The 57671-nt window shown below is 65.9% G+C and carries 53 protein-coding genes and 1 tRNA gene (1 of these 54 only partly in view); 40 read left to right on the forward strand and 14 right to left on the reverse strand.

Annotated features, from left to right (window positions below; translation table 11 throughout):
- The 4 genes from ACPUD7_RS05755 to metX form a co-directional block, all read left to right on the forward strand.
- Positions 1-709 carry the final stretch of a Y-family DNA polymerase gene (locus ACPUD7_RS05755; protein ID WP_135540931.1) on the forward strand. 890 nt of this gene lie to the left of the window's left edge, so only the last 709 of its 1599 coding nucleotides appear in the window; its start codon lies beyond the left edge, outside the window; it ends in the stop codon at positions 707-709.
- Positions 710-763: 54 nt separating this feature from the next.
- Positions 764-4231, forward strand: coding sequence for an error-prone DNA polymerase (locus ACPUD7_RS05760; RefSeq protein WP_135540929.1), 3468 nt, complete (start codon positions 764-766; stop codon positions 4229-4231).
- A gap of 204 nt (positions 4232-4435) precedes the next feature.
- Positions 4436-5758: an O-acetylhomoserine aminocarboxypropyltransferase/cysteine synthase family protein gene (locus tag ACPUD7_RS05765; protein ID WP_425119394.1), complete on the forward strand. Its 1323-nt coding sequence runs from the start codon at positions 4436-4438 to the stop codon at positions 5756-5758.
- A 1-nt stretch (position 5759) separates the two neighbouring features.
- Positions 5760-6794, forward strand: a complete 1035-nt coding sequence (gene metX, locus ACPUD7_RS05770; RefSeq protein WP_135540925.1) for a homoserine O-acetyltransferase MetX — start codon at positions 5760-5762, stop codon at positions 6792-6794.
- A 158-nt stretch (positions 6795-6952) separates the two neighbouring features.
- Here the strand turns inward: metX and ACPUD7_RS05775 are convergent, their stop codons facing one another.
- Both ACPUD7_RS05775 and ACPUD7_RS05780 read right to left on the reverse strand, forming a co-directional pair.
- Entirely contained in the window at positions 6953-8989 is a 2037-nt protein-coding gene (locus tag ACPUD7_RS05775; protein ID WP_425119395.1) for an acyl-CoA dehydrogenase, read from the reverse strand.
- Positions 8986-9597, reverse strand: a complete 612-nt coding sequence (locus ACPUD7_RS05780; protein ID WP_135540921.1) for a TetR/AcrR family transcriptional regulator — start codon at positions 9595-9597, stop codon at positions 8986-8988. The genes ACPUD7_RS05775 and ACPUD7_RS05780 overlap by 4 nt, the downstream gene beginning before the upstream one ends.
- Positions 9598-9655: 58 nt before the next feature.
- Between ACPUD7_RS05780 and ACPUD7_RS05785 the strand changes: the two genes are divergently transcribed.
- The 5 genes from ACPUD7_RS05785 to ACPUD7_RS05805 all read left to right on the forward strand — a co-directional run bounded on the left by ACPUD7_RS05785 (position 9656) and on the right by ACPUD7_RS05805 (position 14798).
- Positions 9656-10945: an acetyl-CoA C-acetyltransferase gene (locus tag ACPUD7_RS05785; RefSeq protein WP_135540919.1), complete on the forward strand. Its 1290-nt coding sequence runs from the start codon at positions 9656-9658 to the stop codon at positions 10943-10945.
- Entirely contained in the window at positions 10942-12294 is a 1353-nt protein-coding gene (locus ACPUD7_RS05790; protein WP_425119396.1) for a 3-oxoacyl-ACP reductase, read from the forward strand. The genes ACPUD7_RS05785 and ACPUD7_RS05790 overlap by 4 nt, the downstream gene beginning before the upstream one ends.
- Positions 12291-13145: a MaoC family dehydratase gene (locus ACPUD7_RS05795; protein WP_425119397.1), complete on the forward strand. Its 855-nt coding sequence runs from the start codon at positions 12291-12293 to the stop codon at positions 13143-13145. Before ACPUD7_RS05790 ends, ACPUD7_RS05795 begins: the two co-directional genes overlap by 4 nt.
- Before the next feature lie 81 nt (positions 13146-13226).
- Positions 13227-13314, forward strand: a tRNA-Leu gene (locus ACPUD7_RS05800).
- Between the two features lie 176 nt (positions 13315-13490).
- Positions 13491-14798 (forward strand): M20/M25/M40 family metallo-hydrolase, encoded by a 1308-nt coding sequence (locus ACPUD7_RS05805; protein ID WP_425119398.1) that lies wholly within the window; start codon positions 13491-13493, stop codon positions 14796-14798.
- Here ACPUD7_RS05805 and ACPUD7_RS05810 read toward each other — a convergent pair.
- Both ACPUD7_RS05810 and ACPUD7_RS05815 read right to left on the reverse strand, forming a co-directional pair.
- Entirely contained in the window at positions 14752-15726 is a 975-nt protein-coding gene (locus ACPUD7_RS05810; protein WP_425119399.1) for a DMT family transporter, read from the reverse strand. The genes ACPUD7_RS05805 and ACPUD7_RS05810 overlap by 47 nt on opposite strands.
- Before the next feature lie 4 nt (positions 15727-15730).
- Entirely contained in the window at positions 15731-15913 is a 183-nt protein-coding gene (locus tag ACPUD7_RS05815) for a DUF5703 family protein (RefSeq protein ID WP_135540909.1), read from the reverse strand.
- A gap of 58 nt (positions 15914-15971) precedes the next feature.
- On the opposite strand from ACPUD7_RS05815, the gene ACPUD7_RS05820 reads away from it, so the two are divergent.
- Positions 15972-16652, forward strand: coding sequence for a histidine phosphatase family protein (locus tag ACPUD7_RS05820; RefSeq protein ID WP_425119400.1), 681 nt, complete (start codon positions 15972-15974; stop codon positions 16650-16652).
- Positions 16653-16750: 98 nt separating this feature from the next.
- On the opposite strand, the gene ACPUD7_RS05825 is transcribed toward ACPUD7_RS05820, so the two are convergent.
- Entirely contained in the window at positions 16751-17587 is an 837-nt protein-coding gene (locus ACPUD7_RS05825) for an undecaprenyl-diphosphate phosphatase (protein ID WP_425119401.1), read from the reverse strand.
- Between the two features lie 69 nt (positions 17588-17656).
- On the opposite strand from ACPUD7_RS05825, the gene ACPUD7_RS05830 reads away from it, so the two are divergent.
- Positions 17657-18556 (forward strand): aldo/keto reductase, encoded by a 900-nt coding sequence (locus tag ACPUD7_RS05830; RefSeq protein WP_135540903.1) that lies wholly within the window; start codon positions 17657-17659, stop codon positions 18554-18556.
- Positions 18557-18581: 25 nt separating this feature from the next.
- Here the strand turns inward: ACPUD7_RS05830 and ACPUD7_RS05835 are convergent, their stop codons facing one another.
- Positions 18582-18842, reverse strand: coding sequence for a hypothetical protein (locus tag ACPUD7_RS05835; RefSeq protein WP_425119402.1), 261 nt, complete (start codon positions 18840-18842; stop codon positions 18582-18584).
- Positions 18843-18899: 57 nt separating this feature from the next.
- On the opposite strand from ACPUD7_RS05835, the gene ACPUD7_RS05840 reads away from it, so the two are divergent.
- From ACPUD7_RS05840 to mshC, 3 genes are all read left to right on the forward strand, one after another.
- Positions 18900-19463, forward strand: coding sequence for a DUF3090 domain-containing protein (locus ACPUD7_RS05840; RefSeq protein WP_425119403.1), 564 nt, complete (start codon positions 18900-18902; stop codon positions 19461-19463).
- Between the two features lie 4 nt (positions 19464-19467).
- A complete protein-coding gene (locus ACPUD7_RS05845; RefSeq protein ID WP_135540898.1) occupies positions 19468-20280 on the forward strand; it encodes an SCO1664 family protein in 813 nt (270 codons plus the stop codon).
- 73 nt (positions 20281-20353) lie between these two features.
- Entirely contained in the window at positions 20354-21613 is a 1260-nt protein-coding gene (gene mshC, locus ACPUD7_RS05850; protein WP_425119404.1) for a cysteine--1-D-myo-inosityl 2-amino-2-deoxy-alpha-D-glucopyranoside ligase, read from the forward strand.
- 9 nt (positions 21614-21622) lie between these two features.
- Here the strand turns inward: mshC and ACPUD7_RS05855 are convergent, their stop codons facing one another.
- Positions 21623-22453, reverse strand: a complete 831-nt coding sequence (locus ACPUD7_RS05855) for a PAC2 family protein (RefSeq protein ID WP_425119405.1) — start codon at positions 22451-22453, stop codon at positions 21623-21625.
- A 22-nt stretch (positions 22454-22475) separates the two neighbouring features.
- Between ACPUD7_RS05855 and ACPUD7_RS05860 the strand changes: the two genes are divergently transcribed.
- Positions 22476-23150, forward strand: a complete 675-nt coding sequence (locus ACPUD7_RS05860; RefSeq protein ID WP_425119406.1) for an HAD family hydrolase — start codon at positions 22476-22478, stop codon at positions 23148-23150.
- A gap of 14 nt (positions 23151-23164) precedes the next feature.
- Here ACPUD7_RS05860 and ACPUD7_RS05865 read toward each other — a convergent pair whose 3' ends face one another.
- Positions 23165-23974, reverse strand: a complete 810-nt coding sequence (locus tag ACPUD7_RS05865) for a RecB family exonuclease (protein WP_425119407.1) — start codon at positions 23972-23974, stop codon at positions 23165-23167.
- A 127-nt stretch (positions 23975-24101) separates the two neighbouring features.
- On the opposite strand from ACPUD7_RS05865, the gene ACPUD7_RS05870 reads away from it, so the two are divergent.
- Genes ACPUD7_RS05870 through arc form a run of 3 tightly spaced genes read left to right on the forward strand, consistent with a single transcriptional unit; the run spans position 24102 to position 28021 of the window.
- Positions 24102-25262 carry a site-2 protease family protein gene (locus tag ACPUD7_RS05870; RefSeq protein ID WP_135540888.1) on the forward strand — a complete coding sequence of 387 codons (1161 nt, stop codon included), beginning with the start codon at positions 24102-24104 and terminating at the stop codon, positions 25260-25262.
- Positions 25263-25307: 45 nt separating this feature from the next.
- Positions 25308-26372 carry a tRNA (adenine-N1)-methyltransferase gene (locus tag ACPUD7_RS05875; protein WP_135540886.1) on the forward strand — a complete coding sequence of 355 codons (1065 nt, stop codon included), beginning with the start codon at positions 25308-25310 and terminating at the stop codon, positions 26370-26372.
- Entirely contained in the window at positions 26369-28021 is a 1653-nt protein-coding gene (arc, locus tag ACPUD7_RS05880) for a proteasome ATPase (RefSeq protein WP_425119408.1), read from the forward strand. The genes ACPUD7_RS05875 and arc overlap by 4 nt, the downstream gene beginning before the upstream one ends.
- 87 nt (positions 28022-28108) lie before the next feature.
- Here arc and ACPUD7_RS05885 read toward each other — a convergent pair whose 3' ends face one another.
- A complete protein-coding gene (locus ACPUD7_RS05885; RefSeq protein ID WP_135540882.1) occupies positions 28109-28513 on the reverse strand; it encodes a DUF3054 domain-containing protein in 405 nt (134 codons plus the stop codon).
- 32 nt (positions 28514-28545) lie between these two features.
- On the opposite strand from ACPUD7_RS05885, the gene dop reads away from it, so the two are divergent.
- The 7 genes from dop to ACPUD7_RS05920 all read left to right on the forward strand — a co-directional run bounded on the left by dop (position 28546) and on the right by ACPUD7_RS05920 (position 34664).
- On the forward strand, positions 28546-30075 hold the full coding sequence (gene dop, locus ACPUD7_RS05890) for a depupylase/deamidase Dop (RefSeq protein ID WP_425119409.1): 1530 nt from the start codon (positions 28546-28548) through the stop codon (positions 30073-30075).
- A gap of 11 nt (positions 30076-30086) precedes the next feature.
- The gene (locus ACPUD7_RS05895) at positions 30087-30278 is read left to right on the forward strand and encodes a ubiquitin-like protein Pup (RefSeq protein ID WP_135540878.1); all 192 of its coding nucleotides are present in this window, start codon (positions 30087-30089) and stop codon (positions 30276-30278) included.
- A 1-nt stretch (position 30279) separates the two neighbouring features.
- Complete coding sequence (gene prcB / locus ACPUD7_RS05900; RefSeq protein WP_135540876.1) at positions 30280-31080, forward strand: proteasome subunit beta; 801 nt, start codon at positions 30280-30282, stop codon at positions 31078-31080.
- A gap of 45 nt (positions 31081-31125) precedes the next feature.
- Complete coding sequence (gene prcA, locus ACPUD7_RS05905) at positions 31126-31815, forward strand: proteasome subunit alpha (protein WP_135540874.1); 690 nt, start codon at positions 31126-31128, stop codon at positions 31813-31815.
- Positions 31816-33219: a Pup--protein ligase gene (gene pafA / locus ACPUD7_RS05910; RefSeq protein WP_135540872.1), complete on the forward strand. Its 1404-nt coding sequence runs from the start codon at positions 31816-31818 to the stop codon at positions 33217-33219.
- 69 nt (positions 33220-33288) lie between these two features.
- Complete coding sequence (locus tag ACPUD7_RS05915; protein WP_425119410.1) at positions 33289-34245, forward strand: FKBP-type peptidyl-prolyl cis-trans isomerase; 957 nt, start codon at positions 33289-33291, stop codon at positions 34243-34245.
- A 47-nt stretch (positions 34246-34292) separates the two neighbouring features.
- A complete protein-coding gene (locus ACPUD7_RS05920; protein ID WP_135540870.1) occupies positions 34293-34664 on the forward strand; it encodes an FKBP-type peptidyl-prolyl cis-trans isomerase in 372 nt (123 codons plus the stop codon).
- Positions 34665-34773: 109 nt separating this feature from the next.
- Here ACPUD7_RS05920 and ACPUD7_RS05925 read toward each other — a convergent pair whose 3' ends face one another.
- The gene (locus ACPUD7_RS05925; protein ID WP_425119411.1) at positions 34774-35898 is read right to left on the reverse strand and encodes a DUF3866 family protein; all 1125 of its coding nucleotides are present in this window, start codon (positions 35896-35898) and stop codon (positions 34774-34776) included.
- A gap of 40 nt (positions 35899-35938) precedes the next feature.
- Between ACPUD7_RS05925 and ACPUD7_RS05930 the strand changes: the two genes are divergently transcribed.
- The 5 genes from ACPUD7_RS05930 (at position 35939) to ACPUD7_RS05950 (ending at position 41757) form a co-directional block, all read left to right on the forward strand.
- The gene (locus ACPUD7_RS05930; RefSeq protein WP_240689945.1) at positions 35939-36961 is read left to right on the forward strand and encodes a helix-turn-helix transcriptional regulator; all 1023 of its coding nucleotides are present in this window, start codon (positions 35939-35941) and stop codon (positions 36959-36961) included.
- Positions 36945-37832, forward strand: a complete 888-nt coding sequence (locus tag ACPUD7_RS05935; protein WP_135540866.1) for a WYL domain-containing protein — start codon at positions 36945-36947, stop codon at positions 37830-37832. Before ACPUD7_RS05930 ends, ACPUD7_RS05935 begins: the two co-directional genes overlap by 17 nt.
- Positions 37833-37917: 85 nt before the next feature.
- Entirely contained in the window at positions 37918-38205 is a 288-nt protein-coding gene (gene tatA / locus ACPUD7_RS05940; protein ID WP_135540864.1) for a Sec-independent protein translocase subunit TatA, read from the forward strand.
- Complete coding sequence (gene tatC / locus ACPUD7_RS05945; RefSeq protein WP_346763090.1) at positions 38202-39044, forward strand: twin-arginine translocase subunit TatC; 843 nt, start codon at positions 38202-38204, stop codon at positions 39042-39044. Before tatA ends, tatC begins: the two co-directional genes overlap by 4 nt.
- Complete coding sequence (locus ACPUD7_RS05950) at positions 39037-41757, forward strand: DEAD/DEAH box helicase (RefSeq protein WP_425119412.1); 2721 nt, start codon at positions 39037-39039, stop codon at positions 41755-41757. The genes tatC and ACPUD7_RS05950 overlap by 8 nt, the downstream gene beginning before the upstream one ends.
- Before the next feature lie 45 nt (positions 41758-41802).
- Here the strand turns inward: ACPUD7_RS05950 and secA2 are convergent, their stop codons facing one another.
- Positions 41803-44064, reverse strand: coding sequence for an accessory Sec system translocase SecA2 (secA2, locus tag ACPUD7_RS05955; protein ID WP_425119413.1), 2262 nt, complete (start codon positions 44062-44064; stop codon positions 41803-41805).
- A 43-nt stretch (positions 44065-44107) separates the two neighbouring features.
- Positions 44108-45799: a 5'-3' exonuclease H3TH domain-containing protein gene (locus ACPUD7_RS05960; protein ID WP_240689944.1), complete on the reverse strand. Its 1692-nt coding sequence runs from the start codon at positions 45797-45799 to the stop codon at positions 44108-44110.
- A gap of 76 nt (positions 45800-45875) precedes the next feature.
- On the opposite strand from ACPUD7_RS05960, the gene ACPUD7_RS05965 reads away from it, so the two are divergent.
- Positions 45876-46814, forward strand: a complete 939-nt coding sequence (locus ACPUD7_RS05965) for a metal-dependent hydrolase (RefSeq protein ID WP_425119427.1) — start codon at positions 45876-45878, stop codon at positions 46812-46814.
- A gap of 275 nt (positions 46815-47089) precedes the next feature.
- Positions 47090-47860: a polyprenol monophosphomannose synthase gene (locus ACPUD7_RS05970; RefSeq protein WP_240689943.1), complete on the forward strand. Its 771-nt coding sequence runs from the start codon at positions 47090-47092 to the stop codon at positions 47858-47860.
- A gap of 111 nt (positions 47861-47971) precedes the next feature.
- On the opposite strand, the gene ACPUD7_RS05975 is transcribed toward ACPUD7_RS05970, so the two are convergent.
- Both ACPUD7_RS05975 and ACPUD7_RS05980 read right to left on the reverse strand, forming a co-directional pair.
- Positions 47972-48313 (reverse strand): RNA polymerase-binding protein RbpA, encoded by a 342-nt coding sequence (locus ACPUD7_RS05975; protein WP_135540857.1) that lies wholly within the window; start codon positions 48311-48313, stop codon positions 47972-47974.
- 62 nt (positions 48314-48375) lie between these two features.
- A complete protein-coding gene (locus tag ACPUD7_RS05980) occupies positions 48376-49164 on the reverse strand; it encodes a glycerophosphodiester phosphodiesterase family protein (RefSeq protein WP_135540855.1) in 789 nt (262 codons plus the stop codon).
- A 55-nt stretch (positions 49165-49219) separates the two neighbouring features.
- On the opposite strand from ACPUD7_RS05980, the gene ACPUD7_RS05985 reads away from it, so the two are divergent.
- The 8 genes from ACPUD7_RS05985 to ACPUD7_RS06020 all read left to right on the forward strand — a co-directional run bounded on the left by ACPUD7_RS05985 (position 49220) and on the right by ACPUD7_RS06020 (position 57592).
- Positions 49220-49543 (forward strand): hypothetical protein, encoded by a 324-nt coding sequence (locus ACPUD7_RS05985; protein WP_425119415.1) that lies wholly within the window; start codon positions 49220-49222, stop codon positions 49541-49543.
- Positions 49544-49747: 204 nt separating this feature from the next.
- Entirely contained in the window at positions 49748-50530 is a 783-nt protein-coding gene (locus ACPUD7_RS05990) for a septal ring lytic transglycosylase RlpA family protein (RefSeq protein WP_425119416.1), read from the forward strand.
- Positions 50531-50824: 294 nt separating this feature from the next.
- Positions 50825-52183 (forward strand): flavin monoamine oxidase family protein, encoded by a 1359-nt coding sequence (locus tag ACPUD7_RS05995; protein ID WP_135540849.1) that lies wholly within the window; start codon positions 50825-50827, stop codon positions 52181-52183.
- A 4-nt stretch (positions 52184-52187) separates the two neighbouring features.
- Entirely contained in the window at positions 52188-53711 is a 1524-nt protein-coding gene (locus ACPUD7_RS06000; RefSeq protein WP_425119417.1) for an APC family permease, read from the forward strand.
- Positions 53708-54115, forward strand: a complete 408-nt coding sequence (locus ACPUD7_RS06005) for a helix-turn-helix transcriptional regulator (RefSeq protein ID WP_425119418.1) — start codon at positions 53708-53710, stop codon at positions 54113-54115. Before ACPUD7_RS06000 ends, ACPUD7_RS06005 begins: the two co-directional genes overlap by 4 nt.
- A gap of 19 nt (positions 54116-54134) precedes the next feature.
- Positions 54135-54545, forward strand: coding sequence for a VOC family protein (locus ACPUD7_RS06010; RefSeq protein WP_135540843.1), 411 nt, complete (start codon positions 54135-54137; stop codon positions 54543-54545).
- Positions 54546-54550: 5 nt separating this feature from the next.
- On the forward strand, positions 54551-56926 hold the full coding sequence (locus tag ACPUD7_RS06015) for an ATP-binding cassette domain-containing protein (protein ID WP_425119419.1): 2376 nt from the start codon (positions 54551-54553) through the stop codon (positions 56924-56926).
- A 213-nt stretch (positions 56927-57139) separates the two neighbouring features.
- Positions 57140-57592, forward strand: coding sequence for a transglycosylase family protein (locus ACPUD7_RS06020; RefSeq protein ID WP_425119420.1), 453 nt, complete (start codon positions 57140-57142; stop codon positions 57590-57592).
- Positions 57593-57671: the final 79 nt, after the last annotated feature.

Genomic DNA, 57671 nt, shown 5'->3' on the forward strand with positions numbered 1-57671 from the left:
CTGGCGGATTGAGGACATGCAGGAGAACTCGATCGCAGACCGACTGAGGTGGCAGGCCGAAGGCTGGCTGGCCGGCGGTGCAGCTCCGCGCGGCGACAGTCGGCAGGAGCCCGACACCGTCGACGATCCGGCCCCCGACGTCGAGGACTTCTCCGAAGACGGCATCATCGCGTTGCGCCTCATCGCCGCCGAATTGACCACCCCGATCGGTGCCACGCGGAGCCTGTTCGACGAGAACACCGGGCAGATCACCCATACCCTCGAACGTCTGCAGGGACTGTTCGGACCCGATGCCGTCCTGGTCCCCGGCCTCCAAGGCGGGTGGGACCCCGCCGAGACGAACCTGTGGACCCCGTGGCAGCAGGCAGCCGTCCCTGAGCGCAGCCCCTCTGCGCCCTGGCCCGGTGCCCTGCACGCGCCCCGTCCGACGACCGTCGAACGCCTCGCCGTCGACGTGCTCGCAGCCGACGGGACGTCGGTGGAAGCCCGCCCCTCGGGGCTGGAGGCCACACCGGCGACGATCAGATTCCCCACCGGGCAGACCGAGGCCGTCACCGACTACTCGGGCTCCTGGCCCATCGAATCCGGGTGGTGGGATCCCGAACGGGCCGTGTACCGGACCCGACTGCAGGTCGTCACCGATACCGGGCGCGCTCTGCTGCTGAGCAAGGAACACGGCCAGTGGTACCTGACCGGACGCTACTGCTGATCAGGTTCCGGACCACGGTCACTGATGAGAAACCATGGATGAGAGGAGGCCGCGATGGGATTTTCGAACCCGCGCACCCCCTGGTCGAAGCTCGCCCGCCGACTCGAAGGCAAAGACACACCCGGAGTACGCGAGGCCTCCGACTCACGTGCCGCCCCGGGGACGGGAGGAGCGGACGGCGCAACCGACAAACACAGTGCCGACAAACACAGTGTTGACAAACATGCCGACGGCTCCGACGCGCCGGCGTTCTCTCGCCCCGACCGCTACCAGGTCTCCGTCGGACCAGGCGGTTCGGACGGGCGCGGCCGCTACCACGAACCGACAGGCGCCGGCATGGGGAGGGGGACGAACGGCGGTCCGCCGCCGCGACGGACGAACGTGGAGTGGGCGGAGCTGCACGTGCATTCCCAGTTCAGCTTCCTCGACGGGGCGTCCGAACCCGAAGAGCTCGTCGCCGCCGGAGCCGCTGCCGGACTGACCTCTCTGGCGCTGACCGACCACAACGGTCTCTACGGTGCGGTCCGCTTCGCCCATGCCGCCGCCGAAGCGGGGCTGGACACTGTCTTCGGCTCCGAACTGTCCCTCGGGTTGGAAGAGAAGATCCCCGGCCAGACCGATCCCGATGCGAAACACCTGCTCGTCCTCGCTCGCAGCGTCGACGGCTACCACCGACTCTCCCAGGCCATCACCGAGGCGAATCTGCGCGGGGAGAAGAACCGCCCCGTCTTCGACATCGAAGAGCTGGCGGCGATGGACGGCGACTGGATGATCCTCACCGGCTGCCGCAAGGGTCCGCTGCGACAGGCCCTGGGCGATGACGATGGGGGCCTCGGCGCTCTGCGCGAACTCACTGCGCTCTTCGGACCCGATCGGGTCGCCGTCGAACTCAGCCGGGACGGAACCCCGGATGACGACGAAAGGCTGCGCCACCTCGGCGATCTGGCCAAGCGCACGCATCTGCCGATCGTGGCGAGCAACGCCGTCCACTTCGCCACCCGCGCCGGCTGGAAGTCCGCGCAGGTGAGAGCCTCGGTGCGCGCACGACTCTCCTTGGACGAACTGACCGGATGGCTGCCGGCGACGGCGAGCGCCCGCATCCACACGGGAGAGGAGATGGCCGCGAGGTTCCCCCGGCAGGCGTTGGAGAACGCGGTGCGGATCGGGAGGGAATGTTCCTTCGTCCTGTCTGCGGCCCGTCCCGATCTGCCGAAGGCGCCGATGCCCGATGAGGGCGACGGGGAGGCCTATCTGCGCGGTCTCATCGCCGACCGCGGCCGGCACCGCTACGGGACCAGAGCCGAGAACCCGAGAGCGTGGGAGCAGCTGGATCGGGAGATGGACATGATCGCACAGCTGGGTTTCTGCGGATACTTCCTCATCGTCTTCGACATCACCGAATTCTGCCGTCAGATGGGGATCTTCTGCCAGGGGCGGGGCTCGGCGGCGAACTCCGCGGTCTGCTTCGTCCTCGGCATCACCGCCGTCGACGCGGTCAAGCACGAGCTGCTCTTCGACCGGTTCCTGTCCCCGGACCGCAAGGGGTATCCGGACATCGACATCGACATCGAATCGGGCCGCCGCGAGGAGGTCATCCAATACGTCTACGATCATTTCGGCCGAGATCGGGCCGCTCAGGTCGCCAATGTCATCACCTACCGAGCGAAATCGGCGATCCGGGACGCGGCCTTCAGCCTCGGCTACGCTCCCGGACAGCAGGATGCGTTCTCGAAGGCGAGCAACCGGTGGGCGAGCCTGCCCGATGCCGCAGACTCGTCGGTGCCCGCGCCCGTGCTCCGGGTCGCCGGAGACCTGCTCGGCTCACCCCGGCACCTGGGCATCCACTCCGGCGGAATGATCCTCGCCGACCGTGCCATCGGCGAGGTGGTGCCGATCGAGAAGGCCACGATGGGCCACCGCACCGTGGTGCAGTGGGACAAAGACGACTGTGCGGCCATGGAACTGGTGAAGTTCGATCTGCTCGGCCTGGGCATGCTCACCGCCCTGCACGAGATGGTCGGTCTCGTCCACCGCCACACCGGCGTCCTCATCGACCGGGCGGAGATCGACGACACGGATGACGCCGTCTACGAGATGCTGTGCCGCGCCGATGCCGTCGGGGTCTTCCAGGTCGAATCCCGGGCCCAGCTGGCGACCCTGCCTCGGCTGCGACCGAAGACGTTCTACGACCTGGCCGTGCAGGTCGCGCTCATCCGCCCGGGCCCGATCCAGGGCGGCTCCGTTCACCCATACATCCGCAGGCGGCAGAGCCTCGACGAGGTCGAATACCTCCACCCGCTGCTCGAGAAGTCCTTGGCCAAGACCTGCGGAGTGCCGCTGTTCCAAGAGCAGCTCATGCAGATGGCCATCGATGTCGGAGGCTTCACCGGGGCCGACGCCGACCGCCTGCGGCAGGCCATGGGCTCACGCCGGTCGGAGAAGCGGATGGCCGAACTCGCAGAGAAGTTCCGCCTCGGCGCCCTGGAACGTGGGGTCGACGAAGATACCGCCGAGGCGATCTTCGCGACCATCGCCGCCTTCGCGAACTACGGGTTCCCCGAATCGCACGCGATCAGCTTCGCGAACCTCGTCTACCAGTCCGCCTGGTTCAAGCATCACCATCATGCGGCGTTCACTGCCGGACTGCTGCGCAGCCAGCCGATGGGCTTCTACTCACCGCAGTCGCTCATCGCCGATGCCCGCCGACATGGGGTGCCGATCCTGCCCGTCGACATCCGCTGTTCGCAGGCGGCGACCGACCTCGAACGGGTCGGGCTCGGGGACGCGGGGAGCACCGGCACCGAGGCGGCCGCCTCGGCGGGGGAGCTGGGGATCCGTCTGGGACTGGACACGGTCGCACATGTCGGCACCTTCGCCGAGGTGATCGTGGCCGAACGCGAATCCGCTCCCTTCTCCTCGGTGGCGGACCTGGCCGAACGCACAGGAATCGGCAAGCAGGCCCTGGAGTCCTTGGCCACGGCCGGAGCCCTGGCCGGATTCGACCTCGACCGCAGGCAGGCGCTGTGGCTGGCCGGGGGAGTCGCCGGTGCCCACCCGGGGCTGCTGCCGGGGACGGCGACGGTGGACTCGGCACCGGCGCTGCCGACGATGGACGCCTTCGATGTGACCTTGGCCGAGCTCTTCTCCACCGGGATCACCGTCGACGGCTACCCCACACAGATCCTGCGGGAGACGCTGCGCGCCCGCGGGTACTCCTCGACCGCGGATGCCGCACGCGCTGCGGACGGGACCCGGATGACCGTGGCCGCGATCGTCACCCACCGGCAGCGTCCTGCCACCGCCTCGGGGATCACCTTCATCAACCTCGAAGACGAATTCGGAATGCTCAATGTCGTCGCCACGGCCGGACTGATGAAACGCTTCCGCGCGGTCGCGACCTCCCGCAACGTCCTCGTCGTCACCGGTCTCATCCAGCGCGGGGGAGACGTCGTGAGCCTCTACGCACACAAACTCATCCCGCTCGAAGTGCAGCTGCCGACGAAGGCACGGAACTTCCGCTGAGGACAGGGGCCGGCTGATCTGCGCACAGCAAATGCCTGTCGAAATGCGACCGGCGGGAGTCTGTCATCTGTGACGAAAGATGACACGTGATGACACCAACATGACACACAGGCGGACGTGCGCCGAGAAAGTCGATGACAGTAGACAACATCACATCGACCTCAACCGCCGGCACCGCCGTCGCCCTCACAGAGGAGAGACACCATGAGCCAGTCATTCGACACCCGTCAGATCCACGCGGGACAGACACCCGACCCGGCCACCGGATCGCGCGCCCTGCCCATTCACCAGACGACCTCCTTCGTCTTCGACAGCAACGAGACCGCGGCCAACCGCTTCGCCCTCTCCGAGCTCGGTCCGATCTACACCCGCATCACGAACCCGACCACCGAGGTCGTGGAGAACCGCATCGCCGACCTCGAAGGCGGAGTGCACGCCGTGCTCACCGCATCGGGACAGTCCGCAGCCCTGCTGGCGATCACGAACATCGCCGGTGCCGGTGATCACATCGTGGCCAGCTCCAGCCTCTACGGCGGCACGCAGAACCTCTTCAACGTCACCCTGCGCAAGCTCGGCATCGACACCACCTTCGTCGACGTCGACGATCTCGACGAGTGGAAGAACGCCGTGCAGGAGAACACGAAGCTGTTCTTCGCAGAGGTCGTCTCCAACCCCCGCTCCGATGTCCTCGACATCACCGCCGTCGCTGATATCGCCCACGCCGCCGGTGTGCCGCTGTTCACCGACAACACGCTGGCCAGCCCCTACCTCGTGCGTCCGATCGAACACGGCGCCGATGTCGTCCTCCATTCGGCCACGAAGTACCTCGGCGGACACGGCACCTCGATCGCCGGTGTCGTCGTCGACAGCGGAAACTTCGACTACGGCGCACAGCCGGAGAAGTTCCCCGGCTTCAACGAACCCGATGAGTCCTACAACGGCCTCGTCTACGCCCGCGACCTCGGAGCCGACGGCCCCTTCGGCGCCAATGTGTCCTTCGGGCTCAAGGCCCGGGTGCAGGGCCTGCGCGATCTCGGACCGGCGGCCAGCCCGTTCAACGCCTTCCTCATCGCTCAGGGTCTGGAGACGCTGAGCCTGCGCATCGCCCGCCACGTCGAGAACGCTGAGAAGGTCGCCGCCTACCTCGAAGGTCACGACCAGGTCACCCGCGTCGCCTACGCCGGGCTCGCCTCGAGCCCCTGGAACGAGAAGGCGAAGAAGTACCTGCCCAACGGCGTCGGATCCGTGCTGGCCTTCGACATCGCCGGCGGCTACGACGCAGCTGTGGCCTTCGTCGACGCCCTCGAACTGCACTCACACGTGGCCAACATCGGCGACGTCCGCTCCCTCGTCATCCACCCGGCCTCGACCACGCACTCGCAGCTCGACGACGCGGCTCAGGAAGCGGCCGGAGTCAACCCCGCACTGGTGCGCCTGTCCGTGGGCCTCGAAGGCATCGACGACATCATCGGCGACCTCGACAAGGGCTTCGCAGCAGCAGCGGCGAAGGCGTCGACCGCGGTCTGAGATGACCACCCAGAGCACTTCGGTCGAACGGATCCTGGGCTTCGGCACGGATTCGGGACACACGTTCGGTACGGTTGAGATCGCCTATGAGACCTTCGGCACTCTCAACTCGGATCGGTCCAATGCGATCCTCATCGAACATGCTCTGACCGGCGATACCCGCGTCACCGACTGGTGGGCGGGTGTCGTCGGCCCCGGCGAGGCCGTGGACACGAACGACTACTTCGTCGTGTGCGCGAATTCTCTCGGCGGCTGTTCGGGCACGACCGGTCCGCAGTCGATCTTCGATGACGGGTTGGCCTACGGCTCCCGGTTCCCCCGGGTTTCGATCCGGGACATGGCCAGATTGGAGCACAACCTCGCACAGATCCTCGGCATCGACTCCTGGGCCGCCGTGATCGGCGGATCCATGGGAGGCGCCCGAGCCCTGGAGTTCGCGCTGTTGGACCAGCGGAAGGTGCGCAAATGCGCGATCCTCGCCGCTCCCGCATTCTGCGAAGCCGACCAGATCGCCTGGGCGATGATGCAGGAGCGGGCGATCGAACTCGACCCCGACTACTATTCCGGAGACTATTCGGCCGTCGGTCGGTTTCCGGGACAGGGACTCGGCCTGGCCCGTCAGATCGCGCATCTGACCTACCGCAACGACGCCGAACTCAACGAACGGTTCTCCCGTCGCAGACGATCCGAGGACTACTACGAGGTCACCTCGTACCTCGACCATCAGGCGAAGAAGCTCACCGCCCGGTTCGACCCGCACAGCTACATCGTGCTCACCCGTGCGCTGCGCGACCATGATGTCCGCCACGGCCGCTCGGCCGACCTCGCCACCGCACTGGCCGATGCGTGCCGGGACAACCTCGTCGTCTCCGTGTCCTCGGACCGACTGTTCCCACCCGAACAGGTGGGCATCCTCGCCGAGGCACTGCCGGGCCGGGTCAGACACGATGTCATCGACTCGGCCGTCGGCCACGACGGGTTCCTCACCGAAACCGAACAGATCTCTGCGACACTCGCAGAGTTCCTCGCCGCCTGAAGCTCACGGAACTTCCGCAAGCAGACAGAACCGCCGCAAGCAGGCAGCACTGCTGAGAGCAGACAGCACAAAGCCCCCGCAGACCGTTCGCTGCGGGGGCTTTGTGCTGCCGGTCGGATGCGCACACTCCGATGAGCGTGCGCATCAGAGACCGGTGATCACTTCGCGGCCTGCTTGGCTTTCTTCGCGGCCTTGCGCAGCTGCTTCTCGTCGACGGGGAAGTCCTCACGAGCGCGGGCCCGACGGTAGTAGTCGGCGGCCTCGGCCTGACGTTCGGCTTCGACTCCCGTGGAGATCGTCGCACGACGATGGATGTCGTCGTAGCCGAATGCCTCGACGAGATCGAGGGCATTGGCAGCGAGCTTCGCGCACAGACGCCCCATCGTCTCGTTGATCTGGCGGGCACGCGACATCGGCAGACGACCGTACATGAGATGCCAGGCCATGTGCTTCTCGATGAGTCCGAGACCGTAGGTGTCGCGCAGACGACGGAAGACCTTCCCCTGCTCGGGATCGGTCTGCTCCTTCATCTTCTCGTCCAGGGCCTTCCACTTCTCGAGCTCGACATAGGCGCGCGCCATCTCGATGAGCTCGTGCTGGTGGACGTTGAACAGCTCCGCGGCCTTGTCTGCCGGCATCTTCGTCGCCGGACGCAGCGCCTGGGCGACACCGGCGACCATGACCTCGAGGCGGGTCTCGAGCAGAGTGCGCTGCAGGCGTCCCGAACGGATCCGCTTGTCGCCGAGGTTCGGGGTGAAGGCATCGGAGATCGCTCGTCCCGCATTGGCCAGGCCCGTCCGGTAGAGCGTGTGCTCGGCGGCCTGGGTGCCGATGTAGCGGGCCGCGCCGCCGACGTCGAGGTGCGCGAATTCCTTCGCATAATCGCCGAGGAGGCGCTTGGCCACCAGCTGCAGCAGCACGGTGTTGTCGCCTTCGAAGGTGACATAGACGTCGAGGTCCGCCCGTAGGCCCACCAGTCGGTTCTCGGCCATGAAACCGGCACCGCCGCAGGCTTCGCGGCATTCCTGGATGACGTCGAGTGCCATCCATGTCGAGTCCGCCTTGAACGCGGCCGCGCGGGTTTCGAGCAGTGCGCGGTTCTCCTCGGAGTCATCGGCTCCGGAGAAGACCTCTTCGAACGAGGTCAGCAGCTTGTCGTGGGCGAACGACGAGGCGTAGACGGCGGCCAGGGCCGGCATCAGACGACGCTGGTGCTCTCCGTAGTCCAAGAGGGTGGTTTCGGCGAAGTCGTCGCCGGCGGTGAACTGCTTGCGTTCGAGTCCGTAGCGCACGGCGATGTCGAGGGCGAGCTTGGAGGCGACGATCGAGGCACCGTCGAGGGAGACACGACCCTGGACGAGGGTGCCGAGCATCGTGAAGAAACGACGCCCCGGCGACTCGATGGGGGAGGAGTAGGTGCCCTCGGCGGTGACGTCGCCGTAGCGGTTGAGGAGGTTCTTGCGCGGGATCCGCACGGAGTCGAAGGCGATGCGGCCGTTGTCGACTCCCTTGAGCCCGCCCTTGTAGCCGTCGTCCTCAAGTGAGATGCCCGGCAGCGGTTCACCGGCATCGTCGCGCACGGGCACGAAGAAGGCGTGCACTCCATGGTTGACACCCTGAGTGACGAGCTGGGCGAAGACGACGGCGGCGCGCGCATCGCGGGCGGCGTTGCCGATGTATTCCTTCGTCGCGGCTCGGAACGGGGTGACGATGACGAACTCTTCGCTCGCGGGATCGTAGGTGGCAGTCGTGGCGACGTTGGCGACGTCGGAGCCGTGTCCGATCTCGGTCATGGCGAATGAGCCCAGCAGCCGACCGCTCTGCGCATCGAGCAGCCACTTCTCATGCTGTTCGGCGTCGCCGAGGTGGAGGATCGCCCCGCCGAAGAGCCCGAACTGGACACCGGCCTTGATCTGCAGGCTGGGATTCGCTGTGACCGTCTCCTCGAAGCCGGAGACGTTGGTGGCGTGTTCGTTCTTCCCGCCCATCTCCGGGGGCAGGCCCGTCATCGGCAGTCCGGTCTCGGCCATCATGGCGACGCCGTCGAGCGTTTTCGCGCGAGCGGTCTCGAGGTCATCGGCCGGATCGTCGTAGATCGTCGGCTCCTGGGCCAGGGTGCGGCCGCGCTGGCGAGCCTCAGCCCACTGCCCGTCGAGCACGGTGTTGATGGCCTGCGGGTCAAGAGACAGCTTCATAGTTCTTCTCCTCGGTGTTCGGGCAGGGATGCCCAAAGCCAATCGGTGATGGTTGTGGTGAATTCTTCGGGCCGGTCGGGGTCGGACAGCCACGTCTCGGTCGCCGCACGGACGAAGCCGATCGCCCCCGCTGACCACAGCTGGGCTCGTTCGCCGTCGATGGCGAGGCGTTCGGCCAAGAGGGCGGCGATCGAATTGAAGAAGCCCCCGGTCTCCTCCGGGGCGAAACGATTCACCGCGGTGTCGCAGAACCGGTAGATGTTCGGCGATTCTCCGGCGAGGTTGACGAAGGCGCGGATCATCGCCGCCAACGCCTCATACCCGGTGGTGGATTCGTCCACCCGCACCGAGGCGGCCGCCGCGTCATCGAGAGACCGGACGATGAGACCCATCGCCCATTCCCCCATCGCGGCCTGGAGGCCCGCCCGGTCAGTGAAGTATCGGTAGAGCACGGATTTCGTGGTCCCCGAATGTTCCGAGATCTGATCCATCGACAGTTCGTCGCCGTACTCGTCGACGACGAGACGGACCGCTCGCAGCAGTTCGCGACGGCGCTCATCGCGGTGCTTCTGCCACCTCGTCGAGCGGCCGTCTGTGATCGATTTCATGTAACAGACGGTATCAGGTACTGTCGGTAACAGCTAAATCAACCATTCGGAGGTGCACATGTCCGCTCCCACTCAACGCGCCGTCATCCTCGGCGGCAATCGCATTCCCTTCGCGCGCTCGAACAAGCAGTACGCGAAGGCCACGAACCTCGATATGCTCACCTCGGCCATCGACGGGCTCGTCGCCCGCTTCGGGCTGGCCGGGGAGAACATCGGAGAGGTCGCCGGAGGCGCAGTCCTCAAACATTCGAAGGATTTCAACCTCACTCGTGAGGCCGTCCTCGGTTCTGCGCTGGCCCCGACGACCCCGGCATTCGACCTCGGCCAGGCCTGCGCCACCGGCCTGGAGGCCGTCGTCAGCCTCAACAACAAGATCAACGCCGGCCAGATCGAATCAGGCATCGCCTCGGGCGTGGACTCGGCCTCCGATGCCCCGATCGTCATCAACGATTCGATGCGCGAGATCCTGCTCGAGCTCACCCGGGCGAAGACGATGGTGCAGAAGGCGAAGATCGCTTCGCAGATCCGCCCCGCCTATCTCGCGCCCCAGGCTCCGAGTACGGGTGAGCCGCGCACCGGACTGAGCATGGGTGAGCACCAGGCGAAGACCACCGCCGAATGGGCCATCACGCGCCGGGCCCAGGACGAACTCGCCGTGGCTTCGCACCGGAACCTCGCCGCCGCGTGGAACGACGGGTTCTTCGACGACCTCACCACTCCGTACCTCGGGGTCAGCCGCGACACGAACATGCGCGCGGACTCGACCATGGAGTCTCTGGCGAAGCTCAACCCCGTCTTCGGCAAGAAGCTGCCCACCGAGGCGACGATGACCGCCGGCAACTCGACCCCGCTGACCGACGGCGCCTCCTCGGTGCTGCTGGGCAGCGAGGACTGGGCCGACGAGCACGGCTTCACCCCGCTGGCACGCCTCGTCGACGCCGAGGCCGCGGCAGTCGACTTCGTCGACGGCGCCGAGGGCCTGCTCATGGCTCCGGCCTATGCGGTCCCGCGCCTGCTGGCTCGCAATGGACTGACGTTCGATGACTTCGATGTCTTCGAGATCCACGAAGCCTTCGCCTCGACTGTGCTTTCGCACCTGGCGGCCTGGGAGTCCGAGGAGTTCTGCACGGAGAAGGCCGGACTCGACAAGGCGTTGGGCCCCATCGATCGTGACAAGCTCAACCCGCTGGGTTCGAGCCTGGCTGCCGGTCACCCCTTCGCTGCCACCGGCGGACGGATCATCGCCAGCACCGCCAAGCACCTGAAGACCACCGGAAAGAAGCGTTCCCTGGTGTCGATCTGCGCCGCAGGCGGTCAGGGACTCACCGCGATTGTGGAGGCAGTATGAAAGACACGTATCTCTCCCTCGTCAACGGACCGCTCAAGCAGGTCGCGAAGACCCTCGGACTGCCGCAGCCGGTCGAACTCAACCGCTTCGGCTCGACCCCGGCCAGCTACACGAACAAGCCGGTCCTCGTCCTCGGCACCGGAGCCGGCGCACAGAACCTCGCCGATCTCCTGCTGGAGAACGGCTTCGAGGTGCGCCGGAACGCGCAGACCGGTGAGAAGCTGCGGGCGATCATCGCCGTGCTCGACGATGCCCAGTCTCCGGCCGAACTCTCACCTGTCGTCCTCGAGGTCGGTGCGGCCCTGCGATCGCTGACGACCTGCGGTCGTGTGATCACGATCTCGACTGCCTCGGACCCAGCGAACCAGACACCCGAACAGGCCGCCACCACACAGGGCCTCACCGGCTTCACCCGTTCGGTCGCCCACGAGATGCGCGCCGGGGCCACCGCCAACGGCATCCTCCTCGACGGCGTCGACCTCACCGCACCCTCGGTGGCTGCGGCCCTGTGGTTCCTGCTCTCGGGCAAGTCCGCCTATGTGTCCGGGCAGTTCCTCACCGTGTCCTCCGGGGCCGGTGAGCGCCTCGACTTCACCACGTTCATGTCCACCGGGGCCAGGGGCCCGCTGGCCGGGCGCACCGCCGTCGTCACGGGGGCGGCACGCGGCATCGGTGCGGCGATCGCCCGCAATCTCGCCCGCGACGGCGCCTATGTCATCGGCGTCGACATGCCGCAGGCCGGTCAGGCACTGGCACAGGTGACGAATGAGATCGGGGGCAAGTCACTCCAGCTCGACATCACCGCCGGTGATGCGGCGGAGAAGATCGCCGAGGCGGTCGCGGCTCCCGTCGACATCCTCGTCCACAACGCGGGCATCACCCGCGACAAGATGCTCGCGAACATGGACGCCGGCAAATGGGACTCGGTCATCGCGGTCAACATCGCGGCGCAGACGATGATCAACGCCCACCTCGCCGAGAAGGGCCTCTTCGCCGAGGGCGCCCAGGTCGTGTCCCTGGCCTCGACCTCGGGCATCGCCGGCAACCGCGGACAGACGAACTATGCGACCTCGAAGGCCGGTGTCATCGGACTCACGGCCGCCTCGGCGCAGGACTTCGCTTCCCGTGGCGGGGCGATCAACGCGGTCGCGCCCGGGTTCATCGAAACGGATATGACCGCGAAGATGCCGACGCTGACCCGTCAGGTCGCCCGCCGGCTCTCCAGCCTCCAGCAGGGCGGTCAGCCGGTCGACGTCGCCGAGGCGATCAGCTTCCTCGCCTCGGCCGGCGCCCGCGGCATCAACGGTGAGACCCTGCGCGTGTGCGGACAGAACATGGTGGGTGCATGATGGCGGACTCGATGCTCCCCGTCTACGCCCGCGCCGTGCTCAAGACCCTGCCCGTGGGCTCGCGGACCAGCCCCGAGCTGCCGCAGCGGTCGATCGACCGCAGCGTACCGCTCGAACCGGTCGCCTACGCCGGTTTCGCCCATGTCGTGGAGCAGAGGCTCTACGACGTCGTCCACCCCGGCTACCTGCACGTGCTCGGCTTCCCGCTGAGCATGCAGCTGCTGTCCGATCCCGAAGTGCCGCTGCCGATGTTGGGGATGGTCCACATCCACAACCGGGTGGACGTGCTCTCTCCGGCCCGCCTCGGCGAGGTCGTCGACTTCCATGTCGAACTCGCCGGGCCGTTCGAGCACGCGAAGGGCACGACGATCGAGGTCCACGTCACCGCGCAGGTCGAGGGCCGTCCCGTGATGGATGAGGTCTCGACCTATCTCGCCAAGGGTAAGAAGCTGCCCGGTGCCCGGGCGCGAGCCCAGGTCCCGCATGCGGAGTTCACCGCCCCGCAGCCCAGCGCGCTGTGGCGGCTGGACCCGATCATCGGACAGCGCTACGCGCAGGTCTCCGGCGACTTCAACCCCATCCACCTCAATGGTCTGGCGGCGAAGGGCTTCGGGTTCTCGCGACAGATCGCCCACGGCATGTACACGGCCTCCCGGGCACTGTCGGCGATGGACCCGCGACTGGAGTCCTACCGCTGGGACGTGTCCTTCGCGAAGCCGATCCTGTTGCCGGGAACCGCCGGGTATGCGCTCACCGACGGACGGCGTCACGGGGCCTCGAGGTCGGCGGTCTTCGACCCGAAATCGGGCAAACCTCACGTGCTCACGCAGGTGGCACACCTCGAAGGATGAACCAAGAAGTGGAGTGCGTCACAAATGCCGATTTCGATTTTGCGACACCGTTTCGCGCATGTAGAGTTATCTCTGTTGCCAGCGCGAGTGGCGGAATTGGTAGACGCGCTAGCTTGAGGTGCTAGTGCCCAACTTATCGGGCGTGGGGGTTCAAGTCCCCCTTCGCGCACAACGAGGAGATGGCCTCCGGATTTCGATCCGGAGGCCATTTTCGTCTTCCCGTCCGGACGCGCCGAAACTGGCCCGGAATCGACCGTCCGAGCTGCCGCAGGTGGGATACGGTGGAAGATGTCCGCGGGATCACAGCACCGACGCGTGATCCGCCCTTCACCGACGGGAGCCCTCGTGTTTGATTTCAGCGCCGCCGAGGCGGAGGTCACCGAACTGTGCCGCCAGCTCATCCGCATCGACACCCAGAATTGGGGCGGCAACAGAGCCAACCCGGAGCTTCCTGCCGCCGAACTCATCGCCTCCTGGTTCGCCGAGGTCGACCTGAAGTCCGAAATCGTCGAATCCTCACCGGGTCGGGCCAATCTCGTCGCCCGGGTCTCGGGCTCTGACCCGAACTCCCCGGCGCTCGTCGTGCACGGCCACACCGATGTCGTGCCTGCTGCTGCCGAGGATTGGAGCGTGGACCCCTTCGAAGGCATCATCAAGGACGGACTGCTGTGGGGCAGGGGTGCGGTCGACATGAAGGACATGGATGCGATGATCATCGCCTCCGTCCGAGCCATGCTCACTCAGGGTCTGCGCCCCCGCCGAGATCTCATCATCGCCTTCTTCGCTGATGAGGAAGCCGGCGGGAACTACGGTGCCCGCCACATGGTGCGCAACCGTCCCGAGCTCTTCTCCGGCGCGACCGAGGCGATCTCCGAGGTCGGCGGTTACTCCGTCGACATCCGCGGGCAGCGCGTGTACCTCATCCAGACCGCAGAGAAGGGCCTGGCCTGGCTCAACCTCATCGCCCACGGCACTGCCGGGCACGGCTCCCAGCGCAACGACGACAACCCGGTCACCCGGCTGGCTGCGGCGATCTCGCGCATCGGCAGCCATCCCTGGCCGCAGGAGATCCCCCTGGCCACCCGCAAGCTCCTCGAAGGGGTCTCGGACCTGACCGGGATTGAATTCCGGTCCGAGACGATTCCGCAGCTGCTGGCCGAACTCGGTTCGGTCGAGAAGTTCGTCGCCCCGACCCTGCAGAACACCTCGAATCCCTCGTTCCTCGAAGCCGGCTACAAGCACAACGTCATTCCCGGCACGGCGACGGGCTATGTCGACTGCCGCACGCTGCCCGGTCAGCACGAAGACGTCATGCTGACCATCAAGGAGCTGGCGGGGGAGGGGATCGACATCTCCGCTGAGGACGAAGGCGAAGCACTCGAGTCCCCCTTCGACACCCCGCTCGTGGCGCAGATGGAGGCGAGCCTGCTCGCCGATGACCCGACGGCGAAGGTGCTGCCGTACACGCTCTCCGGAGGCACGGACAACAAGTCCATGGCCGAACTCGGCATCACCGGCTACGGTTTCGCCCCGCTGCAGCTGAGCGGTGACCTCGACTTCCCCGCGATGTTCCACGGTGTCGATGAGCGAGTGCCGATCTCCGCGCTCAAGTTCGGGACCCGGGTGCTCGGGGACTTCCTGATGAAGGCATGACGGTGACGGCGATCCCGGCGAGCACACCGGCGGCGCTGAGCACCGTCGTGGCGTTGAACACCGAACCGGGGATCGGCAGCAGCACATCGAGCAGCAGGGCACCGACAAGGTTGCCGAAGAGCGCGAACAGGCTCAGCAGCAGCACGCCCAGACGAGCCACGGTCACCGTGGTCAATGCGATGAACACGACTCCGAAGGCCCCGCCGAGGAGGATCCACCACTGACTCGGTGCAGTCGGGAACCCGGCCCACGGCACGCCCGCGACCAAGAGCGCCGCCGTGCCGAGGAGGAGCGCCGCGAGGCCGACGGTGAAATTCACCGTTGTGGCCACGACCGCGGATTCGGTGGCGGCGCGGATGCGGCCGTTGAAGGCCTGCTGCACGCTCGTCAGCGCGCCGGAGACGAACGGCAGCAGCGGCGCCCACAGGGGGATGCCCGTCTGCAGCCGCTCACCGGCACCGACGACCAGAGAGCCGAGGACGATGAGCACCCCGAGCACGCGCAGCACATTGAGCCGTTGGCGACCTGCCGGCGGAAGATCGGTGGAGTCGACGATGAGCCCGCCGGTGACCTGCCCGGAGACGAAGGCCATCGTGAACATCGCCACGCCCATCAGCGGCACCGTCGTGGCCTGAGCGATGACGACGAGCCCGCCGCTCAGCCCGCCCAGCACCACCCAGCCGGGCAGGGAGCGATCGCGCAGCATGTCCAGCAGCCGCACCGCCGCGGTTCGGGATCGCGCGGAGACGGCCAGGGTGGTCCCGACGACGAGGAGTCCGACGACGAACGAGATGAGAGCGGCGAAGACCGCATGCCCGAGCACTTCACCGAGCAGACCGTTCGCACGACCCTGCAGGGCCATGGCCGCACCCGCGCCGATCGTGACGAGTCCCGCGGTGAGGACGGGAACGAGGGAAGACGACCGCAAACGATCAGCTGCTCAGAGTCAGCGGCATGATCTTGCGGCGCAGCCAGACGGTGCGGACGCCGCCGACGGAGATCCGAGTCCGAGCGAGCTCCCATTTGCCGTATTCCGCCTCGTCGTTGAGCTCCTGCAGGCTGACCGACCGCGGCACATCCTTGGAGAACGAAACCTTGCGGAATTCGTAAGTCATACGTGGACGCTGACGTTTCATAGGCCCACCCTAGACGATCTGGGCTAATGTGGATGCCATGCCCGTCATCGTTCTTCTGCGGCACGGCCTCTCCAGCGCCAACGTCTCCGGAATCCTGGCCGGACGAGCCGCCGGTGTGTCCCTGACCGACGAGGGCGTGGGCGCGCTCGAAGCGAACCTGCGACTGCTGCCGAACCGTCGCTTCGCCCGCCTCATCCATTCTCCTCTGCGCCGCTGCGTGCAGACCGCCGAGATCGCCCGGCAGGCGGCCGAGATCGAAGACTCCGCCGAGGACGAAGCCGTCATCGAACTCGACTACGGCGACTGGACGGGACGCGGGCTCAAGGAGCTCGCATCCGAACCTCTGTGGGCGACGGTGCTCGACCGCGCCTCGCAGGCCCGGTTTCCGGGAGGGGAATCCATCGCCGAGGCGGCCGACCGGTCCGTCGCCCGTGTCCACGCGCTCGTCGCCGAGCTCAGAGACGCCGAGGCGAACAGAGACGCGGAGACGAAGGAAAAGCCCCTGTGGGGGATGATCGTCTCCCACGGCGACATCATCAAATCGATCATCGCCGATGCCTTGGGCATGCCGCTCGATGACTTCCAACGTCTGAGCGTGGCGCCGGGCTCATTCACCGTCATCGACTATTCGGCGACGAGGCCCGTGCTGGCCGCGATGTCGGTGACCGCTGCCGGTCTCGGGCAGTCGGGGGCCGTCGGCGGGGGCGGAATGCGCTGATCCCGGCATTCTCACTCGAATACCGGGATCAGGAACGTGCGGAGCGGAAAGCTCAGGTCGGGGCTGAGGTCTGCCCGCGACCGGAGCCGGCAGGCGGCTCAGACAGCGGCGAGGACGCCGGTGCCGAGCAGAACGTAGAGCACGATGCCCAACGCCACGCGGTACCAGACGAAGATCGCGAAGGACTTCGTCTTCACATAGCCGAGGAACCAGTGGATGACGAAGAGGCCGAGGACGAAGGAGATGAGGGTCGCCAACATCGTCGGACCCCAGCCGAGCACCATGTCATCGGCGCGTCCGAGCGTCTGTGCGACTCCATAGAATCCCGAGCCGAGAACCGCGGGGATCGCGAGCAGGAACGAATACCGAGCGGCGGCGGGACGGTCGAAGCCCATGAACCGACCCGCCATGATCGTGCCGCCCGAACGCGACACGCCGGGGATGACGGCCAGGGCCTGAGCGAAGCCGAAGAGGATGCCCTGACCCCAGGTCATGTCTTCGAGCGTGCGCTCCCGCTTCCCGGCCCAGTCGGCGATGCCGATGATGATGCCGAAGACGATGAGCATCGTCGCGGTGATCCACAGGCTGCGCAGCGCGCCTTCGATGTGGTCCTGGAACAGCAGGCCGATGACGACGATCGGAATCGAACCGACGATGATGAGCCAGCCCAGCCGCACCTCGGGGTCCTTGCGATCGTGCCTGCCGACGAGAGCTTTGCACCATTTCGAGATGATCGTGACGATGTCGCGCCAGAAATAGACGACGACGGCCGCCTCGGTGCCGATCTGGATGATGGCGGTGAAGAAGGCGCCGGGATCGTCGCCCGGCAGCATGAGTTCGCCGACGATGCGCACATGCGCCGAGGACGAGATCGGGAGGAACTCGGTGAGTGCCTGCACGATTCCGAGCACGGCAGCGACCAGCCAGTCGTACATACGACTCCTTGAGAATATGGGGTGGGAACGAAACCACGGTAGTCGCCGGATCGGGTAACCTCAAGAAGCATGAAGCACCAACGCCTCGGCACCACCGGTCTGGACGTCAGCGATGTGGGTCTCGGGACCTTCGAATGGGGCCACCGGGTCGATGACCGGACCGCTCAGCGTCTCGTCGACGACTACAGGGATGCTGGTGGGAACCTCCTCGAGCTGCCCAGCTCTGCCACAATCGCGGCCTCGGTGCTCGGGCAGCTGAGACTTCCCGAAGAGATGCTGCTCATGGCCCGGGTGGGCGTGTCCCTGAGCGAGCCCGACCATATCGAGGTGGGACTCGGGCGGGCCCGGATCCTGTCCCAGGTCGATGCCCTGCTGCACACGACGGGTCGCAGTCATCTCGACGTCCTCGTACTCGACGTCTTCGATGCCGACGTCGATCGGGCCGAGACCGCCTCGGCGATCGATACGCTGCTCACACTGGGCAAGATCCGCTATGTCGGCGTCTCCCACCACAGCGGGTGGCAGCTGGCGGAGATGCGCGGGGCAGGGATCCCCATCGCCTGCGCCGTCGCCGAATACTCTCTGCTCAATCGCGATGCCGAGGACGACCTCATCCCTGCCGCGGACTATGCCGGAGTCTCACTCATCGCCGGTGCCGGGCTGGGACGCGGAGTGCTCACCGACAAATATCGCTCGGCGACACCGCAGGATTCGCGGCTGGCCGGTGAGCTCAGCGACTATGTGGGTGCCTATCTCGATGACCGATCGAATCGGGTGCTCGCCGGAGTGCGGAAAGCCGCGACCGCCTTGGGCGTGTCGACGACCGATATCGCTCTGGCCTTCAACCGGCACCGCGGGATCGCCTGCTCGCTGGTCTCACCGAGGACTCCGGCACAGCTGGCCGAGGTCACCGGCGGCGAGGTCGAGCTGGCCGAAGAGATCGCCGAGGTGCTCGACCAGATCTCCTGACGGCTGACAGCGCTGAGAACGGAGCTCAGTCGTCCTCGTCGTCTTCGTCGAGGATGAATCCCTCATCGTCCTTCGCATCTTCGACGTCATCGAAGAGTTCGAAGGGGGTCACCTCGTCGAACGCGGTGTAGATCGCATCTTCGTAGATTTCGAAGGCGTCGGCCAAAGCCATATAAGCGGCTTCGACTCGGGGGTCTTGGTCACCGTTTCGGTGTGCGGATGCAGCGTAGTGCTCTCTCACTGCTTCGAGGAATGCGTCCAGGGCCTCACGAGGATCAGTGCTCATGACTCAAATGTATCCCAGGCCGGAGTCACATGTAAGTGTTTGAACTAGGCTGAAGACATGGCAGCTCTCTACGACCACCCCACACCGGACCGTTTCGTCGTCGGCACGATCGGACTGCCGGGGGAGAGGACCTTCCTCCTCCAGGCGAAGTCCGGGACCGTGCTGACGACCGTCGTCGTGGAGAAGGAACAGGTGGAGATCCTCGCCGACCGGATCACCGAGCTGCTCGACATGGTCATGACCAAGGACCCGGCCGCGCGAGTGCCGCAGACGGCCCTCGACGACCGCATCGACAACGCCGGACTGAATGTGCCCATCGAACCGGAGTTCCGTGTCGGCACCATGAGCCTCGGCTGGGACACGGTCAAACACGAACTCGTCATCGAATGCTTCGAACTCACCGAGGCGGACGCCCAGGCCGGAACGTCCGCCGACCCCGATGACGACGAAGTCGACCGCGAGGTCCTGCGCGTCGTCCTCGACGCGGCGGCCGCTCGGGAGTTCTCCCGCCGCGGCGAACAGGTCGTCGGCGCAGGACGCGGCGACTGCCCGTTCTGCTCCCTCCCGCTCGAGCCCGAAGGCCACCTGTGCCCACGCGCCAACGGGATCCCGCGCGCCTGAAGTGATGGACAACAGCTTTCTCCTCGAGGCTCTGAGCGCGGGGGAGTGGACGGAGATGGGCTCGATTCCGCGGGCCAGCAATGACACCCGCCTGCTCGTGATCGAACACTCGGACCGGGCGGTCAAGGCCGTGTACAAACCGATCTCCGGGGAACGCCCGCTGCTCGACTTCCCCTCGGGGACACTGGCGCTGCGGGAAGTCGCGTCCTATCGGCTCAGCTCAGCCCTCGGACTCGACGTCGTCCCGCCGACGGTGCTGCGCGAGGACCTGCCCGCCGGTCGCGGCTCTCTGCAGGCCTACGTCGAAGCCACCGATGATGACGAGGCCGTGAGCCTGTCGGCGGTGCAGGCGATCCCGGCCGACCACACTCCGATCTTCGCGCTGCGCACCGAGGACGGCCGCGACCTCGTCCTCTCCCATGCGGTCAACGAGGGCCTGCGCGCCGTCGCCTTCTTCGACCTGCTCGCCAACAACGCTGACCGAAAGGCCGGCCATGTCATCACCGGTTCGACCCTGCCGAGCACCGATGCGCACGACATCGGCGTCTTCGGCATCGACAACGGGCTGACGTTCCATGCCGATGAGAAGCTGCGCACCGTGCTGTGGGGCTTCTCCCGCACATCGTTCCGAGCCGAGGAGATCGACGCCCTCGAGGAGATCGTCGACATGGACCCGGTCCTCAACGACGCGCTCTGCGACTGTCTTTCGCCCCAGGAGGTGCAGGCTCTGCGCGAGCGGGCCGAGACTCTCCTCACAGGTGAGTTCTTCCCCGAAGCCCCCGAGGACCGCACCGTCATCCCCTGGCCGCCGATCTGAGTCCGGCATCCGGTTGCGAGCATCACTGGGAATCGGAGTGCCGAACGCCTGCGTCTCGGTTAGGCTGGTCTGCGTGAAGTCATGGCCCGAACCACAACTGCCCCGTCTGACCAGCACCGGGAAGGTGCCCACGGTCTTCGACACGAGCTCCCGCAGCCCGCGCCGCCTGCGCGGTCGCGAGCAGACCGCTCGTCTCTACGTCTGCGGCATCACCCCCTACGATGCGACGCATCTCGGTCACGCGGCCACCTATGTGGCCTTCGACCTGCTCAACCGCATCTGGCGTGATGCCGGACTCGACGTCGTCTACGTCCAGAACACCACCGACGTCGACGATCCGCTGCTGGAGAGGGCCGACGCCACCGGGGTCGACTGGCGCGAACTCGCCTCCTCCCAGATCCAGCTCTACCGTGAGGACATGGAGGCCCTGCGGGTGATCCCGCCGCGGAGCTTCATCGGCGTCGTCGAAACCGTCCCCGAGATCACCGCGGCCGTGGAGGACCTCGTTGCCAAGGGCGCGGCCTACACGCTCGACAACGGTGACGTCTACTACCGGGTGTCGACCCCGATCACCCCGCCTTTCGGCACCGTCAGCCATGACGACGAGAAGACGATGGCCGTGCTCTCGGCCGAACGCGGCGGTGACCCGGACACCGTGGGCAAAGAGAACCCGATCGACCCGCTGCTGTGGCGCGCCGAGCGTGAAGGCGAACCGTCGTGGGACGGCGGGGCACTGGGCCGCGGCCGGCCCGGCTGGCACGTCGAATGCACCGTCATTGTCGACAAGTACGCGGGCCTGCCCGTCGACGTGCAGGGCGGCGGGAACGACCTCATCTTCCCGCACCACGAGATGAGCGCGGCCCACGCCGCAGCCTGGCGCGACACCCCGATGGCCAAGACCTACATGCACACCGGCATGGTCGGACTCGACGGCGAGAAGATGAGCAAATCGAAGGGCAACCTCGTGCTCGTCTCACAGCTGCGCGAACGCGGAGTCGACCCGATGGTCATCCGCACCGTGATCCTGTCCAACCACTACCGCAGCGATTGGAGCTTCACCGAAGAGCAGCTCGAGACCGCAGCGGCACGGCTGGAGGCGTGGCGGCATGCGGCGAAGTGCGAATCCGAATGCCGGGAAGGACTGCGCGGACACATCATCGGTCTGCTCCGCGAAGCGCTCACCGACGACCTCGACAGCCCCCGTGCCCTCGGGATCCTCGACGAATGGGCCGAACACTACGCAGACACCGAGCCCTCGACCACCGCTGCGCTCAGCGGTGACCGGGTCGCCGACGCCGTCGATGCGCTGCTGGGTATCCGTCTGCTCGACTGACTCTGCGCCCTACTTCTCGCGGCCGCGTTTGCGCAGATAGCGTTCGAACTCGGCCGCGATGGCGTCTCCGCTGGCCTCAGGCAGATCGGCGGAGTCGATAGCCTCCTCGAGACCGCGGACGAGTTCGGCCAGCTGCGGATTCAGCGACACGAGCTCATCGGCACCCAGCTCCCATGCGCGGCTCTCCTCCTCGAGCACATGGATATCGATCTCCACGCCCGCATAGTGTTCGACGGCCTTGGCCAGCGCCAGTTCCGCCTTCGGCGACGGGGAGTCGGCAAGGTAGTCCGGCACCCCGACCCACAGATTGATCGCGCGCAGACTCCGCCACCGGCAGGCCACGGCGAGGAGGCCGAGGATGCCGATGGGACCTTCATAGCCGTTGGCATCGATGCCGATCTCGGCCGCCAGCGTTCGGTCCTCGGTGTTCGCCACGACCGGCAGCGGTCGGGTGTGCGGCACCTCCGCATGGAGCCCGCCGAGGAGGACGACCGAATCGTCCCGACCGATCTGACCGAGGATGAGGGAGAGGAACTCCCGCCACTTCAGTCCCGGTTCGTGACCGTGGATGACGGTGATCGGCAGTTCGCCGAGGCGGCCGCGATGCACCGCGATCCCCGGCCAGGCGATCGATGCGGTTCCCTCCTCGTCGCGGAGGATCTCCGGCTCGGAGAAGCGGAATTCGTAGAACCCGTCGGTGTCGAGGATCTGCGAGTCGTTCAGCTGCCAGACCTCGACGAGATCCTTGGCCAGGGAACTCGCGGCTTCGGAGGCATCGGCATCCTGACCTTCGAAGGCGATGAAGACGAGTGCCCCGGACCCGGATGGAAGAAAGCTCATGGTTCAAGACTACGCTGGGCGTATGACGAATTCTGCCGCCGCCGAGCCCGCCGCTGTCCTGTGGGATATGGACGGAACCCTTGTCGATACGGAACCGTACTGGATCCGAGCCGAAACAGAACTGATGAACGCTCATGGGCTTCCCTGGTCAGAAGAGCAGGGGCTCGAATTCGTCGGCAACGAACTGACCACCTCGGCGTCGATGATGCAGGAGGCCGGTCTCGATCTGCCGGTGAACGAGATCGTCGACACCCTCATGAGCGCGGTGATCGACCAGATCCGCACCTCCGTCCCGTTCCGGCCCGGCGCACTGGAGCTGCTCGCCGAGCTCAAAGCCGAGGGGATCCCCAGCGTTATGGTCACAATGTCCTACCGTCGGCTCGCCGAGGCGGTCATCGCCAGCTGCCCGCCCGACAGCTTCGCCGGACTCATCTCCGGTGACGAAGTCTCCGCGGGCAAACCCGACCCGGAGCCCTACCTCCGCGGGGCGGCCCTGCTGGGCCTCGACCCGGCAGAGTGTGTCGCTCTCGAGGATTCGAAGCCCGGTCTGGCCAGCGCGGAGGCGGCCGGAACCATCGCCGTGGGCATCCCGCATTTCATCGATCTGGAAGCGCGGCCGGGCCGGATCCTGTGGGACGGCCTCGAAGGCCGCACCGTCGAGGATCTGCGTCGGCTGCGCCACCACAGTCGGGTCTGAACTCCCCAATCGTCCTAGGCCCCGACGATGTTCGTGATCTCCGGCGTCGGCGGGGCGGTGTTGCCCCAGGCAGGGCACAGCGGTTTGAAGGAGCACCAGTTGCACAGGGGAGACTTCTTCGGCCGCCACCGGTCCGACTCCGCCGAAGCGATGATGTCCTTCCAGATGGCATCGATCTCGAATTCGGTCTGTTCGATCTCGTTCATCGTCGGATGCGACTTCAGCACGCTGCGCGAACCGAGATACATCAGCTGCAGAGTGTGGACGAGATCTCCGGAGAGTCGGTAGACGACGAGGGCGTAGAAGCCCATCTGGAACCGCGCCTCCCGTCCGTACTGCGGCTTCGGCTGCTTGCCGGTCTTATAGTCGACCAACCTGGTCTCACCGCCGGGGGCGACATCGACCCGGTCGATGAACCCGCGCAGTTCGAGTCCGTTGTCGAGCTTCGTGCGGACGAACTTCTCCGTCTCCTCGGGTTCGAGGTGCTCGGGATACTCGAGGACGAAATAGGAGTCGATGAGGCGACGCGCAGATGTGAAGAACGTCTCCTTCTCCGCTTCGGCGGTGAAGATCTCGAGCACGGTCGGGTCCTTCTCCACGAGTTCGCTCCAGGCGGGCATGAGCATCGACTGGGCGAGTTCGGCCGTGCGTTCTGCGGCGGGAGCGGTGAACAGCTTCTCGAGCACCGAATGGACCACGGTGCCGCGGAATGCCGCCTGAGACGGCGGCTCCGGCAGCTTGTCGATGCTGCGGAAGCGGAACTTCAGGGGACACTGGATGAAGTCGTTGGCCCGGGAGGGCGACAGACTGGTGAGCTCGGCCATATCACCACTGTAACGACCTGGGCGGACACGACGTGGCGACCAGCGGTGAGCGCTGAGTCGCTGTTAGGCTGAGTTACCGACCCTCAGTGGTCCGCTGACCACGACATCGACCGGAGGAATCCCTTCAATGGCCGCGAAAAACCACCAGCCCGGTGCGTCATCGGGTCTGCGTCTGGGCACGGTCCTCGGCGCACCGGTGATCCTGGCGTGGTCGTGGTTCCTCGCCGCCATCGTCATCACGATACTCTTCACCCCCTGGCTCAACCAGGTGCGGCCGGATCTGGGCATCGGCGCATGGTTTGTGGCCTTCGCCTACGCGGTGCTCCTCTTCGCCTCGGTGTTCCTCCACGAACTCGCCCACGGTGTGGCCGGTCAGTTCTACGGGCAGAAGGTCGCCGCCATCGAGCTGAACATCTGGGGCGGCTTCACCCGCTTCGAACCCCAGATGGACAATCCGCGCGACAAGGCCGCGATGACGAGCTTCGTCATCTCCATCGTCGGCCCCATCGTCAACATCGTCCTCGCGCTGCTGGGATGGTGGTGCCTGAGCGCCGTGAGTCCCACCTCGGTGCCGTGGCTGCTGCTCATCGCGGTCACCTTCGCCAATGTCGCCTTGGGAGCGATCAACCTGCTGCCGGGCATTCCGCTCGACGGCGGCTGGGCGCTGCAGGCGATCATGTGGCGCATCACCGGGTCCCAGTACCTGGGCACGATCGTGGCCAGCTGGGTCGGGCGCATCATCGCCGTCGGATTCATCGGCTGGTCGGTCATCACTCCGCTGCTGGCCGGCGATCGACCCGACCCGCTCACCGTGGCCTGGATGTCGCTCATCGCGATCATGCTGTGGTTCTCCGCCGGGGATGCTGCGACCCACGCCAAACGCGCCAGGAAGATGGAGACCTACGATCTCTCCCAGGTCATCCAACCGGCCATCGCGGCCACCTGGGATGCCGACCTCGCCGACACCCTCGACTACGCGAACACGCTCGGCAACGCGAAGGAGCGCACCCTCATCGTCGTCCTCGACCAGAACGGGCTGCCGTACGGTCTCGTCGATCGGCACGCCGCAGCCGGCCGCCTCGCCGAGACCCTCGACGCCGTGCCCGCCGGTGAGGTCGCCCGGCCCCTCGTCGGCTGGATCGGTGTGCCCAAGGACATCACCGCCCCGCATCTGCTCGAATCGCTCACCCACCGCCCCAAGGCGCAGTTCAGCCTCGTCATGGACGGAAACACGCTGGTCGGAGTCATCGACCTGCAGGAGTTCTTCGACGAACTTCTCGCAGCCTGAGCCGGTTGTGTGAGGCAATCCTCACCAGCGTAGAGTGGACTCATCATGACTCAGCCACTCCGTTCCCGACCTCCGCGTGCCCTCAGCCGCGGCGAAAAGGTCCAGCTCACCGACCCCAAGGGGCGCATGCACACCTTCGTGCTCGCCCCGGGCGAGCTCTTCCACACGAACAAGGGACTCATCAGCCACGACGACATCATCGGGCGCACCGAAGGCATCATCGTGTCGAATTCCGGGGGAGTGGAGTTCCAGGTCTTCCGTCCCCGCTATGAGGACTTCGTGCTCTCGATGCCCCGCGGCGCTGCGGTCGTCTACCCGAAGGATTCGGGACTCATCGTCACCCTCGGCGACATCTTCCCCGGCGCCACCGTCGTCGAGGCGGGGGTCGGATCCGGGGCACTGTCGATGGCCCTGCTGCGTGCCGTCGGACCGCGCGGTTGCGTGCACTCCTTCGAACTGCGCGAGGAGTTCGCCACGATCGCCTCGGGCAATATCGCAGACTTCTTCGACGGGGCACCCGAGAACTGGTCGGTCACCGTCGGCGACCTCTCCGAGGCGCTGCCGCAGACCTTCGCGCCCGGCAGCGTCGACCGCGTGGTCCTCGACATGCTCACTCCCTGGAACACGCTCGACGCCGTCAGCGAAGCCCTGACGCCCGGCGGAATCGTCATCGCGTATGTGGCCACGGTCCCGCAGCTCTCCCGCTTCACCGAAGCGCTGCGGGCCACGGGGAACTTCGCCGAACCCGAAGCCATGGAAGCCATGGTCCGCGGCTGGCACGCCGACGGACTCGCCGTGCGCCCCGACCACCGGATGATCGCCCACACCGGCTTCCTCATCATGGCCCGAAGGATGGCCGCGGGAGTGGCTCCGCTGGAGAAGAAGAAGCGCCCGCAGGGAGCCGCTGCGGCCCCCGAGGACGTCGCCGCGTGGACGGAGCCCGAGGTCACCGAGGCGGCCATCGGCACCCGCACCGCACACGGGAAGAAGCTGCGCCGAGTCATGCGCGAAGCCGGTAAGCGCCTGCGCAGCGACGAAGAGAACGCGGCTGCCGCGGACGCGACACAGCCGCCGAACACTGAGACCACTGGGCCGAAGGAGGATCGATGACAGAGACCACGACCGAGGTGAAGAAGCTGCGTGAGGACACCGTGTCCCTGCGCCAGCAGCTCTACACCGCGGGCAAACGCAATGAGGCCTTGTCGAAGACCCTGCGCACTGCCCGCGACGAGCTCAACCGGATCAAGGAGGAGGCTCGTCGTCTGACCGAGCCGCCGAACAACTGGGGCACCCTCATCGGCCTCGACGACAAGGGTGTGGCTGCCGACGTCATCGTCAGCGGCCGCCGCATGCGCGTGGCCGTCGCCCCCGAAGTGGATCCGGCCGGGCTGCGCCCCGGCGCCGATGTCCTCCTGTCCGAGGGCCTCGTCGTCATCGGCGTCGGCGAGTTCCCCCCGGTGGGTTCGGTCGTCAACGTCCGCGAATTCATCGATGACCGGCGCATCCTCGTCGGAGCTCCCGGTGATGACGAACAGGTCTTCACCCTCGCCGCCGACCTCATCGATTCGGGGCTGCGCGTCGGCGATGCCGTCGTCGTCGACACCCGCACCCACTACGCGCTGCAGGTCGTCGAGAAGCCCGAGGTGTCCTCGCTGCTGCTCGAAGAGGTCCCCGACATCACCTATTCGGACATCGGGGGACTGGCTGACCAGATCGGACAGATCAAGGACGCCGTCGAACTGCCCTTCGAACATCCCGAGCTCTACACCGAGCACGGTCTCAAACCGCCCAAGGGCATTCTGCTCTACGGGCCCCCGGGCTGCGGCAAGACCCTCATCGCCAAGGCTGTGGCGAATTCGCTGGCCGATCGCACCGGTGAGGAGAGGACCAGCAAGACCTACTTCCTCAACATCAAGGGCCCGGAGCTGCTCGACAAGTACGTCGGCGAGACCGAACGTCAGCTCCGCCTCATCTTCGCCCGTGCCAGGGAGAAGGCTTCGGCGGGCTTCCCCGTCGTCGTCTTCTTCGACGAGATGGAATCGCTCTTCCGCACCCGCGGCACGGGCAAGTCCTCTGATGTGGAGACGACGATCGTCCCGCAGCTGCTCACGGAGATTGACGGCGTCGAACAGCTCGACAACGTCATCGTCATCGGCGCTTCGAACCGTGAGGACCTCATCGACCCGGCGATCCTGCGTCCGGGCCGCCTCGATGTCAAGATCCGCATCGAACGCCCCGATGCCGATGCCGCTCGTGACATCTTCGAGAAGTACCTCACGGCCGACCTGCCGCTGCATTCGAGCGTGCTCTCCGGTCATGAGACGCCCGCCGAGGCGGTGGCCACCGTCATCGACCACTGTGTGGAGCGGATGTACGCGGAGAGCGCGGACAACGAGTTCGTCGAGGTCAGCTATGCCGACGGTTCGAAGGAAGTCCTCCACTTCTCGGCATTCGCCTCCGGCGCGATGATCCACAACATCGTCGACCGGGCGAAGAAGTCCGCGATCAAGTCGCTGCTCGAGACCGGCGAGAGGGGTCTGCAGTCGGCACACTTCGATGCCGCCATCGCCGAGGAGTTCAGCGAACACGAGGACCTGCCGAACACGACGAATCCCGATGAGTGGGCGCGCATCTCCGGGCGCAAGGGCGAGCGGGTCACGCATCTGCGGATGATGCACCTCGACACGACCAGAGGTGCACCGACCGTTCCCTATGAGACCGAGATCTCCGAAGTGCGACCGAACTCCGACCTGGTCTGAGAAGACAGATGGGCCCGCCTGCACCTGCAGGCGGGCCCATCAATGGAGCAGGCGGGCCCATCAATGGGGCAGGGGCGTTCTCGGCTGTCAGCGGCTGCGTCCGCGACGGCTGGAGCCGCCGGAGACCGCAGTGGCGATGATCCGCCAGCCGACCAGGGTGACGAGATTGAGCGAGGTCGCCACGATCATGAAGCTCACGGGCACCGTACCGGGCTCTCCGCTGGCCCCGGTGACTCCGCGCAGCACGAGACCGACGAGCACGGTCACCGCCCACACCCCGGTGCCGGTGGCCAGGGGCGAGATCGGACGATCCCAGACCGCGGTGAGCAGCCAGGCCAGCACGAGAGCTGCGAGGAACGGCCACGCCGTGGTCATCAGCCCCTGCGGGTCGAAATTGTGAGAATGTGTGTAGTGACCGACGATCGTGAACAGAACCACGAGGATGAGGTCGACGATCAGTGCGATGGGGAGATGAGATTTCTTCGTTGCCACGTCCCCGAGTCTAATCCTTGGAGGAAGTACAGATGCTCAGAGTCAGGCGCGTCATGGGATCCGAAACCGAGTTCGGCCTCAGCCAGCCCGGCAACCCGCGCGCGAATCCGATGCGGGACTCGGCGCGTGTCGTCGATGCCTATGCGGGACCGCGCGGCCTGAAGTCGTCCCAGAGCTTCTGGGACTTCGCCACCGAGTCGCCGCTGGCCGATGCTCGCGGCTTCATCATGAACCTCGCCGACGCCGACTCCTCCCAGCTGACCCATATTCCGCAGGACGACGTCGAAGCCCAATACCTCGCGAACGTGGTCACGGAGAACGGCGCGCGCTACTACGTCGACCACGACCACCCCGAATACTCCTCTCCGGAGGTGCTGACTCCACGCGATATCGTCACCTTCGACCGGGCCGGCGACCTGGTGGGGCTGGCCTCGGTGCGGGCCTTGGAGAAGACCGAGGAACCGGTCAACCTGTACAAGAACAACACGGATTCGAAGGGCTCGTCGTACGGCACGCACGAGAACTACCTCGTCGATCGCGGCACCGACTTCGATGACATCGTCGCCGGCCTCGTCCCGTTCTTCGTGACCCGGCAGATCCTGTGCGGCTCCGGTCGGGTCGGGATCGGCCGTGAGGGCGAGGGCAAGGGCTTCCAGATCTCTTCGCGCGCGGACTTCTTCGAAGCCGAGGTCGGCCTCGAGACGACGCTGCGCCGACCGATCGTCAACACCCGAGACGAACCGCACGCCGACGCCGCGAAGTACCGACGGCTGCATGTGATCATCGGCGACGCCACCCTGGCCGAACCCGCAACCTACGTGCGCTTCGGCGCGACCTCCCTCGTCCTCGGACTCATCGAAGCGGGCCTGGCCCCGAGAATCGAACTCGACGATGCCCTGCAGTCGCTGTGGGACGTCAGCCACGACCTCAGCCTCAGCGCCCCGCTGCGCCTGAGCGACGGCACCACGATGACGGCATTGGAGATCCAGGAGGTCTTCTTCGCCGCCTGTGCCGAACACGCCGATCCCGAGGATGCCGATACCGCCGCGGTGCTCGCCGAATGGCGGCGATTCCTCGACGGGCTGGCCGCCGACCCGCGCAGTCTCGCCGACTCCATCGACTGGGTCGCCAAGTGGGTGCTGCTGGAGAACTACCGTGAGCGCGAGGGCATCGACTGGGATCATCCGAAGCTCGCCCTCATCGATGTCCAGTACCACGATGTGCGCCCGGAGAAGGGTCTGTTCCACAAGCTCGAGAGGGCCGGACGGATCCGACGGATGACGACCGACGCCGAGGTCGAGGCGGCGGTGACCAACGCGCCCGAGGGCACCCGCGCCTTCCTCCGCTCGTTCGCGGTCAACCGCCTCGGCGATGCTCTCGTGGCTGCCAGCTGGGACTCCCTGGTGCTCAACGCCGGCGACTTGGGCATCGTGCGTCTGCCCATGCAGGAGCCGCTCAAAGGTACCCGCGAGCTGCTGGAGGACCGGGTCGAGGGAATCGAGACCGCCGAGGCCCTGCTGAAGGCCCTCGGAGTCGATAGACTGAAACCGAAGAACGACTGAAGAGGTGTGAGATGAGCTCGCAGGAACAGGTCCAGAGGGACAAATCGAATGGCGGGTCGGACGCGCCCGTCGACCCGCCGGAAGCCGTGCAGGGTCAGATCAACACTCAGAACGTCGACTCCATCCTCGATGAGATCGACGGCGTGCTGGAATCGAACGCGGAGGAATTCGTCAAGAACTTCGTGCAGAAGGGCGGCCAATGAGATGTCAGGATTCTCTCCTGCATTTCTGAGCTCGACGAGCAATTCCTTCGTCGAGCTCGCCCGCTCCCTGGCTCCCGAGACGTTGCCGCAGAACAGCGGTCGGGACCTGACCGGGCAATCGCCGGAAGGCACAACGATCATCTGCTTCCGCACCGCGACCGGTGTCCTCATGGCCGGGGACCGGAGAGCGACGATCGGCAACCTCATCGCCTCCCATTCGATGGAGAAGGTCGAAGCCGCCGACGACTTCTCGGTCATCGGCGTTGCCGGAACGGCCGGGGTCGCACTCGACCTCATCCGCCTCTTCCGGCTCGAACTCGAACACTACGAGAAGATCGAAGGGGCCGGGCTGTCCCTCAACGGCAAGGCCAATCGTCTGGCCGCGATGCTGCGCGGCAACCTCGGACTGGCCATGCAGGGTCTCAGCGTCGTGCCCCTGTTCGCCGGCGTCGATGCGTCGATGCCGCAGGGACAGATATTCAGCTTCGACGTCACCGGCGGCAGATACGTCGAACACCGCTTCCACGCCATCGGCTCTGGCTCCGGCTTCGCCCGAGGGGCACTGAAGAAGCTGTGGCAGCCGGATCTCGACACCTCCGCGGCGATCGGAGTGGCCGTCGAGGCCCTCTTCGACGCTTCCGATGATGATTCGGCGACCGGGGGACCGGACTTCGTGCGTCAGATCGCGCCGACGGTCTTCACCGTCGACCTGGAACACGGGGCCACCGAGATCGATTCGGCCGCTGTGCTGGAGACCGCCACCGAGGTGGTCGCCCGCCGCACCCGCAGCGCGCGGGCCTGAGCGTCGGACCGTCAAAGTCGAATCGTCACCGCGAAAGGATCGGACATGAGTCAGGCGCCGTTCTACGTCTCTCCGGAACAGCTGATGAAGGACCGGGCGGACTTCGCCCGCAAGGGCATCGCCCGGGGCCGGTCGGTCGTCGTCATGCGCTTCGACGAAGGCATTCTGCTGCTCGCGGAGAACCCCTCGCCGACGCTGCACAAGATCGCCGAGATCTACGACCGGATCGGCTTCGCCGCCGTCGGCAAATACAACGAGTTCGAAACGCTGCGCCAGGCCGGAGTCCGCTACGCCGATCTGCGCGGCTACTCCTATGACCGCACCGATGTCACGGCCCGCGGGCTGACGAACGCCTATGCGCAGACCCTGGCCGGTGTCTTCACCACCGAATCCAAGCCCTTCGAGGTCGAGCTCGTCGTCGCCGAACTCGGTCACACAGCCGAACACGACCAGCTCTACCGGCTCAGCTATGACGGTTCTGTCATCGACGAGACCGAGCATGTTGCCATCGGAGGCCGAGCCGACGCGATCACCGATTCCTTAGCCGGACTGGCCACCTCACAGATGTCTCTGCATGAGGTGTTCGCCCATGGTGTGCAGGCTTTGTCTGCCGCCACCCAGTCGACACCGGCCGCAGACGCGCTCGAAGCGGCGATCCTCGACCGAACGACCACCAAGCAGAGGACGTTCCGACGTCTCGACGATGCCGCGATGAACCGGCTGCGGGAGGACTGAATGGCACGCATCTACGGGATCGAGACCGAATACGGACTCGCCCACACCGCCGCGGCGGACGGACGCCGGATCGGACCCGAGGAGATCGCCCGGCACCTCTTCCGGCCCATCGTCGAATGGGGACGGTCCTCGAACGTGTTCCTGCCCAACGGCTCCCGCCTCTACCTCGACGTCGGCTCGCACCCCGAATATGCGACCGCCGAATGCGACGACCTGGGCGATCTGCTCGCTCAGGACCGGGCCGGCGAGGCGCTGATGATCGACCTGCTCGACCAGGCGCAGACCGCACTCGAGGCCGAAGGCGTCGGCGGGCGGGTGCACATGGTCAAGAACAACACCGACGCGGCCGGGAACTCCTACGGTTCGCACGAGAACTTCCTCATCCGCCGCACCCTCGACTTCAACCGACTGACCACGGTGCTGCTGCCGTTCCTCGTGTCCCGACAGCTGCTCGTCGGCGCCGGCGCGATCATCCCGCGCCGCTCGGCGTTGAACCCCGATGAGGAATCGGACCGCACGGAGATGATGTTCGGCCTCTCTGCCCGCTCCGATGTCATGTGGGAGGGACTGTCCTCGGCCACGACCCGGTCCCGGCCGATCATCAACGCCCGCGACGAACCCCATGCGGATGCGGAGAAGTACCGTCGTCTCCACGTCATCGTCGGTGACTCCTCGATGTCGACGGCCACCTCGGCGCTCAAGCTCGGATCGGCGATCCTCATGCTCGACCTCATCGAACAGGGAGCGCGGATCCCGGAGAACGGGCTGCGCCACCCTGTGCGCGACATCCGACTCGTCGCGCGCGACCTCACCGGTTCCGTCGTGCTCGAGCGCACCGACGGCACCACGACAACCCCGCTGGGCCTGCTCTCGGACTACCGGGAGCGGGCACAGCGGATCGTTGACAAGGGAGATCACAGTCTCGGCGACGAAGGCCTCGCCGGCTATGTCATCGACCTGTGGACGCGGATGCTCACCGCCGTCGAATCCCAGGACTTCTCGACCGTGGACACGGAGATCGACTGGGTGATGAAACGCGCGCTCATCCGCCGGTCCATGCAGCGGGGGATCGACGACATCACCGATGCGCGCATCCACCGTCTCGACATCGCCTACCACGACATCACGCCGGCGACCGGCCTGTTCCCGAAGCTGGAGGCGGCGGGAATGGCGAAGAACCTCGTCCCCGCCGAGGCGGCCACCCGCGCCAAAGACGTGCCTCCGGCGAGCACCCGGGCTGCCATCCGGGGCGAATTCGTCCGTGTCGCCCATGCCGCCCGCCGCGACTACACCGTCGACTGGGTGCACCTGCGGCTCAACGACGAATCCGGTCGCGCCGTCGCACTCAAGGACCCGTTCGCCACGAGTCACCCGCAGGCGGAGACGCTCATCGCCGGCCTGTAAGATCACCCTGTGATCCGGTCGGTCCCGCCACAGCGTTCGGGCACGACCACCCGTGACGAAAGGAAACCAGTGCGCACCAAAGTGCTCAGCGCCATTGCGGCCGGCCTGCTGCTGCTCTCGGCCTGCGGGCAGGGTGAGGAGTCGCAGGACTCGACCACACCTCCGCCCTCGGTGTCCGCCCAGGATGCGAAGTCGACCAGCCTCGACGACATCACCGTCGAGGGCAAGAAGGGCAAGAAGCCCAAGGTCAGCTTCGATTCTCCGCTGGTGATCGAGAAGGCCGAGAAGAAGGTGCTGGAGAAGGGCACGGGGGAGAAGATCGCCGACGGCGAGCAGGTCACCGCCCAGATGACCCTTGTGTCGGGCACGAACGGCAAGATCGTCGAATCCAGCTACGATTCGCAGGCACCCGCCGGTTTCCCCATGGACAAGTCGCAGATCTCCGAAGACCTCTACAACGCCCTCATCGACGTCAAGGTCGGCTCCCGGGTGATGATGTCGCTCAACGGCTCCGCCGAGCAGGGCGAGGCGTCGCAGACGCTCGTCTACATCATCGATGTCGAGAAGACCACCCGACCGCTGACCCGCGCGGAGGGGAAGAAGGCCGACCAGTCGGGCAACCCGGTGACGGTCAAGTGGGCCGACGACGGTGCCCCGTCGATCTCGAAGCCGAGGGGTGACGAGCCCGAGGATCTGAAGACCTATACGACGATCGAAGGCGAAGGCCCCGAGGTCGAGAAGGGTCAGAGCGTGGCCGTGAAGTACTCCGGTTGGCTCTGGGACGACAACTCGAAGACCTTCGACTCGAACTGGAAGAAGGGCGGACAGCCGTTCGTCGTCGACCCCGTCGGGGAGGCCCAGGTCATCGAGGGGTGGAACGAAGGCCTCGTCGGCCAGAAGGTCGGCAGCCAGATCGTCCTCGTCGTCCCCCCGGAGAAGGGCTACGGCGAACAGGGCAGAGAACCTTCGATCCCGGCAGATGCGACCCTGGTCTTCGTCATCGACATCCTCTCCGCCCAAGGCTGAGACGCACTTTTCGCCACACACAGCACGACTACTCCAGGAGGAAGAAAATGAGCAAGCAGAAGCCAGAAGTCGACTTTCCCGGCGAGGCCCCGACCGAGCTCATCATCACCGATGACGTCATCGGCACCGGCGCCGAGGCGGGGCCCGGCGACACCGTGAGCGTGCACTACGTGGGTGTCGCCCATTCCACCGGCGAAGAGTTCGATGCCTCGTACAACCGCGGCACCCCGTTGGAGTTCCGTCTCGGGTCCGGAATGGTCATCTCCGGTTGGGACCAGGGGATCCAGGGGATGAAGGTCGGCGGCCGCCGTACCCTGCAGATCCCACCGCACCTGGCGTACGGAGATCAGGGCGCCGGCGGTGTCATCCAGCCCGGGGAGTCGCTCATCTTCGTCTGCGATCTCGAGAACGTGCGCTGACCGTTCGCATGACGACTGTGGCCGGGCTCTTCGGAGCCCGGCCACACGTGTCTGATCTGTCCGATTCGATGCGGGAGACAGATTTCGGTCGGGAACTCGAGGCCGGGATTCAGAGTTCGGCGGCCAAGCGCCCCGCGGCGGCCGCGGCGAGGAACGATGCCGCATCGGCCGGCAGCTTTCGCCCCATGGTCGACAGTCCGACGGGGGAGGAGCCCAGCTCCGCCCACAGACCGCTCAAGTCGACGTCGACGAGATCGTGCATGACCAGGCTGCCCAGCTGTCGGTCCACGGTGTCGACGACGACGGTCGGCTCCGGATCCATCTCGGCCAGCTCCGCCTCGGTGAGGGTGGAGAAGTCGGGCACCGGCACGGTCATCCCCGGCCGTGCGATCTCGGTCAGCGGGGTCAGCGAATGGTGGGAGATGCCGAAGTGGCGGCCGCGGGCATCGGCATTCGACATCCGCAGCAGGCCGATCGGGCGCCCGCCGAGCAGGGCTGCGGCATTGAGATGGTCCCCGGTGACGAGCCCCGAATAGCCGTACTTCGTGCCGGTGCCGAGGTTCCCGGGCCCCTGCGCGACGATGGTGATGTCGGCCCCCATCACGTGTCGGGCGGCGAGCAGACCGGTGTGGACGGTCACCGCTTCGAGGTCACCGCCCCAGGACTGCCCGATGCTGATCGACCCCGTCAGCCATCCGACCTCCTTGAGACCGGCCACCGCCTGTGAGAACGGGGCGGGCAAGGCGGCACCGTCGCTGAGCACATACGCCACGGACAGGGAGGGGTCGACAGCGCGGATGCCGGCGATCACAGCCGGCAGCGCCGAATGCAGATCGGCCACGATGACGGGCATGCCGTCCAGGTGCTCCGCCTCAGCGAGGACGGCATGGTGTTCGGATTCCTGATCATCGACGCCGAGCACCATCGTCTGCAGGGGCGAATAGCGGTCCTTGACCAGATGTCCGGGGCCTTCGGGCGGGTCGGCGGGAAGCGCCTCGGGCAGTGCGACGATGAGACCGAAGCCTCCGGTGCCCAAGCGCTTGGCCAATGCCGAGACATTGACGATCACCGAGTCTCCGACCTGCGGATGGCCGACAGCATCGGTGTAGGCGATCGCGCGGATGGAGGTCACATCTGTGCCCGGCAGCGCCCGGTCCAGTTCGACGGCGACGTCTGTGTATCCTGGCCGGGTGGAGCGAATCGCTGCGGCGATTCCTTTGCGCCAATGAATCATGGTCCCAAGACTATCGCCCGGCCTAGGTTACGGTGGAATCGTGAACACACCCCGCACCAGCAGACAGAGACAGCAGACGGAACGGCTGATGAACCTGCTCATCGCTCTGCGCGCCTCCCGCGGATGGGTCTCTCGCAAGACCCTGATGAGCGCCATCGACGGTTACACGGGGCTCGACGAGGTCGCCTTCGACCGCAAGTTCTCTCGCGACAAAGAGCTGCTGCGGCACATGGGCATCACGATCGCCACCCGTGCCGAACACGATGCGTACGGAGACGCGGGAGAGACCGGTTACCGGATCTCGACCGCCGACTATGCGATGGACGAGGTCGATCTCACTCCGGCCGAGGCCGCTGCCGTCACGGTCGCGGCCGCCTTCTGGTCGGAGACCGAACTCGGCGACTCCAGTGCGCAGGCGCTGACGAAGCTTCGGGCCTTGGGCATCGACCTCGACCAGCAGGGTGCCGAGCGTGCGCAGGTGGATCCGGGCTCTGCCGCACGCAGACTCGCCAGTGCGAACTTCGCCGATGCCCTCCACCACATCAACGCCCGCGAAGCCATCGGCTTCCGCTACCACAAACCCGGACAGACCGCGCGCAAGGTGCGTCTGGAACCCTACGCCCTGCTCAGCCGCGGCGATCGCGTCTACCTCTTCGGTTTCGACCTCGATCGGCAGGCACGTCGGACCTTCCGTCTCTCCCGCGTCGAGGGCGGAATCGCGAAACTCGGCGGACGTGAGCCCGGCGATTACACGATCCCCGAGGACTTCTCACCTCAACTGGCTCTGCAGTCGAGTTCGGAGATGGCGGTCGTCGCCGAGGCGAAGCTGCACATCCGCGCCCACCGGGCCGACCCGCTTCGACGCCGGCAGGTGCGCGTCGATGACGATGCGGTGATCATCGAGTTCTCCGATGTCGACACGCTCGCGGCCGAGATCGTCGGCTTCGGCGACGCCGTCGAAGCGGTGTCACCGCCCGAACTCGTCCGTGCCGTGGACCAGCGCCGCGATGAGATCCGTGCATCCCTCAACCGCCTCGGAGGTGCCAGTGTCCTCAGCGCGTGAGCGACTGACGAGGCTGCTCAGCCTCGTGCCCTACCTCGATGACCATCCCGGCGCGGATCTCGAGGACACAGCCGCGTATTTCGGCATCGACTCCGACACCCTCATCGACGACCTTCAGCTCCTCTTCGTCACAGGACGGCCCGGGCACATGCCCGATGACCTCATCGACGCGAGCTGGGAGGGCGGGCAGATCTTCGTCTCCAACGCCGAGGAGGTCTCCGTGCCGGTGCGTCTGAGCGCGGAGGAAGCCGGCGTCCTCGTGCTCGCCCTCGAACTGCTCTCCTCGCTGCCAGGGCTGGACTCCGAGGCCGTGGCCTCGGCCGCGGACAAGCTCCGGCTTGCGGCGGGCGAGAACCTGCGCACCGCCGTCGACGTCAGCCCCATCGACGTCGACGAAGAGCTGCTGAGTGCGCTGCAGAAGGCCGTTGACGAAGAGACGGCGCTGCAGATCGACTACTATGTGGCCTCCCGTGACGAACTGACCACCCGGATCATCGCTCCGACGAACCTGGTGCCCGGTTCCGACTGGTACGTCGACGCCTGGTGCTACTCGGCCGGGGCACCGCGCCGGTTCGCACTCGGCAGCATCAGAGCATGGGAGCTCACGGCCCATCCGCCGCTGTCGGTGAGCGAATCGACCACTCGATCCCACGAGGTCACCCTCGGCTTCTCCGGCAGGGGAGCCTGGCTGGCCGATGAACTCGACGTGACGACACGTGAATACTTCGAAAACGGTGAGACGAGTGTGCGCGTGCGTCTGCTCGTGCACTCGGTCGACTGGCTGAGCCGGTTCCTGCTCTGCCACGCCGATGTCATCACCGAGATCGACGACACCGATGCGGTCGCGGAGGCACTGCGACGACTCGGCTGAGCGGTGAACCGCCTGCGGATGAGGATGAAAGGCTCAGCCGCACAGCGTAGAATCGTCACAGCATCAACAAACCAAGGAGCTCCCAATGAAACCAAGTTTCGTGCAGATCGCGATCGTGATCCTCATCATCGTGATCATCTTCGGCGCGCCCAAACTGCCGCAGCTGGCTCGAAGCCTGGGACAGTCGATGAAGATCTTCAAGTCCGAGGTCAAGGACCTGCGCGACGATGAGGACGCTTCGGCGACGAAGTCCACCGAACCGGGAGCCCTGAACCAGAACTCCTCGACCGACTCGGACAAGGCCACCGGTGGGGCCACCGGCTCCGACGAGTCGAGTCGAGAGAAGCAGGACCCGCAGTCTCACGAGAAGTGAAAGAGAACAGTCAGCGGAAAGCCTCGCGAGCACAGAAGAAGAACCCTGAGAAGAAGATGCCCGTCGTCGGGCACCTCGTCGAGTTGCGCAACCGCGTCATCATCGCAGCCGCCGCCATCGTCCTGGGTGCGGTCGGCGGCTGGTTCCTCTACGACCCTGTGCTCGACATCCTGCAGGAGCCGATACGGACCATCCGCGACAACGGGGGCCGGATGGCAGAGATCAATTTCGCCGGAGTCGCGTCCCCCTTCGACCTGAAGATCAAACTCTCGTTCTTCATCGGTCTCTTCATCTCCTGCCCCATCTGGCTCTACGAGATCTGGGCGTTCATCGTGCCCGGGCTCAAGCGCAAGGAGAAGTTCTATTCGTTGGGCTTCCTCGGCGCCGCGATTCCACTGTTCCTGGCCGGGTCGACGATGGCGTTCTTCGCCCTGCCCAACGCCGTCAAGGCACTGACCTCGTTCACACCCGAAGGCGGGACGAACATCATCCCGGCTCAGGACTATCTGAGCTTCGTGATGATCATCATCGTCGTGTTCGGTCTCGCCTTCGTCCTGCCGGTGCTCATGGTGGGACTGAACATGCTGGGAATCCTCTCGGCGGACCGGATCAAGAAGTCCTGGCGCATCATCGTCATGCTCGTCTTCCTGTTCGCCGCGATCGCCACCCCGACCCCCGATGCCATGTCCATGTTCTTCCTCGTCATCCCCATGATGACGCTGTTCTGCGTGGCGTGGGCGATCTGTGTCTTCAACGACCGCCGACGCAAGAAGCGCCTCATCGAACAGGGCCTGTGGGTCGACGAGGACGAACTCACTGACGAAGAGAAGAATGACTGATTCCACTCACCCCTCGGATCCGACCGCCGCGGAAGAGACGCTGAGTCCCTCCGCCGCCTACGCTGAATTCCGAGCTCGCTCCGAATTCGCGCGCACCCCTCTGGGGCAGTTCATGTCGCGCACCGAATTCGAACTCGACGACTTCCAGATCGAAGCGTGCAGCCACCTGCAGGAAGGTGAGGACGTCCTCGTCACCGCTCCGACAGGAGCCGGGAAGACGCTCATCGCCGAATTCGCCGTCGAGCTCGCCCGCGGCCAGGGCAAACGCATCTTCTACACGACGCCGATCAAAGCGCTGAGCAACCAGAAGTTCAACGACCTCTCTGCCGTCCACGGTCCGGAGAACGTGGGCCTGCTCACGGGGGACACGACCATCCGTCGGGACGCGCCGATCATCGTGATGACCACCGAAGTGCTGCGCAACATGCTCTACAACGATGTGGCGGGCCTGTCCGACCTCGGGTTCGTCGTCCTCGACGAAGTCCACTACCTCGCCGACAGGTTCCGCGGACCGGTGTGGGAAGAGGTCATCATCCATCTGCCTGACCGCGTGCAGATGGTGTCGCTGTCGGCGACGGTGTCGAATGTGGAGGAGTTCGGAGCGTGGCTGCGTGAGGTCAGGGGACCCACGACGATCGTGTCGACCAGCCACCGCCCGGTGCCTCTGGTCAACCACGTCCTCGTCGGCCACCGCATGTTTGACCTGTTCACCCACGCCGACTCGGACCGGATCGACCCCGCACTCAATCACGCCACCCGCACCCACGGAGGTCCGCGTTCGAAGCGTGCACGCGCCACCCGCGCCCGGTTCCGCCGTCCCAGCCGCACCCAAGTCGTCGCGTCCCTCGCCGAGGCGGCCATGCTGCCGGCGATCATGTTCATCTTCTCCCGCAACGGCTGCGACGAAGCCGTCGAACAGTATCTGAGCACCGGGGTCGACCTGAACTCGCGGGATGAGAAGACGATCGTCAACGCCGCGCTCGAATCCCTGCGCGAAGAGCTGGCCGACGAAGACCTGGGCATCCTCGGCTACCACACCTTCCGCGAAGGACTGCTGCTCGGCGTGGCCGCCCATCATGCGGGCATGATCCCGCAGTTCAAACAGCTCGTCGAGGAACTGTTCTCACAGGGGATCATCAAGGTCGTCTTCGCCACGGAGACCCTCGCCCTGGGCATCAACATGCCGGCGCGCACGGTGGTGCTCGAGAAGCTCGTGAAGTTCAACGGCGAAGCCCATGTCATGATCACTCCGGGGGAGTACACGCAGCTGACCGGTCGCGCCGGACGTCGCGGCATCGACCGCATCGGGCATTCCGTCGTCGTCTGGCATCCGACCATCGAGGTCAGCGAGCTCGCCGCACTCGCGTCGAACCGGTCATATGCACTGAACTCGGCGTTCGGACCGACCTACAATATGACCGCGAATCTGCTCTCACGGATGAGCTCGGCGGAGGCTGCGAAGGTGCTCGAGACCTCGTTCGCGCAGTTCCAGGCCGATAAGGCCGTCGTCGGTCTGGCGCGGAAGGTCCGCAAGAACGAAACGACGATCGCAGCCTACGAGAAGTCCATGCACTGCGATCTCGGTGACTTCTCCGAATACGCGGGTCTGCGCCGGGCGATCTCGGACACCCAGAAGCAGGAGACCCGGACGAAATCGCGGAACAGGCAGCGCGATATCGTCGAATCCCTCACTGCCCTCAAGATCGGTGATGTGGTGACGATGCCGGCCAAGCGGGTCGGCGGTCGGGCCGTGATCATCGCCCCGATGAGCAGTCGCGACGGAGTCTCCCGGCTGCCGACCGTGCTCACCGAGCAGGGCAAGGTGTGGCACCTGCGCCCGCATGAGGTCACCGCACCGGTGGCCTCTCAAGGACGTATTCGGGTGCCGAAGAAGTTCAACCATCGGCAGGCCGGCGACCGCAGACAGCTGCTGTCGATCCTCGAATCCGCCGTCGCCGATGGTCGCGTCGACCCGGATGCACACTGGGAGTCGAAGCGGGACCGCGAGGGTGAGAACACCACCGTGGCCGAGCTGCAGGCGCAGATGCGGGCCCATCCGTGTCACGACTGCCCGGATCGGGAGGTGCATGCCCGATGGGCCAATCGCGCCGACAAGCTCATCCGGGAGAACGATTCCCTCATCGCTCGCATCGAGGGGCGCACCACGTCGATCGCGCTGGTGTTCGAACGTGTTCAGGACGTGCTGCGCGGCCTCGGCTTCGATCCCGCCGAGTCAATGATGCTGCGCCGCATCTACGGTGAACGGGATCTGCTGGTGGCACTGACGATCCGTGCCGGTCTGTGGGAGAAGCTCAATGAGCCCGAACTCGCGGCCTTCGCATCGATCTTCGTCTTCCAGTCGCGCCGGGACACCCTGCACGCGCATCGGGCGCCGAGCGCTGATCTCAAGGTCGTCTGCGATGAGGCGGAGACGACCTGGCGCCGGCTCTTCCACCTCGAGGAACAGCACGCTCTCGACACGACCGAGGAACCGGACCGCGGGCTCATCAAGCCGATGTATCGGTGGACGGAGGGCAAGACCCTCTCGGAGTCGCTGCGGGGCAGCGATATCGCCGCCGGTGACTTCGTCCGCTGGGCGAAGCAGAGCCTCGATCTGCTCGGTCAGGTCGCCGAAGTCATCGACGATGACACCGCGGTGAGGATCCGGCGGACGGTCAATGCCATCCGCCGAGGCGTCGTCGCCGACTCCTGACCCGAGCCGCCTCCGGCAGCTCACGGGCCGGACGCGGACGTCGTCTCAGCGGCGAACCTTCTTGACGATGTTCTCGATGTCCGAACCGAAGGCGTTCTCCGTGGTCAGGTAGGTCCACGTCGAGGAGGGACGTTTGAGTCCGTGCGATTCGAGATCGATGCCCTCAGCGGTCATCTCGGCCTTCTCGACAGTGGCCTTCGAGTCCTCGATGACATCGGACCAGAACGAGGAGAAGATGCGGATCGACTCCGCATTGAACGCCTCATGCGGCTTCTCGCGGGCGAAGGTGCGCAGATGGATGCCCTCGCGCAGGTCGTTGAGAAACGCGAGATGGTCGACCCAACGAGCGTCGAGGTGGAAGAGCATGACATCGCGCAGCACCTGGACGAGAAGTGCCTCCGAATGCTCCGTGACGATGTCCTCGGCTCGGTCGCCGAGTTCGCGGCGCAGCTGCTCGACCGGTTCGTCCTCCTTGCGGATCTGCACGCGGCGTTCGAGGACGAGCTCCCGCTGCTTGGCCATGAGCTCGTTGAACCGCCACGTGTCGCGGTGGAGAGCCGTGTTCTGGCCCTCGGCGATGCGCTGGGCGTGTTCGACGAGGGCGAGGGCGCGTTTGGAGTCGATGAGTCCGGTCTCGTCGCCCTCGGTGACGAAACGCTGGATCTCCGGCACGCGGGTGAGCAGTTCGTCCTCGAGACTGGTGAAGAAGACCGAGGTGCCCGGATCACCCTGCCGACCGGCACGACCGCGCAGCTGATCATCGAGTCGGGATGACGGATAGCGGCCGGCACCGATGACGAGCAGGCCACCGGCCTCGGCGACCTCGTCATCGGCGAGGCGGATGTCGGTGCCGCGGCCGGCCATCTGCGTGGACACCGTCACCGCGCCGGGGGCACCGGCTCCGGCGATGATCTCGGCCTCATGGGTGTCGTCCTTCGCATTGAGCACCGCGGCGTCGATTCCACGTTCGCTGAGACGCTGGGCCAAGGATTCGCTTTCGGCCACCGAGGAGGTACCGATGAGCACGGGACGGTTGCGGGCATGACTGTCCGCAACCTCCTCGACGATCGCGCGTTCCTTCGACTCCTGATAGGTGAAGAGACGGTCGGGTTCGTCGATGCGGATGACCGGCAGGTGCGTATCGATGGGCACGATCTCCAGCCCGTAGAATTCGCGCAGATCGTCGCCGACGGCCAGGGCCGTGCCGGTCATCCCGCACACCGTCTCATAGCCGTGGATGAGCTCTTCGACGGTCATCTGGTCGAGGATCTCGCCGCTGTCGGTGGTGCCGAGACTCTCCTTGGCCTCGACGGCGGCCTGGAGTCCGTCGGGCCACCGCTGCAGCTCGGCCACTCGCCCGCGGGAGGAGGAGATGAGTTTGATCCGGCCATCGACGACGAGATAGTCGACATCGCGTTTGACCAGGGAACGGGCGTGGAGGGCGAGGTTGACGGCGGCCAGAGTCTCGGAGTCCTCGCCGAAGAGTTCGACATCGAGTTCCTCTTCGACCCGGTCGACTCCGGCATCGGTCAGTGAGACCGCGTGACGGTCCGGGCTGATCTCGAAATCGGTGTCGGGGCTGAGCTTGGCCACGAGAGCCGCGATCGCCGTATCGGCGTCCTCGACGCTGGCCGATCCGGCCAGGACGAGGGGAACTCGGGCCTCATCGATGAGTACGGAATCGGCTTCATCGACGATGACGACGTCGCGTTCGGGGACGCGCAGATCCGCGTCATCGGTGAGGAAGCGATCACGGAGGACGTCGAAGCCGACTTCGGTCACCGAAGCGTAGACGACCTCTGCCCGGTAGGCTTCACGCCGTTCGTCTTCGCTCTGCGACCCGGAGATCGCCGCCGAACGCACACCGAGGAGATCGAAGAGCGGCTTCATCCACTGCCGGTCGCGCACGGCCAAGTAGTCGTTGACGCTGACGACGTGGACCCGGCGTCCCTGCAGGGCGTAGCCGGCAGCCGCCAAGGCGCCGACGAGGGTCTTGCCTTCGCCGGTGGCCATCTGCACGATGCTGCCCTGCAGGAGGCCGATGAGGCCGCGCAGCTGCGTGTCATAGGCGGTTTCGTCCAGGGCACGTTCACCGGCTTCCCGGGCGAGGGCACAGTAGCGGGTCAGCGTCTGCTGCTGAGTTCCCGAAGCGAAGACCTCGCCCGCGGCCTCGGTGAGCTCTGCATCGCTGAGATCGGAGATTTCGCGTCCGGCCGCGGCGAGTTCGTCGGCTGCTCGTTCGAACCAGCCCGTTGCCTTCTCGGCTTGAGCGCCGGGTCGGTTGAGCAGGCGTGCAAAGAATCCCATGGTCGTCCTTCGTCGAAAAGTGCGTCGGTGTCGAGTCTAACGTTCAGGACATCGGCCACGAACCGTCGACGACGGCTTCGGCGTTGCCCTTCTTCCGCAGCCAGGCCTGGAGTCCTGCGGCCTGTGAGCGCTTCCACTCGGCCTGTGCGCTCATGATCGCGTGGCTGCTCAGCCCCGCGATTTCCGTGGACTTTTCGGCCAATGCTCGGGAAATGTCCAGTGCTGCCAGCGCGTCGGCGGCCGCATCGTGCGCGTCGAGGAGTTGAACACGATAGGTTCTCGCGGTGTCGATCAGCGTCCGTTTGCCCTTGCGGTAGGGGTCGATGTACTTGTCGACGACGAAGGTGTCGACGATCGTCGGGATGATCCCGGCGAAGTCGATGTCCGGGCGATGCCGGGCCACCTCGGCGGCCATCACGCTGAGGTCGTAGACGACGTTGTGGCCGACGACCACCGCACCTTCGTCCTTGAGGGCAGCGAACTGCTCGCACAGTTCCGTCACGACTTGGGCTGCGGGCGCACCGTTGGCCTGGGCGTATTCGGTGGTGATGCCGTGGACGGCGCGTGCCGATTCGGGGATCTCCATGCCGGGGTCGGCCAACCAGGTGCGCGTCTGCGTCGCCGAGTCGACGAATGCGGCGGTGACGATGCGGGCCGTCGCCGGGTCGACACCGGTCGTTTCGAGGTCGAAGCCGACGAGCCGGCAGTCCAGCCACGATCCGGTCGCACGAGCAGGCGCCGGGGCGGTCGCAGCCTGGGGGACCGGGGGAGTCACAGCCAGGGGGACCGGGGGAGTGCCGCCCTCACCTGCAGTGGAGGCGCCGGCGACGGATTCGAGCGCGGCGACGAGGTTGTCCACGGAACGGCGGATGTTCTGTCCTGTCGCTGCGGCGAGGACTCCGGCCCGATCGAAGCGATTCGGCACCGCGGACAGGTCGATGCCGTGATCGACGTCGGTGAGGCAGCGCATGACCTCGAGCGTCTTATACAGACTGTCCTCGACCTCGATGATGGTCGCGGCCCGCTTCGGGCTCAGGCCCCCGGTCTTCACTCCGGCCTTCGCGGCTCTGACGATCGAGTCGAGCGAGCCGAAGTTGTCCAGCAGCGTGGCCGCGGTCTTCTCCCCGATGCCCGGGGCGCCGGGCAGCCCGTCCGAGGGATCCCCGCGCAGAGCCGCGAGCTCTCGGTAGCGAGTCCCGTCGGGCACGCCGTAGGCATGCGGCAGATCGGCCTGGGTGAGGGCTTCCCATTCCCCGCCCTTGCGCGGACGCAGGACGCTCACCTCGGTCTCGGCATCGAGCAGTGCGAGCAGATCCCGGTCGGGAGAGACGATGACGACGGGGGTCGTCGACTGGGCCGCCATCGTCGCAATGACATCATCGGCTTCGGTCCCGTCCACCTCGGCGATGGGGATTCCGGCAGCCGTGAGCACGCGTGTCATGATCGGCAGCTGCCCGGCCAGTTCCGCCGGAATCTCCGTACCGGCCGCTTCGTCCTTGACCCGCGCCGCCTTGTACTCGGGCATGATCGCGGTGCGGAAGGCCGGGCGCCAATCCGCGTCCATCGTCGCCACCACACGGGCGGAGCCGAAGCGGCGGATCATCTGTGCGACGGTGTCGAGCACCCCGCGAACGGCGTTGACCGGCTGACCGTCGTCATTGACGATCGAGTCCGGCACCGAGTAGAAGGCGCGGTAGTACAGTGCAGGCGTATCGAGCAGAACCAATGGCTTCACAATCGATGACGATACCCGACGCTCCTGACACAGGTGTAGCCGCCAGCCCCGACGGTGTAGCCTGTCGGCTGTGACTATGTACTTTGGTGGAGATGTCTACAGCAGTATCGACCCGTTCGCCACGGCGCTGGGATGCGCCGACGGCAAGGTCTCGTTCATCGGCTCCGATGAGGCGGCCAAGGCTCTGGACCCCGAGGCGATCGACCTCAACGAGGATTTCCTCACACCCGGGTTCGTCCATGCCGGGCTCATCCTCGACGAGGCGGCGCCGAGCGCCGAACAGCTCTATACCCAGGGATTCACGCATGTGCATGCCATCGGCAGCGCCGAGGCGACCGCCGGCTTCGACGCCGGTGCACCGGACGGCCTGTCGGTCGTGGCCTACCCGACGCTGACCGGAGACGGCACCGAGACCGCGGCCGACGCCGGTCGGGCCTCGATCGACGCCGAACGGCTCCTCACCCTGGAGGGCCTGCCGGAGCTCAGCCTCTACATCCTCATCGACTCGAACGACCGCCTCGGCGAGGTGCTCGCGGCGCTGCGGGCCGACCCGGCACACGCACAGCGGTACGGGTACCGCCTGCGGCTCGACTTCTCCGTGTCCGAGGCGCAGGTCGAAGCCCTGGGCCGCTGCGGAGTCGCCATCACCGTCGATCCCGTGCGGGAGCAGCCCCTGGCCCAGCTGCTCGCCGCCGGTGCGCAGATCTCGTTCTGCCATTCGCAGACCTCCCCATGGGCCGGTGTGCGCGATGCCGTCGTCGGCGACAACGGCATCGGCGCCCGCGCCGCGTTCAACGCCGCCACCCGATTCGCTCATCGGGCCGCTGGCAACCCCGAAGGGGGCGTGCTCGCCCCGGGAGCCGATGCCGATATCGTGCGGTGGCAGGTCGAGCGTCTCGTCGTGCAGGTCGCCGACCCGCGTGTCGCGGCCTGGAGCACCGACCCGCGGTCGGGAACTCCGGGTCTGCCGGAGCTGGCCGCGGACGTGGCTCTGCCCACACGAGTCGCCCTCTGAACCGGCGCCGGGGTCGGCGTGTCGAGTCGACACGCCGAGGAATCCAGACTTTTTCACCCTGCTTCACCCCTTTGACCTGGGGTTTTGGTCATCGGCCCTGGTCAGATCGATTTTGCAAAGTCAGCGCCGACAACTAGATTCGTGATGAACATTCCGCCGCATGCGGGATGGAGTCGGCACTCCCGTCATTAGATAACTCGCCGCAGCAGCGGCGTGGTCCGAAGGCGGGGGTGTCGACTCATTGTCGCCGATGCCGAACGCGTATCGTGGAGTCCGTGCCTTCTAAGATTCTCGTCGTCATTCCGACCTTCAACGAACGTCTCGCCCTGCCGGTGACTCTCTCCGGACTGTTCGAACAGCAGCCACAGATCGATGTCCTCATCGTCGATGACGGTTCACCCGACGGCACGGGGGAGTGGGCCGCAGAGCAGGCAGCGTCGGACCCGCGCATCAATGTCCTGCACCGCAGCGAGAAGGCCGGGCTCGGCATGGCCTATATCGCCGGATTCGAATGGGCTCTGGAGCGCGATTACGACATCATCTGCGAATTCGACGCCGACGGCTCGCACCGTCCTCTCGACCTCGAACAGCTGCTCTCCGTCGCGCGTTCGGGAGCGGCCGATCTCGTCATCGGATCCCGGTGGGTGCCAGGAGGCGCGATCGTCGACTGGCCGAAGTCGCGATACTTCCTGTCTCGCGGAGCCAACGTCTACGTCAATGCCGTCATCGGGCTGGGCGTGAAGGATGCGACCGCAGGCTTCCGCGCCTACTCTCGCGAAGTGCTCGAAGCGCTCGATCTCTCGGGCGTGCAATCACAGGGATACTGCTTCCAGATCGACATGACCTATCGCACCGTCGAAGCCGGCTTCCGGGTCGCCGAAGTTCCCATCGTCTTCGTCGAGCGCGAGCTCGGTGAGTCGAAGATGAGCGGCTCGATCATCTCCGAGGCCTTCACGAAGGTCGCAGGATGGGGCCTGGATCGACGCCGCAGGCAGCTGCGCCGGCTGCTGGGCGGCGACAGGTCACAACGCGCCGAGCCGGCCTGAGCACATCGCTCCTTCGCGCGCAGTGAGGGGAAATGCCTGAAGGGGGTGCAGGCCTCGGCCTGCACCCCCTTCAGGTGTCTGTTCTACGAGTTCTGCCTCCGCAGAGAGGACTCAGCTCTGCGCCGGAACCTCTCCGCGACGGATCGCCAGACGCTCGTCGAGGAGCAGCTGGAGTTCGTCGAACGACCGACGCTCGAGCAGCATGTCCCAGTGGGAGCGCACGTGCTTGACCGGCTCACCGTCGGGCTCATTGACTCCGACCCGCACGCCGATGCCGTGGATTCCCGAGTCCCATGTCGACGGGACTTCGGCTTCGATTGAGAAGGGCACCTTGAAACGGGTTCCGTCCTCGCATTCGAACTCGACCATCTGACGCGGTGCCGGCTCGACGCCTTCTTCGGTTTCGAGGCTGCGCGAGCCCAACTGGGTTCCGCGGAGACTGCGTTCGCTCATATCTAAGACCTTCCGACTCGGGTGCTCACCTTGGACGCAATGTAACAGTCTACCGTGTCCGTCTATTCCCCCATGCCCCTGTGCCTCCGGGGCCGCTGACGGTTGAGCACGTCAAGGCCCGTGGCGACGTCATCGGTGACGATGCCGTCGACTCCGAGGTCGAACAGCGCCTGCATCCTCTCCGCCTCATTCACTGTCCACACGTGGACGAGCAGGCCCTCACGATGAGCACGGTCGACGAAGTCCGCGGTGACCACGGGCACACCCCTGAACCGTTCGGGCACCTGGAGGGCGTCGATCTCCGGCACCGAGGGCAGCAGACCGCGAGCGGGCAGCCCCGGCAGACGACCGAGGGCGAAGAGCGCCGTCTCGGTCGTCCCCGTCGAAGTGCGCACTCCGGGCATGGCGGTGCGCAGCCGTCGCAGGGTGCCGGAGTCGAAGGAGGCGAGCCGGATCTGTTCTGAGGCACCGAGATTGTGGACGAAGCGGATCATCGGTCCGATGCTGTGTTCGGCTTTGACATCGATGTTCCATTCGACGGTCGGCAGCGCCTGCAGCAGTGCATCGAGGCGGGGGAGGCGGCCGCCGGCGCTGAGTTCGATCGCATCGAGCTCGGCCGCGTTGAGTTCGCGGATGGCCTGAGGGCGACCGGCGATGCGCGTCAGGTCGGCGTCGTGTGCGGCGAAGAGGACCCCGTCGGCCGATGCGTGGACGTCGGTCTCCATCCAATGCACTCCCGCGTCCGCCGCAGCCGTGAACGCCTCGAGGGTGTTCTCGCTCATTCCCGGCCACAGGCCGCCTCGGTGCGCGATGATCTCTGGGCCTGCGGTGGCCTCGGGCTGAGAATTCATGGTCCAATCCTAGTCCGGTGTTGATTTCGGCCCGAGCGTCATCAAGGATGGAGACATGAGCTCACACCGCGAACCCATCGAACCCGACTTCGTCATCGACTCCACCGCGAAGACACCGAGCGAACGGGCCCGCCGTGCCGCGGGTCGTGCCTACACCGCGGCGAGCAGCGGAGTGAAGACCGTGCGCGAAGCCGCATCGACCTCACGCCTCATCGAAGCCACCGAGAACGGCGTCAACAAGGCCCTCGGATCGCTGTCGCACGCCATTGACGATGCAGTGCGCAGCGGGAAGGTCGAACAGGCTTTCGACAAGGCACAGGAGAGAGTGACTTCGGGGGCGGCAGGAGCTCGCAAGTTCGTGACCCGCAAGTCCGAGTGATTCATCGGGTGGGCAGACTCTCACCTGTGTGGCACGCCGTTCGGGCGTGCCACATTGCATTTGTAACAGTTCCTTAATTAGACTGAGCCTCAGGTAACAATCCGATAACTTGGAGTCTTTCCTCGCGTGCACCGCTGCGACGAGGACTTCCCCCTGCATATCTCCGAGTTGCCGAGAAACTCTCTGACGACGAGGAACATCACTGTGGGCAGACACTCAGCACCAAGCACCAAGGCGAGCGGCTCGCTCTTCTCTGCACTGACGGCGAAGAAGAAGGCCGGCCGCCATGCGCCGACACGCAGCGAGAACACCGCCGGAGGCGTGCTTGCCGCCGTGCGCACTCGCCCTGTGCTGTCAGCGTTCATCGTTCCCACCGCGGCGACGGCCGCGGTCGTGGCTTCGAGCCTGGCCATGGTTCCCGAGGACACGGCGCCGAATGATCAGGTCGTCGCCGAAGCCCCTGCCGTCTCCGCCGCCGAGCCGACGCAGGCGACAGACGAATCCCTCGCCAAGGCGAAGAAACAGGCCAAGGAGAAGCCCTCAGAGGTCACGATCGAAACGAAGGTCGAGACTCCCAGCCCCGCACCTTCCTCGACTGGGGGCGAGAAGTCCGACGAGAAGTCTTCGGGTTCGGCAGGCGGGACCGCGTCCGACGAGAACGACGGGCCGTCGACGTCCGGCAAGTCGGGCGGCCAGTCCGGAAGCTGCCCGATGTCCTATTACGGCGGCGGCGACGGCTTCGACGGCAAGCAGACAGCCAACGGCGAGAGCTTCGATACGAACAAGCTCACCGCCGCTCACAAGTCCCTGCCCTTCGGTTCGAAGGTGAAGATCACGAACACGGCCAACGGCAAGTCCGTGACCGTGCGCGTCAATGACCGCGGCCCCTATCACGGCAACCGCTGCTTCGACCTGTCGAAGGCCGCGATGGAAGCCGTCGGCGGCGTCGGTGCAGGACAGATCAACGGCAAGTACGAAGTCCAGTGACCCAGGCGCCCAGCATCAGCTGAGATTCGTCACCGCCGCGGCCCGGTCTCCGGGACCGCGGCGGTGACGAATCTGCAGAATCCGCGAATTCTGCGGAATCCGTGACCGCATGCGCGACCGAAAAACTCTGCGACCGTCGAGCTCCGTCCGCCTCGGCGCCGCGTCCCGCGTCCTCGCCCGTTCCGGCCGTCACTCGTCCGGCCATGCGGAATCCGCACCGGCTCTCATCCGCTTTGGAATCGGGGTGGAGGCTGGTTAGTCTGAGACCAACCCAGCCCCTCGGAGGAGATCGCCATGTCGGAAGAGTCCTGTGACGTCGTCATCATCGGAGCGGGCCCTTCCGGCCTGAGCGCCGCCCGCCGCCTGCACAGGGCGGGCCGCAGCGTCATCGTCCTCGAAGCCCGCGACCGCGTCGGCGGCCGCACGTGGACCGAGCACATCGACGGCCAGATGTACGAACTCGGTGGACAGTGGATCTCACCGGACCAGACCGCTCTGCTCACCCTCGTCGACGAACTCGGCAAGGACACCTATCCCCGGTACCGGGAGGGCGACAGCGTCTACATCTCCCCGGACGGAACCCGCACGGTCTACAGCGGTGAGATGTTCCCGGTGGGGGAGTCGACGCAGGCGGAGATGGAACGCCTCACCGGCATCCTCGACGAACTCGCTGCTCGAATCGGACCGCAGGCCCCGTGGGATGCCGAAGACGCAGCCGCACTCGACTCGATCTCCTTCCACCATTGGCTGCGGCAGCAGTCCGACGACGAACTCGCCTGCGAGAACATCGGACTGTTCATCGCCGGCGGAATGCTCACGAAGCCGGCCACGACCTTCTCCACACTGCAAGCGGTCCTCATGGCCGCCTCGGCGGGATCGTTCTCGAACCTCGTCGATGACCATTTCATCCTCGACAGGCGCGTCGTCGGCGGCATGCAGTCAGTGTCGGTGCAGATCGCTGCCGAACTCGGTGCCGAGACCGTGCGCCTCGACCAACCGGTACGCAGCATCGAGTGGTCGCAGAACTCCGTGCGCGTCTCCACCGACGAGCTCAACGTCCGAGCCGCTCGGGCGATCGTCGCCGTCCCGCCGAACCTGTACTCGCGCATCAGCTACGACCCGCCGCTGCCTCGGCTGCAGCAGATCTTCCACCAGCATCAGTCTATGGGGCTCGTCATCAAGGTCCATGCCACCTACGAGACTCCGTTCTGGCGCGAAGCCGGACTGTGCGGTACCGGATTCGGAGCCTCCCAGCTCGTCCAGGAGGTCTACGACAACACGAACCACGGGGAGGAACAGGGTACTCTCGTCGGCTTCATCTCCGATGTCAACGCCGATGAGATGTGGGCCCTCGACGAGGAGACCCGACGCACCCGCATCCTCGAATCCCTCGCCGATTTCCTCGGGCCGAAAGCACTGAGCCCGAGCGTGTTCTACCTTTCTGACTTCGGCGCCGAAGAGTGGACCCGCGGAGCCTATGCCACGAGCTACGACCTCGGCGGGCTGCACCGCTGGGGACGGTTCCAGAACGATCCCGTCGGGCCGCTGCACTTCGCCAGCTCCGACATCGCCGCCGAAGGCTACCAGCACGTCGATGGGGCGGTGAGGATCGGCACCGCCACCGCCGAGAGGATCCTCGGCGAGATCTCCTGAACCGATGAGCACTTCACAATCGTCACCGTCGACGGACTCGAGCGGACTGAGTTCGAAGGGCCTGTCTGCCGGAAAGGTCGGAGCCATCGGGGGTGCCGTCATCGGCATCTCGTGCATCGCCCCCGCCTATACGCTGACCTCCGGGCTGGGCCCGACGATCTCCGAAGTCGGCGTCCACACCCCGGCCGTTCTGCTCATCGGCTTCGTGCCGATGCTCCTCGTCGTCTTCGGCTATCGCGAGCTCAACACCGCGATGCCCGATTCGGGAACGACCTTCACCTGGGCAACACGCGCTTTCGGCCCCTGGCTGGGCTGGATGGGCGGGTGGGGACTCGTCGCGGCGACCGTGCTCGTGCTCTCGAATCTCGCAGCGGTCGCCGTCGACTTCCTGTTCCTGCTGCTGTCGCAGATCTTCTCCGATCCGCAGATCGCCGATCTCACCCGCGTGCTGTGGATCAACATTCCGGTGACGATCGTGCTCACCGCCGCCGCGGCGTGGGTGTCCTATCGCGGAGTCGAGGCCACCGAGAAGCTGCAGGTGTGGCTCGTGGCCTTCCAGGTGCTGGCGCTCGGCTGGTTCGTCGTCGCCGCGCTTGTCCAGGTCTCCGGCGGCACGGCCTTCGACCCGACCCCCGTCTCGCTCGACTGGTTCAATCCGCTCTCGGCCGGTGACTTCTCCACCGTCGCTGCGGCTGTGTCCCTGTCGATCTTCCTGTTCTGGGGTTGGGACACGGTGATCACGATGAACGAGGAGGCCAAGGACCCGGAGAAGACTCCCGGGAGGGCCGCGATGCTCACGATCATCGCGATCGTCATCATCTACCTCGCCTGCACCATCGCCGTGATCTCCTTCGCTGGAGTCGGAACCGAGGGACTCGGCGCGGGCAACCCGGCCAACCAGGAATCGATCTTCGCCTCTCTCGCCGGTCCCGTCATGGGACCCTTCGCGGTGCTCGTGTCGATCGCCGTGCTCTCGAGTTCCCTGTCCTCGCTGCAGGCGACGATGGTCTCGCCCTCACGCACGATACTGGCGATGGGCCACTACGGGGCGCTGCCGGAGAAGTACGGTCGCGTGTCGCCCCGGTACAAGTCGCCATCGGTCGCCACCGTCACCTCGGCGGGAGCGGCGATCCTCTTCTACGTCGTCATGCGTCTGCTGTCGGAGAACGCCCTGTGGGATACGATCACGGCGCTGGGCCTCATGGTCTGCTTCTACTACGGCATCACCGGACTGGCCTGCATCTGGTACTTCCGGCGGACCCTGATCGACTCGGTGCGCACCGTGTTCTTCAGGTTCCTGTTCCCACTCATCGGGGGAGTGACCCTGCTCGTCATCTTCGTCACCACCGCGGTCGATTCGCTCGACCCCGACTACGGCTCGGGCTCCTCGGTGTTCGGCATCGGGCTCGTCTTCGTCCTCGGTATCGGGGTGCTGGCTCTCGGCGTGGTCATCATGATCATCCAGTCGCTGCGACATCCGGACTTCTTCCGCGGGCGCACGCTGCGGCAGGGAGTCGAGACCGGGTGAACGAGCAGCTTGTGGCGCTGCGGCGAGTCCGCGACCGCATCGACCGCGAATTCGACCGCCCCTTGAGCGTCGAAGCCCTCGCCGCAGGTGTGCACATGTCGGCGGGTCACCTCAGTCGCCAGTTCAAGGCCGCCTACGGTGAATCCCCGTATTCGTATCTCATGACGCGCAGGATCGAAAGAGCCATGGCACTCATCCGCCGCGAGGACCTGTCGATCACGGATATCTGCTTCACCGTCGGCTTCTCCTCTCTGGGCACCTTCAGCACCCGGTTCAGCGAACTCGTCGGGCTCTCACCGAGCCAGTACCGCAACGGAGTCGCCGCCGGTGAGCACCGATTGCCGACGATCGTGGTGAAGAACGCTCTGAGACCGGTCAGGAATCGAGAAGTCCGACCACGCTGAGCGGTCTACGATTGCTGTCATGAATATCTCGATCAACGCCAGTTTCCTTCCACACCTCGACGCCGAGGAATCCCTTCGCTTCTATCGCGAGGTGCTCGGGTTCGAACTCCGTCTCGACGTCGGTTCCGGTCGCATGCGATGGCTGACCGTCGGACCGCAGAACCAACCGGACACCTCGATCGTGCTCACCCCGCCGGTGACCGACCCGACGATCAGCGCAGCCGAACGCGAGACCATCGAGGCGCTCATGGCCAAGGGCAGCTACGCGGCCATCGTGCTCGCCGCTGCCGACGTCGACGCAGTCTTCGCCGAGGTCGAGGCGAAGGGCGCCGATATCGTGCAGGAGCCGATGGACCAGCCCTATGGTCTGCGCGACTGCGCCGTGCGCGATCCGGCCGGGAACATGATCCGCATCCAGCAGAGAGGCTGACGCGGATGCACCCAGCCGACGGCCATGACCTCATCCGCGTCCGCGGAGCCCGGGAGAACACGCTGAAGAACGTCTCCGTCGACATCCCCAAACGCCGGCTCACGGTGTTCACCGGAGTCTCGGGCTCGGGCAAGAGCTCGCTGGTCTTCCACACCATCGCCGCGGAGTCCCAGCGGATGATCAACGAAACCTATTCGGCGTTCGTCCAGGGGTTCATGCCGGCGATGGTCCGCCCCGAGGTCGACATGCTCGAAGGACTGACGACGGCCATCCTCGTCGACCAGGAACGGATCGGAGCGAACCCGCGCTCGACGGTGGGCACCGTCTCGGACATCAACGCGAAGCTGCGCACTCTCTTCGCAAGACTCGCCGAACCGAACCTCGGATCAATGAATGCCTATTCCTTCAACGTCGCCACCGTCAGCGGCAAGGGCGCGGTGACGATCGACAGAGGCGAGGGCACACAGGTCGAGAGGAAGTCGTTCTCCGTCAACGGTGGAATGTGTCCGCACTGCGAAGGCATGGGCACCGCCACGGACATCGCCATCGCCGAGGTGGTCGATGAGACTCGATCGCTCGACGACGGAGCCATCACGATCCCGGGATACAAACCCGGAGGATGGTCGGTGAGGATGTTCTCCGAATCCGGGTTCTTCGACCCGAAGAAGCCGGTCGCCGACTACGACGAAAGGGAACGGCACCACCTCCTTCACGCCGAAGGCGAGAAGGTGAGGATCAACGGCACGAACTTCACCTTCGACGGGCTCATTCCGCGCATCCGCCGGTCGTTCCTGTCCAAGGACCGCGATGCCATGCAGAAGCACATCCGCGAATTCGTCGACCGTGCCGTCGTGTTCACGGTGTGCCCCGAATGTGCGGGCACCCGACTCAACGCCGCGGCCCGGTCATCGAAGCTGGCGGGGAAGTCCATCGCCGAGGTCTGTGCCATGCAGATCTCGGATATCACCGCGTGGCTCGCTCGCGTCGAGGCCGGTCCCGCCTTCGCGCTGGCCGACTCGCTGCGTGCCGATGTGCAGGCCTTCGACGACATCGGCCTGGGCTATCTCTCGCTCGAGCGCTCGGCCGGATCACTGTCCGGGGGAGAGGCGCAGCGGATCAAGCTCGTCCGCCATCTCGGCTCCGCTCTGACCGATGTCACGTATGTCTTCGACGAACCGACGATCGGTCTGCACCCGCACGATATCCAGGCCATGAACGAACTCCTCCTGGCCCTGCGAGACAAGGGCAATACCGTCCTCGTCGTCGAACACAAACCCGAGACCATCGGCATCGCCGATCACATCGTCGACCTCGGTCCCGGAGCGGGCAGCGCCGGGGGAGAGGTCACCTTCACCGGCACCGTCGAGGCACTGCGGGAGTCCGACACGCTCACCGGTCGCCACCTCGGCTATACGGTGGCGCTCAAGGACACGGTGCGGAAGCCGACCGGGGCCCTCGAGATCCGGTCCGCGGCACTGCACAATCTCCGCGACGTCGACGTCGACGTGCCGCTCGGGGTGCTCACTGTGGTCACGGGTGTCGCCGGATCGGGCAAGAGCAGCCTCGTCGAGGGATATCTGCGTACCCGTGAGAGTGTCGTGATGATCGACCAGACACCGATCAGGGGGTCCCGGCGGAGCAATCCGGCCACCTATACGGGAATGCTCGAACCTGTCCGCAGAGCCTTCGCGAAGGCCAATGGCGTCAAACCGGCTCTGTTCAGTGCCAACTCCGAAGGGGCGTGCCCGGTGTGCAGCGGCGCCGGCATCATCTACTCGGACATGGCGCTCATGGGCGGGGTCTCGGCTCCCTGCGACGAGTGCGAGGGCAAGGGGTTCCAGGCCGCTGTGCTCGAATACCGACTCGGCGGGCTCAACATTCGGCAGGTCCTCGACCTGCCGGTGACCGCTGCGCTTGAGCATTTCGGTGCGGGGGAGTCGCGCATTCCCGCCGTCGTGCGGATCCTTGACAAGCTCGCCGAGGTGGGGCTGGGCTATGTCAGTCTCGGACAGCCTCTGACGACTCTGTCCGGGGGAGAGAGACAAAGGCTCAAACTGGCGGTGCACCTGTCGGCGAAAGCCGCCGACGCCGCTCAGGTGATCGTCCTCGATGAGCCGACGACGGGCCTGCATCTGGCCGATGTGGAGAAACTCCTCCGCCTTCTCGATGGACTCGTCGACTCCGGTCGCACGGTCATCGTCATCGAACACCACCAAGCGGTGATGGCTCATGCCGATCACATCATCGACCTGGGACCCGGCGCGGGACATGACGGAGGTTCCATCGTGGCCACCGGCACTCCCGCCGACCTCGTCGCCGGCGCCGGCGACGACGCAGCGGGCCTGACCGCACAGCACCTGGCTGCCTATGTCCGCGGCTGAGGATTATAAGGGGGAGACGCGGCACCGTCGCCCGGGTGCGCGCCCGCAGGGAGCGATGATCCTCAGGTCACGTTCAGACTCTGATGAGGCGATTCGGATGGCGATTCGGTGCTTTCGGGTTCACACTGCCCGGCACATTCGTTACGGTGTATAACGGCTCGGTAACGGCCGGGTTACAAAACCGAAATGCAGTCGTACTTTGGAGAAGACATAGTGAACCTCTACAGCACCAGCTTCCGCAAGGTCGCCCTGCTCGTCGGTGCCGGCGCAGTCGCAGCCGCCGGGATGACCGGCATGAGCGCAGGTCAGCCGGCCCAGGCAGCCGATAAGGGCGTCTGGGACAAGGTCGCCGAATGCGAATCCGGCGGTGATTGGCACATCAACACCGGCAACGGATACTACGGCGGGCTGCAGTTCTCCAAGCAGACTTGGAACGGCTTCGGCGGTTCCGGCACTGCGGATCAGCACAGCAAGAAGGAACAGATCCGCGTCGCCCAGAAGGTCCTCAAGGAGCAGGGCCCGGGCGCATGGCCGACCTGCGGCAAGAAGGCCGGGCTGACGAAGTCCAACGGCGCCGCCGATGATGGAGGCGGCAAGAAGGACGATGGCGGCTCGAAGGGCAGCGGCAAGGTCGGACTCGGCGGCAACGTCACCGTCGGCGGCTGACAGCATCCACAGATCAGCTGATCCAATCGTCTTGAGCGCTGTGCTCGATACTGAGGATCAGCGCTCATGGCCGCGAACG

It is taken from the genome of Brevibacterium sp. FAM 24630 (assembly GCF_049804075.1).
Lineage (GTDB): Bacteria > Actinomycetota > Actinomycetes > Actinomycetales > Brevibacteriaceae > Brevibacterium.

What these genes read in the sequence shown, in the direction of transcription:
- ACPUD7_RS05765 (WP_425119394.1), top strand. Translation starts at nt 4,436, where the DNA reads ATGAGCCAGTCATTCGACACCCGTCAGATCCACGCGGGACAGACACCC.
- ACPUD7_RS05845 (WP_135540898.1), top strand. Translation starts at nt 19,468, where the DNA reads ATGGACAACAGCTTTCTCCTCGAGGCTCTGAGCGCGGGGGAGTGGACG.
- arc (WP_425119408.1), top strand. Translation starts at nt 26,369, where the DNA reads ATGACAGAGACCACGACCGAGGTGAAGAAGCTGCGTGAGGACACCGTG.
- ACPUD7_RS05895 (WP_135540878.1), top strand. Translation starts at nt 30,087, where the DNA reads ATGAGCTCGCAGGAACAGGTCCAGAGGGACAAATCGAATGGCGGGTCG.
- ACPUD7_RS05925 (WP_425119411.1), bottom strand. Translation starts at nt 35,898, where the DNA reads ATGATTCATTGGCGCAAAGGAATCGCCGCAGCGATTCGCTCCACCCGG.
- ACPUD7_RS05865 (WP_425119407.1), bottom strand. Translation starts at nt 23,974, where the DNA reads ATGGCCGAGCTCACCAGTCTGTCGCCCTCCCGGGCCAACGACTTCATC.
- ACPUD7_RS05985 (WP_425119415.1), top strand. Translation starts at nt 49,220, where the DNA reads ATGAGCTCACACCGCGAACCCATCGAACCCGACTTCGTCATCGACTCC.
- ACPUD7_RS06000 (WP_425119417.1), top strand. Translation starts at nt 52,188, where the DNA reads ATGAGCACTTCACAATCGTCACCGTCGACGGACTCGAGCGGACTGAGT.
- ACPUD7_RS05780 (WP_135540921.1), bottom strand. Translation starts at nt 9,597, where the DNA reads ATGAAATCGATCACAGACGGCCGCTCGACGAGGTGGCAGAAGCACCGC.
- ACPUD7_RS05790 (WP_425119396.1), top strand. Translation starts at nt 10,942, where the DNA reads ATGAAAGACACGTATCTCTCCCTCGTCAACGGACCGCTCAAGCAGGTC.
- ACPUD7_RS05820 (WP_425119400.1), top strand. Translation starts at nt 15,972, where the DNA reads ATGCCCGTCATCGTTCTTCTGCGGCACGGCCTCTCCAGCGCCAACGTC.
- ACPUD7_RS05965 (WP_425119427.1), top strand. Translation starts at nt 45,876, where the DNA reads ATGTACTTTGGTGGAGATGTCTACAGCAGTATCGACCCGTTCGCCACG.
- ACPUD7_RS05835 (WP_425119402.1), bottom strand. Translation starts at nt 18,842, where the DNA reads ATGAGCACTGATCCTCGTGAGGCCCTGGACGCATTCCTCGAAGCAGTG.
- ACPUD7_RS05950 (WP_425119412.1), top strand. Translation starts at nt 39,037, where the DNA reads ATGACTGATTCCACTCACCCCTCGGATCCGACCGCCGCGGAAGAGACG.
- ACPUD7_RS05995 (WP_135540849.1), top strand. Translation starts at nt 50,825, where the DNA reads ATGTCGGAAGAGTCCTGTGACGTCGTCATCATCGGAGCGGGCCCTTCC.
- ACPUD7_RS06010 (WP_135540843.1), top strand. Translation starts at nt 54,135, where the DNA reads ATGAATATCTCGATCAACGCCAGTTTCCTTCCACACCTCGACGCCGAG.
- ACPUD7_RS05840 (WP_425119403.1), top strand. Translation starts at nt 18,900, where the DNA reads ATGGCAGCTCTCTACGACCACCCCACACCGGACCGTTTCGTCGTCGGC.
- tatA (WP_135540864.1), top strand. Translation starts at nt 37,918, where the DNA reads ATGAAACCAAGTTTCGTGCAGATCGCGATCGTGATCCTCATCATCGTG.
- ACPUD7_RS06015 (WP_425119419.1), top strand. Translation starts at nt 54,551, where the DNA reads ATGCACCCAGCCGACGGCCATGACCTCATCCGCGTCCGCGGAGCCCGG.
- ACPUD7_RS05760 (WP_135540929.1), top strand. Translation starts at nt 764, where the DNA reads ATGGGATTTTCGAACCCGCGCACCCCCTGGTCGAAGCTCGCCCGCCGA.
- ACPUD7_RS05870 (WP_135540888.1), top strand. Translation starts at nt 24,102, where the DNA reads ATGGCCGCGAAAAACCACCAGCCCGGTGCGTCATCGGGTCTGCGTCTG.
- ACPUD7_RS05855 (WP_425119405.1), bottom strand. Translation starts at nt 22,453, where the DNA reads ATGAGCTTTCTTCCATCCGGGTCCGGGGCACTCGTCTTCATCGCCTTC.
- ACPUD7_RS05815 (WP_135540909.1), bottom strand. Translation starts at nt 15,913, where the DNA reads ATGACTTACGAATTCCGCAAGGTTTCGTTCTCCAAGGATGTGCCGCGG.
- ACPUD7_RS05920 (WP_135540870.1), top strand. Translation starts at nt 34,293, where the DNA reads ATGAGCAAGCAGAAGCCAGAAGTCGACTTTCCCGGCGAGGCCCCGACC.
- metX (WP_135540925.1), top strand. Translation starts at nt 5,760, where the DNA reads ATGACCACCCAGAGCACTTCGGTCGAACGGATCCTGGGCTTCGGCACG.
- dop (WP_425119409.1), top strand. Translation starts at nt 28,546, where the DNA reads ATGCTCAGAGTCAGGCGCGTCATGGGATCCGAAACCGAGTTCGGCCTC.
- ACPUD7_RS05830 (WP_135540903.1), top strand. Translation starts at nt 17,657, where the DNA reads ATGAAGCACCAACGCCTCGGCACCACCGGTCTGGACGTCAGCGATGTG.
- ACPUD7_RS05980 (WP_135540855.1), bottom strand. Translation starts at nt 49,164, where the DNA reads ATGAATTCTCAGCCCGAGGCCACCGCAGGCCCAGAGATCATCGCGCAC.
- ACPUD7_RS05775 (WP_425119395.1), bottom strand. Translation starts at nt 8,989, where the DNA reads ATGAAGCTGTCTCTTGACCCGCAGGCCATCAACACCGTGCTCGACGGG.
- ACPUD7_RS05795 (WP_425119397.1), top strand. Translation starts at nt 12,291, where the DNA reads ATGATGGCGGACTCGATGCTCCCCGTCTACGCCCGCGCCGTGCTCAAG.
- ACPUD7_RS05785 (WP_135540919.1), top strand. Translation starts at nt 9,656, where the DNA reads ATGTCCGCTCCCACTCAACGCGCCGTCATCCTCGGCGGCAATCGCATT.
- ACPUD7_RS05875 (WP_135540886.1), top strand. Translation starts at nt 25,308, where the DNA reads ATGACTCAGCCACTCCGTTCCCGACCTCCGCGTGCCCTCAGCCGCGGC.
- secA2 (WP_425119413.1), bottom strand. Translation starts at nt 44,064, where the DNA reads ATGGGATTCTTTGCACGCCTGCTCAACCGACCCGGCGCTCAAGCCGAG.
- ACPUD7_RS05825 (WP_425119401.1), bottom strand. Translation starts at nt 17,587, where the DNA reads ATGTACGACTGGCTGGTCGCTGCCGTGCTCGGAATCGTGCAGGCACTC.
- ACPUD7_RS05860 (WP_425119406.1), top strand. Translation starts at nt 22,476, where the DNA reads ATGACGAATTCTGCCGCCGCCGAGCCCGCCGCTGTCCTGTGGGATATG.
- pafA (WP_135540872.1), top strand. Translation starts at nt 31,816, where the DNA reads ATGGCACGCATCTACGGGATCGAGACCGAATACGGACTCGCCCACACC.
- ACPUD7_RS05975 (WP_135540857.1), bottom strand. Translation starts at nt 48,313, where the DNA reads ATGAGCGAACGCAGTCTCCGCGGAACCCAGTTGGGCTCGCGCAGCCTC.
- prcB (WP_135540876.1), top strand. Translation starts at nt 30,280, where the DNA reads ATGTCAGGATTCTCTCCTGCATTTCTGAGCTCGACGAGCAATTCCTTC.
- prcA (WP_135540874.1), top strand. Translation starts at nt 31,126, where the DNA reads ATGAGTCAGGCGCCGTTCTACGTCTCTCCGGAACAGCTGATGAAGGAC.